Consider the following 56,607-nt stretch of genomic DNA (forward strand, 5'->3'; position numbering starts at 1 on the left):
CGTCAAGATTAAATTCCGAAACCCCAATTGCGAGAGCAGTTGGGGTTTTGTTTTGCGCGCTCGAAAAGCGCCACGGGCGTCAACGTCGTCATCAATGCTAAAGTCCATACCCCCGATTTTGCTTTCCCAAGGAAGCTGTTATGCCGGATGCGGAGTCCCTCAGCGCTGGATTCATGGTGGTTCACGGTAACCGCTTGGATGAGCTGCGCAGCCTGGTGGTGAGCTGGATGCGCCGGTACCCCCTCGCGCCCCTGGAAAACGAAATTGCGTTGGTACAAAGCAACGGTATCGCCCAGTGGCTCAAACTGGCACTGGCTGAAGATCCAGAAGATGACGACATGGGCGGCTGCGGCATTGCCGCCGCCATTGATGTGCAACTTCCTGGCAGTTTTATGTGGCAGCTCTATCGCATGGTTCTGGGCCGCGATGAAATCCCGCCCAAATCCCTGCTCGACAAAGCCCCACTCACTTGGCGCCTTATGCGCCTGCTGCCGGAACTGATCAACCAACCACACTTCGAACCGTTGCAGCGCTTCCTCACCCACGACACCGACCTGCGTAAGCGCTATCAATTGGCTGAGCGCCTGGCTGACCTGTTTGACCAATATCAGGTCTACCGTGCTGACTGGCTGGAGGATTGGGCCGCCGGCCGCCATCAACTTCGCAACGGGCGAGGTGAAACCAAACCCCTGAACCCGGCGAACTGCTGGCAAGCAGAATTGTGGCGTGCATTGCTGCTGGACGTTGGGGAAGAGGGTATGTCTGAAAGCCGTGCCGGCGTGCACCAGCGCTTCATCGAGCGGATCAATTCGCTTGAGCAGGCCCCGTCCGGCCTGCCTTCACGAGTCATTGTTTTCGGCATCTCTTCCTTGCCGGCCCAGGCTCTTGAAGCACTCGCCGGGTTGGCTCGTTTCAGTCAGGTCCTGCTGTGCGTACACAACCCCTGTCGCCATCATTGGTCCGACATCGTCGCCGACAAAGACCTGCTTCGTAGCGAATACAAACGGCAGGCGCGCAAGACCGGCATGCCCATCAGTATCGACCCGCAAACCCTGCACCAGCACGCCCATCCGTTGTTGGCCGCCTGGGGCAAACAGGGGCGCGACTACATCAGCCTGCTGGACAGTTACGACGACCCTAACAGCTACCGCGCCGCATTCCGCGATGGACGCATAGACCTGTTCAGCGACAGTGAGCCCACCACGCTGCTCAATCAGTTGCAGGACGATATCCTCGAACTGCGCCCGCTCAATGAAACCCGCGCTCTATGGCCCGCTGTCGACTTGCAGCGTGACACGTCAATCCGCTTCCACATCGCCCACAGCGCTCAACGCGAAGTCGAAGTGCTCCACGACCAATTGCTGCACCGCTTCAGTGCCGACGCCACGCTGCGGCCTCGGGACATCATCGTCATGGTCCCGGATGTCGATAGCTACGCGCCGCACATTCGCGCCGTGTTCGGCCAACTCGAGCGCAATGATCCGCGCTTCATCCCATTCACCTTGACCGACCAGGGGCAACGTGGACGCGACCCTCTGCTGATCGCCGTGGAGCACTTGCTCAAACTCCCCGACAGCCGCTTTCCTGTCAGCGAAATTCTTGATCTGCTCGACGTGCCCGCCCTGCGCGAACGCTTTGCGATCAAAGAGCGCGACTTGCCGACGCTGCACCGCTGGATCGAAGGGGCCGGCATTCGCTGGGGGCTCAACGCGCAACAACGTGCCAGCCTGGGCCTGCCCGCTGAGCTTGAGCAGAACAGCTGGCGATTCGGGCTGCGCCGCATGTTGCTGGGATACGCAGTCGGTAGCGGTGCGGCCTGCGAAGGTATTGAGCCCTACGATGAGATCGGCGGTCTTGATGCCGCGCTGATCGGCCCGCTGGTCGCGTTGCTCGATGCACTGAGTGATGCTCACCAGGCCTTGTCCGAACCGACTACTCCCCAACAATGGGGCGAACGCCTGCAACGCTTGATGCAGCGGTTCTTCTTGGCCAGCAGCGAACATGATGACTATCTCCTAAGCCAACTTGAGCAACTGCGGGAAACCTGGCTCGAAACCTGCGAGTCCGTCGGTCTGCAGGATGAGTTACCACTCACCGTGGTCCGTGAAGCCTGGCTGGCCGGTCTGGACCAGGGCCGGTTGTCTCAGCGTTTTCTTGCCGGCGCTGTCAATTTCTGCACCCTGATGCCGATGCGCGCTATCCCCTTCAAACTCGTCTGTCTGCTGGGTATGAACGATGGCGATTACCCCCGTGCGCAGCCGCCACTGGACTTCGACCTGATGGGCAGCGATTACCGCCCTGGCGACCGATCGCGCCGCGAAGATGACCGTTACCTGCTGCTCGAGGCCCTGCTCTCGGCCCGCGACCAGCTCTACATCAGTTGGGTCGGCCGTAGCATCCGAGACAATAGTGAGCGCCCGGCTTCGGTGCTGATCGGCCAGCTGCGCGATCATCTCGCCAGCGGTTGGAAGCACGCAACAAGTGACGAACCGCTCATCGACGCCCTGACTCAGGAACACCCCTTGCAGCCCTTCAGCGCCCGCTATTTCCACGCGGGCGATCCATTGTTCAGCTACGCCCGTGAATGGCAGCTGCTGCACGAGGCCACATCCACTGCCGCGCCGGAGCCCGAGCTGACGCAACACCAGCAAGAAGAACCGCTAAGCCTCGGTCAGTTGCAGGATTTCCTGCGCAACCCGGTCAAGCACTTCTTCAGTCAGCGCCTGAAAGTATTCTTTGAGGCCGCCGAAGTTCCGCTCGCCGATGAAGAACCTTTTGTCCTGGACGCCCTGCAACGCTACAACCTGAGCGACAGCCTGCTCAATGCTGCACTGAGCCAGCCGGATCACCTCGACCAGGCGCTCAAGGCCCAGGCCCAGCGTCTGCAGGGCAGTGGTCTGTTGCCCATGGTTGGTTTCGGCGAGTGCCTGCGCAACGAACTGATCGAGCCCTTGCCCGATCTGCTGCAACGCTACCAGCAACTGCTGGCCCTATGGCCAACTCCGCATACCGCTGCCGAACCGGTCAGTTTTGAGCATCAAGGGATCAGGCTCGAAGGCTGGGTCAGCGGCCTGCATCGGCGCAGTGATGGCGGATTGCTCAGCGTGAGCACCATCCCGAACAGCATCGGCTCGATCAAGACGCGCAAGTGGCATCGTCTGATCCGCCCTTGGGTCAATCACGTGGTGGGCTGCGCCTGCGGACTGCCCTTGAGTACTGGCCTGGTGGCCAGCGACGACACCTTACTCCTGGCTCCGCTGGCCCCGGCGCTCGCCCAGGACATCCTCGGCAACCTGCTCCTGGCCTGGCACAGCGGTATGCGCAAGCCACTGCCGGTGGCCGTCAAGACCGCATTTGCGTGGCTGGGCCAAACCGATCCGGCCAAAGCCCATGCCGCGGCGAGCAAGGCCTATGAAGGCGACGGCCTGACCACCGACGGCGAACGGAGAGAGAGCCCTGCGCTCACGCGCCAATTCCCGGACTACGCAGCGCTAACGGCCAGCGAAGAATTCGAGGGTTGGTGCGAAGCGCTCTATCGACCGATGATCAATGCGCCGTGGCGATCACTCACTGGCGAGGAGGGCGGCGCATGAGCAGTAAACCCTTGGCGCTGGCCTTCCCACTTAAGGGCAGCCAGCTGATTGAGGCCAGCGCCGGCACCGGCAAGACCTTCACCATCTCCGCCTTGTACCTGCGCCTGGTGCTTGGCCACGGCGGCGATGAGTGGGGCTTTGGGCGGGAATTGCTGCCGCCGCAGATCCTGGTAGTGACGTTTACCGACGCCGCCACCAAAGAACTGCGTGAACGCATTCGCATTCGTCTGGCCGAAGCCGCGCGGTTCTTCCGCGACGAGATCCAATCACCCGACGCATTAATCACCGACCTGCGCGCGCACTATGCGCCGCAACAGTGGCATGCCTGCGCCAACCGCCTGGACATCGCGGCCCAGTGGATGGACGAAGCGGCCGTCTCCACCATCCACAGTTGGTGCCAACGCATGCTGCGCGAGCACGCGTTCGACAGCGGCAGCCTGTTTACCCAGACGTTGGAAACCGATCACAGCGACCTGCTCGGCGAGGTGCTGCGCGATTACTGGCGACTGTTCTGCTACCCGATGCACGACGATGCGCTCAACTGGGTGCGCACCCACTGGGGCGGTCCCGCTGCGTTGATGCCGCGCGTGCGCGCGCTGTTCGGCAGTGAACGGCCCGGCGACGACACACGCGCCCCCGCCGAATTGATCAACGCTTGTCTGCAGGAGCGTCGCGAGGCGCTGGTCGCCCTCAAAGCGCCCTGGCAACAGTGGGCCGCCGAACTGCGCGATCTCTGCCTGCAAGCCGTGGCCGCCAAAGCCGTCGACGGTCGTAAGATGCAGGCACGGTATTTCGAGCCCTGGTTTGAAAAAATCAGCGCCTGGGCGAACGATGAAACCCTGGAGCAACTGGATATCGGCACCGGTTTCAGTCGCCTCACGCCCGAGGGTATGGCCGAAGCCTGGAAAGACGAACCGCCCCGGCATCCCGGCATCGAGGCCATGGCCACTCTCAAGGCCAGCCTCGACGCGTTGCCGAGCCCCGACGCCGCCGTGCTACAACACGCGGCCGCCTGGGTGAGCAAACGGTTCGAAGAAGAAAAACGCCGCCGCGCCGAAATGGGCTTCGACGACATGCTGATCCGCCTTAACGCCGCCCTTCAAGCAGAGGGCGGCGAGCGCCTGGCCAGTGTGATCCGCGAGCAGTTCCCGGTAGCGCTGATTGATGAATTCCAGGACACCGATCCGGTGCAGTACAGCATCTTCGACAGTATCTACCGCATCGAAGAAAACCACCTCGACAGTGGCCTGTTCCTGATTGGCGACCCCAAACAAGCGATCTACGCTTTTCGCGGCGCCGACATCTACACCTACCTGCGCGCGCGCAAGTCCACCCTCGGCCGTCATCACACCCTGGGCACCAACTTTCGCTCCAGCCATGCAATGGTCGAGGCGGTGAACCACGTATTCCAGCGCGCAGAAACCGGGCGCGGCGCGTTCTTGTTCCGCGCACCGAATGGCGACAATCCGGTGCCGTTCCAGCCGGTATTGTCCCAGGGGCGCAAAGAAACCCTGCTGGTCGACGGCCAACGGGTGCCGGCGATGAACCTCTGGCACCTGCCCACCGATCAACCGATTTCCAATGCGGTTTACCGCCAGCACCTGGCCGCTGCCTGCGCCACGCAGATTGTCGAGTTGCTCAACGCCGGGCAGCAAGGTAAGGCCGGCTTTCTACAGCCGGACGCCAGCCTCAGAGGCGTAATGCCGTCGGACATCGCCATCCTGGTGCGCGACGGCAAGGAAGCCCAAGCCGTGCGTGGCGAATTGGCCGCCCGAGGCGTGCGCAGTGTGTACCTGTCCGATAAGGACTCCGTATTCGCTGCCCAGGAAGCCCACGACCTGCTGGCCTGGCTCAAAGCCTGCGCCGAGCCGGATGTGGAGCGCCCACTGCGCGCCGCCCTGGCGTGCGTCACCCTGAACCTGACACTGCCTGAACTGGAACGTCTGAATCAGGACGAACTGGCGTGGGAAAGCCGCGTGATGCAGTTCCGGGGCTACCGTGCGATCTGGCGCACCCAAGGCGTGTTGCCGATGCTGCGGCGCTTGCTGCATGACTTCAAATTGCCGCAAACCCTGATCGCCCGCAGCGACGGCGAGCGGGTGTTGACCAACCTGCTGCACCTGAGCGAATTGCTGCAACAGGCCGCCTCGGAGCTGGACGGCGAACAGGCGCTGATCCGCCACCTGGCCGAGCATCTGGCACTGTCGGGGCAAGCCGGTGAAGAGCAGATCCTGCGCCTGGAAAGCGATGAGCAATTGGTCAAAGTGGTCACCATCCACAAGTCCAAAGGCCTGGAGTACGACCTGGTGTTCCTGCCGTTCATCTGCTCGGCCAAGCCGGTGGACGGCAGTCGCCTGCCGCTGCATTACCACGATGAACACGGCACTTCTCACATCAGCCTGCGCCCGACTGCCGAACTGATTGCCCAGGCTGACGACGAGCGGCTGGCCGAGGACCTGCGTTTGTTCTATGTCGCCCTGACCCGCGCCAAGCATGCGTGCTGGCTGGGCGTTGCCGACCTCAAACGCGGCAATAACAGCCGTTCGGTCCTGCACCTGTGTGCGCTGGGCTATTTGCTCGGCGGCGGCGCAGCGCTCGGCGAGTCCGCGGGCCTGGCGCGTTGGCTATTGAACTTGCAGGACGGTTGCCCAGCCATCCATTACGCCCAGGTGCCCGAGGCGCGGGACGTGTTGTTCCATCCGCCACGCAACCCGGCCACGTTGCTGGCGCCGTTGTTGCCCGCTCGCAAGGCGGCGGAAAACTGGTGGATTGCGTCCTACAGCGCTCTACGCATCGGCGACAGCCTGAGCACCGCTACCCTCGAAGCGCCTGAAAGCCCACAAGCGCAAAAGCTGTTCGATGACGAACGCCTCGACCCTGACGCACCGCGCGAAATGGCGGCATCTGGGGGCGATATTCACCGTTTCCCACGCGGGCCCAATCCCGGCACCTTTCTGCATGGCCTGCTGGAATGGGCCGGTGAAGACGGCTTCAACGTAACGCCTGAGGCTATCGAAAAAGCCGTTGGCGCGCGCTGCAATCGGCGTAACTGGGAAGGCTGGATCGTCACCCTCAGCGCCTGGCTGGGCCACCTGTTGCACACACCACTGCCTGTGGATAACGGCCATGTCACCTTGAACAGCCTGCAGCAGTACCAGATCGAAATGGAGTTCTGGTTCGCCAGCCATAAAGTCGATGTACTTGCTCTGGATAAACTGGTGTGTCAGCACACTCACAACGGCGTCGCCCGCGTAGCTGCCGAACCGGTGCTGCTCAACGGCATGTTCAAGGGGTTCATCGACCTGACGTTTGAACACCACGGTCGCTACTACGTGGCCGACTATAAATCCAACTGGCTCGGCCCCGACGATTCGGCCTACACCCGGCAAGCCATGGAACAGTCGATCCTCGAGCATCGCTACGACCTGCAATACGTTCTTTACCTGCTGGCCCTGCATCGCCAGCTCAAGGCGCGCTTGCCCGACTACGATTACGACCGTCACGTGGGTGGTGCGCTGTATCTGTTCCTGCGCGGCACCCAGTCGGCCAGCCAAGGCGCCTATTTCACCCGACCGCCACGCGCGTTGATCGAGGGCCTCGATCTGCTGTTCCAAGGCAAACCGCTGCCGCCGAAGGCTGAGCCCGCCTGGGAACAAGGAGTGTTGTTATGAGCCTGTCGCCGCTCCCGCTGGAGGCGTTGGAACCGTTGGAACGTGCCGTCGACCTGGTGCAACTGCTGGAGCGCTGGGTCGAGCGCGGCTGGTTGCGAGCGCTGGACAAAGCCTTCGTCGGCTTCCTGCACGAACTCGATCCCCTGGCCGATCCTCTGTTATTGCTTGCCGCTGCATTGACCAGCCATCAACTGGGCCACGGCCATGTCTGCCTGGATTTGTTCGAAACCCTCAAAGCGCCGGATTTCGCTCTGTCCCTGCCTCCCGAAGGTGACCTGCAGACCGGCGCGATGCTCCTCCCGTCGCAGTTGCTCGATGGCCTCGACGGCGCTCACTGGTGCCATGTACTGGCCGCCAGTCCCTTGGTCGCCCTGGCGCTGGACGGCAGCGAGGCGGCGCAGAGCCGGCCCTTGGTGTTGTCAGGTAAACGTCTGTACCTGCGGCGTTATTGGACTTACGAGCGGCGTATCGACACTGCATTGCGCCTGCGCCTGGCGACCCGCGAAAACGTTGCCGACGATTTGCCCGAGCGCTTGAACGGTCTGTTCGACCAACCTGCGCCCGACGGCGTGGTGGATTGGCAGAAACTCGCCTGTGCACTGGCCACGCGAGGTGCGTTCAGCATCGTCACCGGCGGGCCCGGCACCGGCAAGACCACCACTGTGGTGCGTATGCTTGCGTTGCTGCAGGCACCTGCCGTGGAAATCGGCACCCCGTTGCGTATTCGCCTGGCGGCGCCCACCGGCAAAGCGGCTGCGCGGCTCACCGAGTCCATCAGCCAGCAAGTGCTGTCGCTGAGCGTGCCCGAGGCCGTGCGCGAAAAAATTCCTACTCAGGTCACCACGGTTCACCGCTTGCTGGGCAGTCGTCCAGGCACCCGACACTTCCGGCACCATGCGGGCAACCCATTGCCGTTGGATGTGCTGGTGGTGGACGAGGCCTCGATGATCGACCTGGAAATGATGGCCAACCTGCTGGATGCCCTGCCGCCCCATGCCCGTCTGGTGCTGCTGGGCGACAAGGATCAATTGGCGTCCGTGGAAGCCGGCGCGGTGCTCGGTGACCTGTGCCGCGACGCCGAGGCCGGTTGGTACAACCCCGACACGCGCCAGTGGCTGCAAGCCGTCAGCGGCGAAGACCTCAGCACCAGCGGCCTGAGCGAAGACCTCGACCACAGCCATCCCCTGGCCCAGCAAGTGGTGATGCTGCGCTACTCGCGCCGGTTCGGCGAAGGCAGCGGCATCGGGCAACTGGCGCGCTGGGTCAATCAACAGAACGCGGAAGAAGCGCGCAGGCTGCTGGCTGCGCGCAGTCACCGCGACCTGTTCTGTGTCAGCCTCAAGGGCGAACACGACCACGCCCTGGAGCGCCTGGTGCTGGACGGGCAGGGCGGCGGTGCCGAGGGCTATCGTTATTACTTGAACCTGCTGCAATCGGCGCGTCCGTCACCTGCCGCCCCGCGTGACGACCCCGCCTGGACGGCCTGGGCCCAGCAACTGTTGCAAGCCTTCGACGCGTTCCAATTGCTCTGCGCCGTGCGCAAGGGCCCGTGGGGCGTGGAGGGGCTGAACGCGCGTATCACTGCGGCGTTACGCAAGGTGAGGCTGATCGAAGGCGATGAGCAATGGTATGAAGGTCGCCCCGTGCTGATGACCCGCAACGACTATGGCCTGGGTTTGATGAATGGCGACATCGGCATTGCCCTCAAACTGCCCGAAAGCGACGGCGGCCCGCAGGTGCTGCGCGTCGCGTTCCCACGTAACGATGGTCAGGGTGGTGTGCGTTTTGTACTGCCCAGTCGTCTGAATGATGTGGAAACCGTGTACGCCATGACCGTGCACAAATCCCAGGGCTCGGAATTCACCCACACCGCGCTGATCCTGCCGGACGCCTTGAATCCAGTATTGACCAAGGAGTTGATCTACACCGGCATCACCCGCGCCAAACGCTGGTTCAGCTTGATCGAGCCGCGCGGCGGTGTATTTGAGGAAGCGGTGCGACGCAAGGTCAAGCGTTTGAGCGGGCTGATGCTGGAATTGGATAGCGGCGCCTGAAAAGCTGACTGACAGGTCATCTAATATTTCTGATTTCGCTGTGTGAATTTTCTGAAAAAATAGCGGCCCTCGCGATGGCACTGCCTCGCGGGGTTTTTCGCCGCTGTGCTATCGTTGCGGCATCACCCCACGAAAACACCCGAGAGAATCGCAGCATGAACGTGGCTGTCTCGCCCACAGAGTGCCGTTGGAGCTGGAGACGCCTGCTGCTGATCGCGCTGCTGTGTGTGCTGGCACCGCGCGTGTTCGCTGAAGCCTCAGGCGGCGACCGCATGGCTGATCAGCGTGCCGAGGCCGTCACTCAGGTGGTCCTGGGCATCCTCAGTTATGCGCGCTGGCCGGTCGAGCCGGCGCAATTGCGTTTGTGCATCGTCGGGCCTACCCAATACACCGACGACCTGATCAAGGGCACCACTCAGGCCACCGGCCGTCCGGTAGTGGTGCAGCGCCTGCTGGTCAACCATCCCGATATCGTCAATGCCTGCGATGCGGTGTACATTGGCAAGCTTTCCGCCGACGAGCGCAGCCAGTTGTTTGCCTCGTTGATCGGTCACCCGGTGCTCAGCATCAGCGAAGGCGGCGACCCATGCACCGTGGGCAGTCTGTTCTGCCTGCGTGTGGGCAATGAGCAGGTGTCGTTCGAGGTCAACCTCGACTCGGTGGCACGCAGCGGCGTGCGCATTCACCCCAGCGTGCTGCAACTGTCCCGCCGCCGGTCGCCGGGGCCATGACCGACGTGAAAGTGCGACCTACCCTGCGCTCCGTCATCGGCCGTGGTCACTTGATCCTGGCGCTGGTGGCGGTGACCCTGGCCAGTGTGTCCCTGACCCTGCTCGGTGTGTTGGCGCTGCGCGTATATGCCGAACATAACCTGCAACTGATCGCGCGCTCGATCACCTATACGGTGGAGGCGGCGGTGGTGTTCAACGACAGCGCCGCAGCCACCGAAGCACTGAGCCTGATTGCTTCCACCGAAGAAGTGGCCGAGGCCGAAGTATTCGAGGCTGATGGCAATCTATTAGCCTATTGGGCGCGACCCGAAACCGGCCTGCTTTCGCGGGTTGAATTGGCGCTGGCGCACACCCTGCTCGAACAGCCGATCAACCAACCGATCCTGCACCAGGGCCGCACGGTCGGCAGCATTCACCTGACTGGCCACGGCGGCAGCCTGCTGCGCTTCCTGCTCAGCGGCCTGGCCGGGATTCTGATCTGCACCGCCCTCAGCGCCTGGGTGGCGTTGCACCTGGCCCGGCGTCTGCTGCGTGGGATCACCGTGCCCCTGCAAAGCCTGGCCGCGGTAGCCCACGCCGCTCGCAGCGAGCGCGATTTTGACCGGCGAGTGCCACCGGCGCGCATCGCCGAACTCGACAGCCTCGGCAGTGACTTCAATGCCTTGCTCGGCGAAATGGAAGCCTGGCATAGCCACCTGCAAAGTGAAAATGAAACCCTGGCCCACCAGGCCAGCCACGACAGCCTGACCGGGTTGCCCAACCGCGCGTTCTTCGAGGGGCGGCTGATCCGAGCCCTGCGCGGCGCGGCCAAGGTCAACGAGCGGGTCGCGGTGCTGTTTCTCGACAGTGACCGTTTCAAGGACATCAACGACACCTTCGGCCACGCCGCCGGCGATGCGGTGCTGGTGGCCGTTGCCGCACGTGTGCGCGCGCAACTGCGGGACGGTGACCTGGTGGCACGCCTGGGCGGTGATGAATTCGCCATCCTGCTCGCGCCGTTGCACAAGGCCGAGGATGCACAACGCATCGCCGATAAAATCATCGCCAGTATGGACCTGCCGATTGACGTACCGGGTGGTACCCAGGTGGTCACTTCTCTGAGCATCGGGATTGCCCTTTACCCCGAACATGGCGCCACGCCCGGCACCTTGCTCAACGCCGCCGATGCGGCAATGTACCAGGCCAAACGCCTGTCCCAGGGCGGCCAGCACACGGCGGAGTCGGAGCACTCCGCTGTCAACGTTCAACACAGGAGTTGATCCCTTGTTCTCGACTGCACGCGTTATGTTTCTTATCTTGCTGGTGGCCCTGTCGGCCCTCGGTGGCTGTCAGACCCAACCCCCCAAGGGCCTGACCCCGGCGCAAGTCGCGGTGCTCAAGCAACAGGGGTTCGAACTCACCGACGACGGCTGGGCGTTCGGCCTGTCGGGCAAAGTGCTGTTCGGCAGCGACATCGAAACCCTCAACCCGCCCAGCACTGTAATCGTTCAACGCATCGGTAAAGCCTTGCTCGGCGTAGGTATTGAGCGCGTGCGCGTCGACGGCCACACCGATGCCTCCGGCAAGGAAACCTACAACCAGCAACTCTCCCTGCGCCGCGCCAAAAGCGTGGCCACGGTGTTGACTGGCGTGGGCATGAAAGACGAAAACATCCAACTGCGCGGCTTGGGCAGCAGCCAGCCAGTCGCTTCGAACGACACCGCAGCGGGGCGCACCGAGAATCGGCGGGTGTCGATTGTAGTGATTGCCGACTGAGCGGCTTCAATCTGAAAGACCATCAAGTACGTGAAGGGGCTCGCCCGGCTGACCCATTGCTTTAATCCGCAAACCGCATCTGCCGGGTTTCCCCCATCAACAACCCCCGGTTCTGCTCCGTCACTTCCCGGATGTAGTCCCACAACAATGTAATGCGCTTCAACTTGCGCAGATCCTCCCGGCAGTACATCCAGAATTGGCGCGTAATCGTGATCTGCTCCCCCAGCACCGGCAGCAGGCGCGGGTCCTGTGCCGCCAGGAAACACGGCAAAATCGCCATCGAACGGCCCTGCTGCGCGGCCACGTATTGTGCAATGACGCTGGTGCTGCGCAGGCTGGCGCTGGCGCCGGGCACCACGTTGGCCAGGTAGAGCAGCTCGGAGCTGAAGGCCAGGTCGTCGACATAGCTGATAAATGGGTGCGTGGCCAGGTCCGATGGGCGTTGGATCGGTGGGTGTTGGTCGAGATAATCCTGGGTGGCATACAACTGCAAGGTGTAGTCGCACAGTTTGCAGCACACGTAAGGCCCGTGTTCCGGGCGTTCCAGGGCGATGACGATGTCGGCTTCGCGTTTGGACAGGCTGATGAAGTGGGGCAGGGGCAGGATGTCCACCGAGATCGCCGGGTAGGTGTCGACGAAGTGGCTCAACTGCGGCGTGACGAAGAAGCTGCCGAAGCCTTCGGTGCAGCCCATGCGCACATGCCCCGACAACGCCACGCCGGAGCCGGACACCTGCTCGCAGGCCATATGCAAAGTGCTTTCGATGGACTCGGCGTAGCCCAGCAACCGCTGGCCTTCGGGGGTGAGCACAAAACCGTTGGTGCGGGATTTCTCGAACAGCAGCGTGCCCAGTGACACTTCCAGCGAACTGATGCGCCGCGACACCGTGGTGTAGTCCACCGCCAGGCGCTTGGCGGCGACGCTGGCCTTGCGGGTGCGGGCCACTTCGAGGAAAAACTTCAGGTCATCCCAGTTCAGGGAGCCCAGCGACGTGATGTTTTTTTGCATATTGGTCCGGCTTTTATGTGCGTTCTTATTAGAGATTTGCACATCTATACTCCAAAAACAGTCCGAGCGCCTCATTCTTCAGGGCGGTTCAACGCCTTGGTTCTCTGCATATAAATAAGAATTGGAGACCCCATGAACGCATCTGCCGAAATTTCCGTACAACCGGTCAAGCTACTGATCGACGGTGAATGGGTCGAGTCCAAGACCACCCAGTGGCAGGACATCGTCAACCCCGCCACTCAGCAAGTGCTGGCCAGAGTGCCGTTTGCCACCGCCGATGAAGTCAACGCCGCCATCGATGCCGCCCATCGCGCCTTCCAAACCTGGAAACTGACGCCGATCGGCGCGCGCATGCGCATCATGCTCAAACTGCAGGCCTTGATTCGCGAACACTCCAAGCGCATCGCCGTGGTCCTCAGCGCCGAGCAGGGTAAGACCATTGCCGATGCCGAAGGCGATATCTTCCGTGGCCTGGAAGTGGTGGAGCACGCCTGTTCCATCGGCACCCTGCAAATGGGTGAGTTCGCCGAGAACGTCGCCGGTGGCGTCGATACCTACACCCTGCGCCAACCTATCGGCGTGTGTGCGGGTATCACCCCGTTTAACTTCCCGGCGATGATTCCGCTGTGGATGTTCCCGATGGCCATCGCCTGCGGTAATACCTTCGTCCTCAAACCGTCCGAACAGGACCCACTATCGACCATGCTGCTGGTGGAGCTGGCGCTGGAAGCCGGCGTACCCGCGGGTGTGCTCAACGTGGTGCATGGCGGCAAGGACGTGGTGGATGCGCTGTGCACCCACAAAGACATCAAGGCCGTGTCCTTCGTCGGCTCGACGGCGGTGGGCACGCACGTCTACGACCTGGCCGGCAAACACGGCAAGCGCGTGCAATCGATGATGGGCGCCAAGAACCACGCGGTGGTGCTGCCGGATGCCAATCGCGAACACACCCTCAATGCCTTGGTCGGCGCCGGTTTCGGTGCGGCCGGCCAGCGCTGCATGGCCACCTCCGTGGTGGTGCTGGTGGGGGCGTCCAAGCAATGGCTGCCGGACCTCAAGGCGCTGGCGCAGAAGCTCAAGGTCAACGCCGGCAGCGAAGCCGGCACCGATGTCGGCCCGGTGATTTCCAAGCGCGCCAAGGCACGCATCCTGGAGCTGATCGAAAGTGGCGTGCAGCAAGGCGCCAAGCTCGAATTGGACGGTCGCGACATCCAGGTGCCGGGTTTCGAGCAAGGCAACTTCGTTGGTCCGACCCTGTTCTCGGGCGTGACCACCGACATGCGCATTTACACCGAAGAAATCTTCGGCCCGGTGTTGGTGGTGATCGAAGTCGACACCCTCGACGAGGCCATCGCCCTGGTCAACGCCAACCCGTTCGGTAATGGCACCGGCCTGTTCACCCAGAGCGGGGCGGCGGCGCGTAAGTTCCAGAGCGAAATCGACGTGGGCCAGGTCGGCATCAACATCCCGATTCCGGTGCCGGTGCCGTTCTTCAGCTTCACCGGCTCCCGGGGTTCCAAGCTTGGCGACCTCGGCCCGTACGGCAAGCAAGTGGTGCAGTTCTATACCCAGACCAAAACCGTGACGAGCCGCTGGTTCGACGACGACACGGTCAACGATGGCGTCAACACCACCATCAACCTGCGCTGATTCCGGGAGACCACCATGAAGATCGCATTTATCGGTTTGGGCAACATGGGCGCGCCCATGGCCCGCAACCTGATCAAGGCCGGCCACGCGCTGAACCTGTTCGACCTCAACCAGACGGTGCTCAAGGAACTCGCCGAACTGGGCGGCACCATCAGCGACTCGCCGCGCCATGCCGCCCAAGGCGCTGAGCTGGTGATTACCATGCTGCCGGCCGCTGCCCACGTGCGCAGCGTGTGGCTGAATGACGATGGCGTGCTCGCCGGTATCGGCAGTGGCGTGCCGGCGGTGGACTGCAGCACCATCGATCCGCAGACCGCACGCGACGTGGCCGCAGCGGCAGCCAAGCACGGCGTGGCGATGGCCGACGCCCCCGTCTCCGGCGGTACCGGCGGCGCCCAGGCGGGCACGTTGACCTTTATGGTCGGCGCTACCTCGGAACTGTTCGCCACCCTGCACCCGGTGCTGGCGCAAATGGGCCGCAACATCGTGCATTGCGGTGAAGTCGGCACCGGGCAGATCGCCAAGATCTGCAACAACCTGTTGCTGGGTATCAGCATGGTGGGCGTGAGCGAAGCCATGGCCCTGGGCGATGCGCTGGGGATCGACACCCAAGTGCTGGCGGGCATCATCAACAGCTCTACCGGGCGCTGCTGGAGCTCCGACACCTACAACCCATGGCCTGGCGTGATCGAAACCGCCCCGGCGTCCCGTGGCTACACCGGCGGTTTCGGCGCCGACCTGATGCTCAAGGATCTGGGCCTGGCTACCGAAGCTGCCCGCCAGGCCAGGCAGCCGGTGATTCTGGGCGCTGTGGCTCAACAGTTGTATCAATCCATGAGCCAGCGCGGGGAGGGCGGCCAGGACTTCTCGGCGATCGTTAACAGCTATCGCAAGCCCAAATAGGTCCTGCGCAAAGGAAACTGCGTGGTGAGCAGGACCGGCCCGCTCACCACCCACCTGCTCAATCCCCCATAAGCGGGGCGATTACTCAGGCGAACACAAAATACTTACGCACAGTCTCGACCACTTCCCACGTCCCCTTCATCCCTGGCTCCACCACAAAGATATCCCCAGCCCGCAAGTGAATCGGCTCCATCCCCTCAGGCGTGATCACGCAGTAGCCTTCCTGGAAATGGCAGTATTCCCACTTCACGTACTCCACGTACCACTTGCCCGGCGTGCAGATCCAGGTGCCCATGATCTTGCTGCCGTCTTCGCTGGTGTAGGCGTTGAGGTTGACGGTGTGCGGATCGCCTTCGAGCTTCTCCCATTTGCAGGCATCCAGGACCGGCAAGGGATGGGTGTCGCGCAGTACGGTAATGGGCTTGGGCATGATGACTCCGAGGCAAGTAAACGAGAGTCGAACCCTATAGCGTCGCCAGCACCCTCAGTGGTCTGAACTCGACATCGGGATGTCCAGAAGCGCAGATGCTCCTGGCACAACAAGGTCAATGTGGGAGGGGGCTTGCCCCCGATGGCGGCGTCACAGCGGGCACCTGGATCAACTGGCTCACTGAATCGGGGGGCATCCCCCCCTCCCACATTAATTCTTGGTGTCCAGTCAAACGTTGCCAGGCGACATATTCGAGCGTGAGCAAGCCTGTTTCTCGCAGTAAGTGCGAAAGATCTCCCATCTCACGCCAGAATTCGCAAGAAAATTCACAGCAGGCCCTCGTATCATTCACCCCAGTAACGACCGAGAGCCTTGAGCATGAACCCAATAAAAACGTGGTGGGACATCAGCCCGCCCTTGAGCGCAGCCACGCCCACCTGGCCGGGCGATACGCCGTTTCAGGAAGAGCGCGTATGGCAGTTCGGCCCCGAGTGCCCGGTGAACGTCGGGCGCGTAACCTTCTCGCCGCACACCGGCGCCCATGTCGATGCGCCGCTGCACTACAGCGCGGACGGCGCGCCGATCGGTGAGGTGTCGCTGGAGGTGTACATGGGCCCCTGCCGGGTGCTGCATTGCCTGGGCAGCGGTGCGCTGGTGCAGCCTCATCAGCTCGATGGCCGTGTGGATAACTTGCCCGAGCGCGTGCTGCTGCGCACTTATCCACAAGCGCCTTCGACTGAATGGGACGCGAACTTCACCGCGATTGCCCCGCAAACCATCGAACGGCTCGCCGGCCTGGGTGTGCGGCTGATCGGTATCGATACGCCGTCTCTGGACCCGCAGCAGTCCAAGACCATGGATTCTCACAATGCCGTGGCCCGCCATGGCATGGCGATTCTCGAAGGCATCGTGCTTGACGACGTACCGGAGGGCGACTACGAACTGATCGCCTTGCCGCTGCGCTTTGCCAACCTCGACGCCAGTCCGGTCCGCGCAATCCTGCGCCCGCTCAAGGAGCCCACGCGATGAGCCAATGTCCTTTCTCTGCTGACTACCAACCGCCGGAAGAATGGCATAACGCCGAGCTGAATTTTTCCGAGTCCATGAGCTACGGCGATTATCTGGACCTGGGCAAAGTCCTCAGCGCTCAGCACCCGCTGTCGCCGGACCACAATGAAATGCTCTTTATCATCCAGCACCAGACCTCCGAGCTGTGGATGAAGCTGATGCTCCACGAGCTCAAGGCCGCCCGCGAACATGTGCGCCTGGGCGAGCTGCCGCCGGCGTTCAAGATGCTCGCGCGGGTGTCGCGGATCTTCGACCAGCTGGTGCATGCCTGGGCGGTACTGGCGACCATGACGCCCTCGGAATACAAGGCCATTCGCCCGTTCCTGGGACAGTCGTCGGGGTTCCAGTCGTTTCAGTACCGTGAGATCGAATTTATCCTTGGCAACAAGAGCCCGGCATTGTTGCGGCCCCATGCCCATCGCCCGGAATTGTTGCAGCAACTGCAAGTGGCGATTGCCACGCCGTCGCTGTATGACGAGGCGATCAACCTGATGACCAAGGCCGGCTTGGCGATTGACCCGCAACGCACCCAACGCGACCCAACGGCAGCGACCGTTCACGATGACTCGGTGGAAGCGGCGTGGCGCGAGGTGTATCGCGATCCGAGCCGTTACTGGGACTTGTATCAGTTGGCCGAGAAGTTTATCGACCTGGAGGATTCGTTCCGTCAGTGGCGCTTTCGCCATGTGACCACGGTGGAGCGCATCATCGGCTTCCAACCGGGCACCGGCGGCACCGAGGGCGTGGGTTACCTGCGCAAGATGCTCGACACGGTGTTGTTCCCCGAGTTATGGCGAGTGCGTTCCACGCTCTAAACACATATGGGAGGGGCTTGCCCCTCCCACATGCCTATCACTGCGTAGCGGCGATTGCTTTCGCCTTACTCATTCGCAACCGGTAGGCCACATAGATCACCCCCACCCACACCGGCATCGCATACACCGACTCACGAATCCCCGGAATGGCCAGCATCACGCTGACAATCATCAGCATGAACGCCAGGCACAGGTAGTTGCTGAAGGGGAACCAAAACGTCTTGAACGACGGCACCACGCCTTGCTCGCCCATGGCCTTGCGAAACTTGATATGGGTGATGCTGATCAGCGCCCAGTTGATCATCAGCGAGGCAACCACCAGGGCGAACAGCAACTCCAGGGCGCTCTGCGGCGCGACATAGTTGACCACCACGCACAGCATCGTCACCAGCGCCGAGATCGCCAGGGCCCGCAGCGGCACGCCTTGCTTATTGAGCTTCATCAGCGCTTTGGGCGCATCGCCTTGCTCGGCCAGGCCGAACAGCATGCGGCTGTTGCAGTACACGCCGCTGTTGTACACCGACAACGCCGCGGTCAGCACCACGAAGTTGAGGATGTGCGCGGCGGTATCGTTGCCGATCAGTGAAAAGATCTGCACGAACGGACTGCCGCTGTAGGCATCGCCCGATGCGCCGAGGGTCTGCAGCAGTTGGTCCCACGGATACAGCGACAGCAGCACAGTCAGCGCACCCACGTAGAAAATCAGGATGCGGTACACCACCTGGTTGATCGCCTTGGGGATCACCTTGCGCGGTTCGCTGGCCTCGGCGGCGGTGATGCCCACCAGCTCCAGGCCACCAAACGAGAACATGATGAACGCCATGGACATCAGCAGCCCCATGCCGCCATTGGGGAAGAACCCACCGTGGCTCCACAGGTTGCTGATGGACGCCTGCGAACCGCCGGTGCCGCTGAACAGCAGGTAGCAACCGAGCACGATCATGCCGACAATCGCCACCACCTTGATGATCGCGAACCAGAACTCGGCCTCACCAAAGAACTTCACGTTCAGCGTGTTGATCAGGTTCACCGCGACAAAAAACACCAGCGCGCTGACCCAGGTCGGAATCTCCGGCCACCAGAACTGGATGTACTTGCCCACCGCCGTCAGTTCGGCCATGCCCACCAGTACATACAGCACCCAGTAGTTCCAGCCCGCCAGGAAACCCGCGTAACCGCACCAGTATTTGTGCGCGAAGTGGCTGAAAGAACCGGCCACCGGCTCTTCGACGATCATCTCGCCGAGCTGGCGCATGATCAGGAAGGCGATAAAACCGGCGATCGCGTAGCCGAGGATCATCGACGGCCCGGCGGACTTGAGCACACCGGCCGAACCGAGGAACAACCCCGTACCGATGGCGCCGCCCAAAGCGATCAGCTGAATATGCCGGTTCTTCAAGCCGCGCTTGAGGCCCACCGGGTTAACCATGTCATCCGCCATTAACGTTCCCTTCTACTTGTTTTTCTTAAGGGTGAGTGCAGGCCGCATCAGCCCCTCAGAAGTGCTGAGGGTCAGATATTACTCTGCGTGAACTTTTCGTAATACAGCTGAACGCCATCAAGTGCCTGATCCAACAGCCATTGTTGGATGGATTCGACCATCGGCGGCGGGCCACACACGTACATATCCGCCGAAACATCCCGCCATTGCGCCACCTCGAAATGTTCGGTGAGGTAGCCGCGCTTGCCGGGCCACTCGGGCGACGGGTTGCTGAGCACTTCGGTGTAGCGAAAACCCGCGAGGCGCCTCGCGTACGCCTTGATACGCTCGGCCTCGCACAAATCCTCTGCACTGCGCACACCATAGTAAAGATGCACGGGCTGCTCGCAGCCGTTGTCGACCAGCTGATCGAGCATGCCCAGCAGTGCCGATAAGCCCGTGCCACCGGCCACCAGCACCAGCGGTTGGCTGACGTGGCGCAGGTAGAACGCCCCCAGCGGCGCTTCCAACTGCAGCCGGTCACCTACCTGGCAACGCTCGCGCAGGTAATTGCTCATCACCCCGTCAGGCAGCAGGCGAATCAGAAATTGCAGCTGCTCGCCTGGCCGATTGGCGAACGAATACGAACGCCAGCTATCGGTGCCGGGCACTTGCAGGCGGGCGTACTGGCCGGGCAGAAAATCCAGCGGTGCGTCCAGTCGCAGGGTGAGCATTGCGGTACTGGCCGACACCTGCTGAACATGGCTCACGCTGGCGCCGACCAGCACCGGGCCCGGCGCGTTGCACAGGCTGGAGTCGAAATCGAAATAGAACGCCGCATCGGAGTTCACCCGCGTCTGGCAACTGAGCATTTTGCGTTGCTGCAGGTCGAGGCTGGAGAGTGCTTCGTCGTCGACATAATCCTGGGTGTAATCCCCCGACTCGCAACGGCCCTGACACGTGCCGCACACACCTTCGCGGCAATCGAGGGGGATCTTGATGCCATTGCGCAGTGCGGCATCCAACAGGATTTCACCCGCGCCCACCGGAAAAAACAGGGTCTTGCCGTCGGCAAAACTGAAGGCCACTTTGTGATTCATTCGCGAAACTCCACAGGTGATGCGCGTCACAGGTGATAGAAATCCAACACCGAATTGATGGTGTCGTTAAGCAGCAGCGCATGCTTGCGGGTGATCAGCCAACTGTCGCCGTCGGGTTTGAGGCGGTAAGTGGCGTGCCCGTAGAACTGCTCCGAGGTGGCCAGCCGGTAAAACAGCGTGTGCCAGTTCAGGTGCACTTGCAGGGTGCCGTCGGCCTGTTCGGCAATACGCACGTTGTTGATCAGGTGCAGGGTGCGCGGCATCGGCGTGGCGGAGGCGGCCTTGCCGGTGCGCAGGCGGAACACGCGGTCTTCAAGCCCCGAACGGTTGGCGTAGTAGATCAGCGACATTTCGCGCTTGGGATCGCGGGTATAGACGTGTTCCGAATCCCACTGCGGCAAGTGGAATTCGCTCTGTGGGTCGAACAGCTGCACATAGGCGTCCCAGTCCTGGGCGTCGCACAGCTCGCACTTGCGGTAGAAGAACTGTTCGATGCGGTACTGCAGTTGCGCATTCATCATTGCACCTCCCGCAGTGTCAGCGCGCGTTGCTCCAGCCCCTTGAGCAGAAATTGCTGCCAGTTGCGGTGCTGGTTGACGTACAGCCCTTCGTGGGTGAACTCGGTACCGGTCATCGCCGGCTGGATGCCGAGGGCTTCGCTGTTGGGGGTGGCCCCGGTTTGCCAGCGGTGGCTGCCACGGGAGATATCGCTCCAGCGTTCCAGGCGGCCCTGGAACCCGCGTTGGGCTTCGCGAAATTCCACCAGGTCGTCCGGTGTGCCCATGCCCGACACGTTGAAGAAATCCTCGAACTGGCGAATGCGATTTTCGCGGTCGGCGTCGGATTCACCCTTCACGCCCAGGCATTGGCTGATGATCTCGGTCTTGTTCCATGCCACCGGGCGGATGATGCGCAGCTGCGAGCTGATCTGGTCGAGAAAAAACAGGCTGGGGTATATGTTCAGGTTGCGCAGGCGGTGCATCATCCATTCGGCTTTTTGCTGGCCGTGTTCGGCGACCAGGCGCGGCATGATCGTGGCATAGCCGGAACGCACGCTCGGGTTGGGCATGTCGCTGAACAACACGCTATGGCCATTGTTGAAGGCGAACCAGCCGTCATCGGTATTCGCGTCGCCTGCGCCGAGCTTGCTGTAGTCCAGCGTGCTGCCGGCGGCGCTGCCGTTTTCGCTGTTCACTTGCTGGCGGTGCTGCACCGTGGCCACGTAGTTGTAGTGCACAGTACTGACGTGATAACCGTCCAGGCCGTTTTCGTTTTGCAGCTTCCAGTTGCCGTCGTAGGTGTAGGCGGATTTACCCGGCAGCACCTCCAACTCACCGGTAGCCGACTGCGCGACCATCATGTCGAAAAACACTTTTGCATCGCCGAGAAAATCCTCCAGGCTGTCGCCGCCGCTCACCTCAAGGCTGATGAACACGAAGCCTTTGTAGCTTTCGATGCGCGCCTTTTTCAGGCCGCGTGTCGCCTTGTCGAAACCCTCCGGGTATTCCCCCGGCGCCTTGACCTTCACCAGTCGGCCATCGCTCTTGTAGCACCAGGCATGGAACGGGCAGGTGAAGGTGGACTGGTTGCCCTTGCCCACGCGGGTAAGCGTGGTGCCGCGATGCTGGCAGGCATTGACCAGAGCATTGAGGCGGCCTTCGCCGTCGCGGGTGATGATCATTGGCTGGCGCCCGGCGCGCATCGTCACGAAGTCATGGAGGTTGGCCAGTTCGCTCTCGTGGCAGGCGTAGATCCAGTTCTTTTCGAAGATCAGTTCCATCTCCAGATCGAACAGCTGCGGCTCGGTGAACATGTCGCGGGCGATGCGGAACACATCGTCGACGGGGCGAAAATCCAGGCAGCTTTCGATAAAGCTTTTCCATTGCTCGACGCTTCTTGCACCACTCATGGGAGGCACCTTTTATTAATGGCTGAACACGTCGGCCATTAAGCGGTTGAGCGTCGGCCGTGGGCTATCCGCTTAATGGGGGAAGGTGCGCCGGATAATTGGGCAGCAACTACCCACGTCGGTGCAGCGCGGTGACGTAATGCGCTACTGTCCTGCCAGGCGATGTGCGCAAAAGCGTGGGACTTATCCACATAGTCGACGCTTGTTATCCAGCCAGTGGCAAACCGGCCGGCGTGGCGCAGAACTTGCCTTCAGCTCAGATGACGCGCCGCCAGAGCGCGCAAATGCCTAACCGCCGTGGGTGCACCCTGATGAGTAGCCAGACACGCGATATCCGTATTCAACGTTTCGACCTGGAGGGCGCCCGCAGTTGGATGTCCGGCATCTGCGGGCCGCACCGCCTGGCGACGGCAACGCCCGAGCGCCTGCGCTTCCACCACAGTGCCAATGTGTTCAAGTCCCGCGCTACCACCCTCGGCGTGATCGAATACGGCACCGACGTGACTATCGATATCGAAGACGCCGAACACTTCAGCAGCTACAGCCTGAGCCTGCCGCTGGTGGGCGAGCAGGAGTTGAGCAAGAACGGCGAGCGCTTGAGTTCCAACTGCGATCAAGGCGTGATCATCTCGCCCAACGAGCATCAGGTGCTGGCGATTTCCGGCGACTGCCGCAAGCTGCAAGTGGTGATCACCCGCGCCGCCATGAGCGAAACCCTCGAGGGCCTGCTGCAGCGCCCGATCGAAGCACCGTTGTGCTTCGAGCCGGTGATGGACGCCGTGGACGGCGCGCCGGCGTCGTGGTGGCGCATGGCGCGTTATTTCATTGCCGAGCTGGAACACAGCAGCGAGTTGTACGAGCACGCGGCGTTTACCCGCGACCTGGAGAGTTCGCTGATCAAGGGCCTGATCCTCGCTCAGCCGAATAACTATTCCGAAGAACTGCGCGACGTACTCGGCGTGAAACTGCCGCACTACCTGATCCGCGCGCGCCAGTACCTCCACGTCAACGCACGCGAAGCCGTGCACCTGGAAGACCTGGAAGCCGCCGCCGGGGTGTCGCGGTTCAAGCTGTTCGATGCGTTTCGCAAGTACTTCGCCCTGTCGCCCATGGCCTACCTGAAAAAGCATCGCCTGGGCGGTGTACGCCAGGAGATCCTCGAGCACGGCTCGACCCGCACCATCTCCGAAATTGCCCTGGGCTGGGGCTTTACTCACCTGGGGCGGTTTTCGGCGGAGTACCGAAAACTGTTCGATGAGTCCCCCAGCCAGACCTTGCAGCGCAAGCGCCTGCGCAATCTCTAAAAGCAATGACATCCTATGTGGGAGGGGCGGGGTGTCAGGGGGATCAGATCAACTCTTCCAGCAGTTGCAGGCAATGACTCAGCCCCGGCGATTGATCGTTCACCCGTCGGCTCAAGATGATCGGCGAAGTCGCCGTCGCTTCCACAATCGGCGTATAGCCGATGTCCGCCCGATGCAGCACCTGTACCGACGCCGGCACCAGTGTCATGCCCATCCCGGCACCGACCAGGCCGATGGCGGTCTGCAGCTCGTTGGTCCACTGCGCCACCTTCAGGCTCAAACCGTGGGCGTCGAAGAGTGCGATTACATGGTCGGCATAACTGGGCCGTGGGTTGCCGGGGTAGAGCACCACCGGCTCGGCGGCCAGTTGCGCGAGGGTAACGGGCGCGGCCAGCAGCGGATGCCCGGCGGGCAGCACGGCCACCAGGCGATCCTCCACCAGCGCGCGCTGCACGATGGCCGGGTCGTCGATACGAATGCGCCCGAAGCCCACGTCGATACGCCCGGCCTTGAGCGCTTCAACCTGCTGCAAGGTGGTCATCTCCGCCAAGCCCAGCTCCAGTTCCAACGTGTCGTGGCTGCGCAGGCGCCGGATCAGCTCCGGCAACACGCCATACAACGTCGAGGGCGCGAAGCCGATGCCCAGCCAGGTCTTCTCGCCCTGGCCGATGCGGCGGGTGACGTCGCGGATCTTGTCCAACTGCTCGAGCAACAATTGGGCGTGCTCATAGAAAAACCGTCCGGCCTCGGTCAACCGCAATGGGCGGCTGCGTTCGAGCAGCAGCACCCCCAGTTCATCCTCCAATTGCTGGATCTGCCGGCTCAGCGGCGGCTGGGCGATGTGCAGGCGTTCGGCCGCGCGAGTGAAGTTGAGGGTTTCTCCCAGCACCTGGAAATAGCGCAGATGACGCAGTTCCATGACGACTCCTTTCATACTTATAAGGTATCAAGCCAGACCCATTCTATATTGGAAGCCTTGAAATCTGGGGCGCAGAATCGATCGAAACTTATACGCAACCCAGCGGGTATTGCCATGCCGATTTGCATCATCACCTCGATCGAGGCCCTTATCGTCGATCTGCCAACCATTCGCCCGCACAAGTTGGCCATGCACACCTTGCAGAACCAGACTCTGGTGATCATCCGAGTGCGCAGCAGCGATGGCATCGAGGGCATCGGTGAGGCCACCACCATCGGCGGCCTGAGTTACGGCAACGAAAGCCCCGACAGCATCAAGGTCAACATTGATCGTCACATCGCGCCGTTGCTGATCGGCCAGGACGCCAGCAACATTAACGCCGCCATGTTGCGCGTGGCGCGCAGTGTGCGCGGCAACACCTTTGCCAAATCCGGCGTGGAAAGCGCCTTGCTCGACGCCCTTGGCAAGCGCCTGGGCCTGCCCGTCAGCGAGTTGCTCGGCGGGCGCGTGCGCGATGCGCTGCCGGTGGCCTGGACATTGGCCAGCGGCAATACCGCGCAGGACATCGACGAAGCGCAGAAGATGCTCGACCTGCGCCGCCATCGCCTGTTCAAGCTGAAGATCGGCGCAGGGCAGGTCGACCATGACCTGGCCCATGTGATCGCGATCAAAAAAGCCCTGGGCGATCGCGCCAGTGTGCGGGTCGACGTCAACCAGGCGTGGGACGAAGCCGTGGCCCTGCGCGCGTGCCGGGTGCTGGGCGACAACGGCATCGACTTGATCGAGCAGCCGATCTCGCGCAACAACCGTGCCGGCATGGCGCGGCTCAATCTGTCGAGCCCGACGCCGATCATGGCCGACGAGTCCATCGAATGTGTCGAGGATGCCTTCAACCTGGCCCGCGAAGGTGCGGCGTCGGTGTTTGCCCTCAAGATCGCCAAGAACGGCGGCCCGCGCGCAGTGTTGCGCACGGCGGCTATCGCCGAAGCGGCCGGTATCGGCCTGTACGGCGGCACGATGCTGGAGGGCGGTATCGGCACCCTGGCGTCGGCCCATGCCTTCCTGACCCTGGACACACTGGCGTGGGGCACCGAACTGTTCGGCCCGCTGTTGCTCACCGAAGACATCCTTGCCGAGCCGCCGCTGTACCGCGATTTCCAGCTGCATGTCTCCACCGCACCGGGCCTGGGCCTGGTCATCGATGAAGAGCGCCTGGCGTTCTTGCGTCGCGATAAACCCTAAGAGGCACCTGCTATGTTGTTCCACGTAAAAATGACCGTGAACCTGCCCGTCGACATGCACCCCGAGCGCGCCGCCAGCCTCAAGGCCGAAGAAAAAGCCTTGGCGCAGCGCCTGCAGGAGTCCGGCCAGTGGCGCCACCTGTGGCGCATCGCCGGGCACTACGCCAACTACAGCGTGTTCGACGTCGACAGCGTGCAGCAACTGCACGACCTGCTGATGCAACTGCCGCTGTATCCCTACATGGCCATCGAGGTGAATGCCCTGTGCCGACACCCGTCGTCGATCCATGAAGACGACCGCTGAGTCTGATTTGCACCCGATAATTACAAGATGAGGATTGCACCATGTCCATTCGACTGTCCCAGACCGCCCACGCCCAGCAGTTTCTCGAAGAAGCCAGCGGCAACTGCAACGCTGGCGGCAACCCGCGCGCCAAAGCGCTGATCTACCGGATTTTGCGCGACACCGTGAACATCATCGAAGACCTGGAGGTGACCCCGGAAGAATTCTGGAAAGCGGTCAACTACCTCAACGAGTTGGGCAAACAGCAGGAAGCCGGGCTGCTCGCCGCCGGGCTTGGCCTGGAGCATTACTTGGACATGCTGATGGACGCTGCCGACGAAGAGGCCGGCAAGACCGGCGGCACCCCGCGCACCATCGAAGGCCCGTTGTACGTGGCCGGCGCGCCGCTGTGCCAGTACGAAGCCCGCCTGGACGACGGCAGCGACGATGCCGTGCCGCTGTTCATGCGCGGCCAGGTACGCGACACCCATGGCAAGCCACTGGCCGGAGCGATTGTGGATGTGTGGCAGGCCAATACTGGTGGCACCTACTCGTGGTTCGACGCGACGCAGTCAGACTTCAACCTGCGCCGCCGCATCGAGACCGACGCCCAGGGCAACTACCGTTTTCGCAGCATCGTGCCGTCGGGCTACGGCTGCCCGCCGAGCGGGCCGACCCAGCAGTTGCTCGATCAACTGGGGCGCCACGGGCAGCGCCCGGCGCATATCCATTTCTTTATCTCTGCGCCTGGACATCGGCACCTGACCACGCAGATCAACCTGTCGGACGACCCCTATCTGCATGATGACTTCGCCTATGCCACCCGTGACGAACTGATTGCCCAGATCCGCTTCAGCGACGATCCGCAACTGGCGCGCGAGTTTGGTGTGCAAGGGCGCTTTGCACAGATTGATTTTGACTTTGAGTTGCAGGCGGCCGACGCGCCGGTAGAACAGAAACGCATGCAGCGGGTGCGCGCCCTCGAAGACTGAATGCGGTCAAACATGTGGGAGGGGGCAAGTCGAATGGTCGCACCGCCCCTCCCACATTTGATCTGTGTCGTGCCTGACTATTTGCGCACGACCAGATCCAACACTTCATCCCGATCCTTGATCTTCTGCAGCACAATCTCCGAACGGATATCCATCACTCCCGCCGTGCGGTTCAGGTGGTTCACGATAAAGTCAGAAAAATGCTTGAGGTTGCGCGCCTGCACCCGCAGCACGTAGTTGCTCGCGCCGGTGATCACATAGGCGCTGGCCACTTCCGGCCAGCCTTGCACCTTCTTGATGAAGGTCTCGTGCCAATCCTCTACGTCCTGACGCAAGGACAGGTGGACGATGGCTTCCAGTTCGATCCCCAATTGCTCGGCATTCAGCACCGCACGGTAGCCGCTGATTACACCCTCGCTTTCCAGCAGGCGCAAACGGCGCAGGCAGGCGGAGGGCGACAGGGCGACTTTTTCCGCCAGTTCCTGATTACTGATACGGCCGTCCTGTTGCAGAAAATGCAGGAGGCGCAGGTCGGTGGCGTCAAGGATCATGCTTAGAATAAATCCGCGTGTTTGAAGGTTTAATTCGAATTTCCTACAGCTTAATTAGCTTGTCGCCCAGCACTTTGCACGAAAATTCTTTAAAACTTCGTTAATAATTTGGTTCATCTTCTCTTATAAGAATCAGGACCTGCCATGACCTCCCGAAGCCATTGCCAAACCCTGGATGCCCAGGACCCGCTGGCACCGCTGCGTGCATGCTTTGCCTTGCCCCAAGGCGTGATCTACCTGGACGGCAACTCCCTCGGCGCACGCCCGGTGGCATCGCTGGCGCGGGCGCAACAGGTGATTGCCCAGGAGTGGGGCGAGGGTTTGATTCGCAGTTGGAACAGCGCGGGCTGGGCAGACCTGTCCCTGCGCCTTGGCAACCGCCTGGCCCCACTGATCGGCGCACGCGACGGCGAAGTCGCAATCACCGATACCACTTCGATCAACCTGTTCAAAGTGCTCAGCGCCGCACTGAGCGTGCAGCGCCAGCGGGCGCCGACGCGCAGGATCATCGTCAGCGAGGCCAGCAACTTCCCCACCGACCTGTATATCGCCGAAGGCCTGGCCGAGTTGCTGCAACAGGGCTATTCACTGCGCCTGGTGGACGGCCCGGACGAGCTGACCCAGGCCATCGACGCCGACGTGGCGGTGGTGATGCTCACTCATGTCAACTACAAAACCGGCTACATGTATGACATGCGGGGCATGACCGCCCTGAGCCATGAGTGCGGTGCGCTGACGATCTGGGACCTGGCGCATTCGGCGGGCGCGGTGCCGCTGGACCTGCATCAGGCCGGCGCCGATTACGCGATTGGCTGTACCTACAAATACCTCAACGGCGGCCCCGGCTCCCAGGCATTCGTGTGGGTCAACCCGGCGCTGGTGGACCTGGTGCGCCAGCCGTTGTCGGGCTGGTTCGGGCATACGCGGCAGTTTGCCATGGAATCCAGCTATGCGCCGAGCGCCGGCATCGCTCGCTACCTGTGCGGCACCCAGCCGATCACTTCGTTGGCGATGGTGGAATGCGGTCTGGAGATTTTTGAACAGACCGACATGGCCAGCCTGCGCCGCAAATCCCTCGCGTTGACCGACCTGTTTATTGCCTTGGTGCAGACCCGCTGCGCCGCCCATGGCCTGCAACTGATTACCCCGCGTGAACACGCCAAGCGCGGCAGTCATGTGAGCTTCGAGCATCCTGAAGGCTATGCGGTGATCCAAGCGCTGATCGCCCGTGGCGTGATCGGCGACTACCGCGAACCGCGCATCATGCGCTTTGGGTTTACGCCGCTGTACACGAGCTTTACCGAGGTGTGGGATGCGGTGGAAATCCTTGGTGAGATTCTAGATAACAACACCTGGGACCAACCCCAATTCAAGGTCCGCCACAGCGTTACCTGAATAAACGCCGGAGAATGTGGGAGGGGCCTGCCGCCTCCCACAGGGGATCTGTGACAACAGTTAGACAGTACAACCACAATAATAAAGAGGCACACCACAGTGACCACACCAGACAACGGCTTTGCCGAAATCACCCATCGCGAACTGGGCCTGAGGCGCCAGCTCACCTCCGGCCAGATGAGCATGATCGCCATCGGTGGCGCCATCGGCACCGGGCTGTTCATGGGCAGCGCCTACGCCATCGGCTATGCCGGGCCCAGCGTACTGGTGAGCTACGCCATCGGTGCGTTGATCACCTTGCTGCTGATGGGCTGCCTGGCGGAGATGACGGTGGCCCATTCCACCTCCGGTTCCTTCGGCGCCTATGCCGAGTTCTATATCAGCCCGCTGGCCGGGTTCCTGGTGCGCTATGCCTATTGGGCGGCGATTGTGCTGGCGGTGGGCGCCGAGGTCACGGCGGTGGCGATGTACATGAAGTACTGGTTCGCCAACGTGCCGGAGTGGGTGTGGATCGTGTCGTTTTCCAGCGTGCTGATTGTGCTCAATGCCATCAGCGTGAAAACCTTCGGCAACTTCGAGTACTGGTTTTCAACGATCAAGATCAGCGCCATCGTCGGCTTCATTCTCCTCGCGGTGTACGTGGTGTTCGGTTCCGCCAACCCGGACTACGGTGTGCAGAACTACACGGCTCATGGCGGTTTCTTTCCCCACGGTGTGAGCGGTATGTGGATCGCGGTGATCGTGTCGATCTTCAGTTACCTGAGTGTGGAGATGATCGCCGTGGCCGCCGGTGAAGCGGCCGACCCGGAGCGTGCGGTCAGGCAAGCCTTTCGCGCGACCATCGTGCGCCTGGTGGTGTTCTACCTGCTGACCCTGGCGCTGATGCTCGCCATCGTGCCGTGGAGCCAGGCCGGCCAGGCACAGAGCCCGTTCGTCACGGTGATGCAGACCCTCGGCATCCCCGGCGCCACCGGGGTGATGAATTTCGTCATCCTGATCGCGGCGCTGTCGGCGATGAACAGCCAGCTCTACATCACCACGCGCATGATGTTCAGCCTCTCGCGCGCCGGCTTTGCGCCCAAGGCCATGGGCACGTTGAGCAAGAGCGGGATACCGCTGAACGCGCTGGTGCTGTCCAGCTCGGGCATCGCCCTGGCGACCTTGCTCAACGTGGTGTACCCGCAAAGCGCGTTCACCTTGATGATGGCGATCTCGATGTTCGGTGCGATTTTCACCTGGTTCATGATCTTCCTCACCCACCTGTTTTTCCGTCGCTATCGCAAGCGCCACGGTGGGCCGAACCTGTCGTTCCAGTTGCGCCTGTTTCCCTGCAGCACCCTGCTGGGGTTGGTGCTGATGGGCGCGGTGATGATCACCACCTACTTCACCGAGGCGTTCAAGCTGACTCTGGTGTTTGGCGTGCCGTTTCTGCTGATACTGTCGGCGGTGTACTACGGGTTTTTCCGCAAGGGCAGGGCCAGCGCTTCGAACAAGGCCTTGGCGTAACCCGGCAGTTGTTCGAACGAGCGCGCACATAGCAGCAATCGCCGAGAGGCCCATTCTTCGCGCAGCGGCTGAGCTTTGAAGCGGTGTTTTCCTGACCAGCGTTCCAACGCGGCCTGGGGCACGATCCCCAGGCCGGCGCCGCGCGCGACCATGCGCATCAGCCCATCAAAGCTCTCGGCGCGAATTCGCGTGTGCAAACGAAAGCCGGCGTGCAGCGCCTGTTCTTCCAGGTACACCGCCAGCGCACTGTGGGCCGCCAGGCCGACGAAGTCGTGTTGCAGGCTATCGATAAAACTGGCCGGTCCTGCCGCCAGTGCATGCGTCGCCGGCATGATCAGCACCAGCGGGTCGTCGCGAAAGGGCAGGGTCTGCAAACCGTGGGTATCCACCGCGTCGGAGATGATCCCCAGGTCGGCCGTGCCTTGGCGCAGCGCCTGGGTGATGCGCAGGCTGGGCAGCTCCTGCAGGTCGATATCCAGGTAGGGATTGTCACGCAGCACATCCGCCAGCAGTTCCGGCAGGTATTCGCTCAGCGCCGTGGTGTTGCACAGCAGGCGCACCTGGCCTTTGACGCCATTGGCATACGCCGCCAGGTCTTGTTGCAGGTGGTCGGCCTGTTGCAACAGCAGGCGCGCGTGGCGGGCCAGGGCCTTGCCCGCGGGCGTCGGGCTGACACCACGGCGACCGCGTTGCAGCAACTCGATCCCCAGCGACGCTTCCATGGCCCGGATTCGCGCGCTGGCGGCGGCCAGAGACAAATGGCTGCGGGCTGCGCCAGCGGTGATATTGCCGGCGTCCAGCGTGTGCAGGTAGAGGCGCAGGTCGATCAGGTCAAAGTGCATGGCCGGTTTCTCGGGTGGCTGGACGGGCCTTATCGGGCCTTGCTGCGGATGAAGCTTCAAGCCTCAAGTAAAACAAGAGGCTGCCTAAGTATATGGCGAATTTTCGCGCTCATCGAAAATCGTCACAATCGGCCCATGACGACCTTCCTCACGTTCTATCAAAATATCGGCTTGGCCTTGTCCTTGCTGGTGATCGCCACCTTTATGCTGGCGGGCACCGTCAAAGGGGTGATCGGTTTGGGCTTGCCCACCGTGGCCATGGGGCTACTCGGTCTGGCTATGTTGCCGGCGCAGGCTGCGGCGTTGCTGATCATTCCGTCGACCGTCACCAACCTCTGGCAACTGGCATTCGGCGGTCATCTGAGTGTGCTGGTCAGACGTCTGTGGCCGATGCTGTTGCTGATTTTTCTCGGCACCGGGCTCGGTACGGCGTGGCTGGGCATCGACGGCGGCGGCTGGGTGGCGCATGCCTTGGGCGCAGCGTTGCTGGCGTACGCCTTGAGCGGGTTGTTGTTGCCCACGTTCAAGGTCGGCTCGGCGGCGGAGCGCTGGCTGGGCCCGCTATGCGGATTGCTCACCGGCGTCGTGACCGCAGCCACCGGGGTGTTTGTGATTCCCGCCGTGCCATATCTGCAGGCGCTGGGCTTGCAGCGCGATCAACTGGTGCAGGCGCTGGGGCTGTCGTTCAGCGTGTCCACCCTGGCCTTGGCTGGCGGGCTGGCCTGGCGCGGTGGGCTGGGCGGCGCTGAACTGAATGCTTCATTGCTGGCGCTGGTGCCGGCGCTGTTAGGCATGTGGCTGGGCCAGTGGGTACGCCAGCGCATCAGTGCCGTGGTGTTCAAACGGGTATTTTTTGTCGGCATGGCGCTGTTGGGCGGGCATCTGCTGATCAGTGGTTAATAATGGCCGCCTATTCGTGCTTGCAGATCAAATGTATTTTGCCGGTTCATGGCTTATTCGAAGGGGTCTGGGTGGATAGTCTGCGTCCAGACCTTTCCAACCTTCTGGAATCTCCCATGAAAAAAGTCCTGTTGCTCAACGGCGGTAAACAATTCGCCCACTCCGATGGCCGCTACAACGCTACCCTGCATGACACCGCAGCGGCGGTGCTGGACCGTGCCGGTATCGACGTCAAAGTCACTCATATCGACGCCGGCTACGACGTGGCCGAAGAGGTCGCCAAGTTCCTGTGGGCCGACGTGATCATCTACCAGATGCCCGGCTGGTGGATGGGCGCGCCGTGGATCGTCAAGAAGTACATCGACGAAGTCTTCACCGAAGGCCACGGCAGCCTGTATGCCAGCGATGGTCGCACCCGTTCCGATGCATCGCAGAAATACGGCAGCGGCGGCCTGATCCAGGGCAAGCAGTACATGTTGTCGCTGACCTGGAACGCACCGCAGCAAGCCTTCGACGACCCCAGCGATTTCTTCGAAGCCAAGGGCGTGGACGCGGTGTACTTCCCGTTTCACAAGGCCAATCAATTCCTCGGCATGACCGGCCTGCCGACTTTCCTTTGCGTGGATGTGATGAAACGCCCGGCCATCGACGCGGATGTGGCGCGCTATGAGCAGCATCTGGCGCAGGTGTTCAACCTCTCGGTGTAAGCTGCGCCTCACGATGAGAGAGGAGCGCCCGTGAAAGCCCGATCCGATGAGCTACAGATCTTTGTCAGCGTGATCGAGTGCGGCTCGATTTCCGCAGCGGCGGAGCAGGCCGGGCAGACGCCGTCGGCGGTCAGCCGGACCTTGTCGCGCCTGGAAGCCAAGCTCGACACCACGCTGATCAACCGCACCACGCGGCGCATGGACCTGACCGAAGAAGGCAAATACTTCTTCGAGCAGGCCAAGGCGATTCTGGCGCAGATGGATGAGCTGGAAGAACGCCTCAGCTCGCGCCAGCAAACACCGGCCGGGCGCCTGCGCATCAATGCGGCGGTGCCGTTCATGCTGCACGGGATCATTCCGTACATCGCCGAATTCCGCCGCCTGTATCCGCAGATCCAACTGGAGCTCAACAGCGATGACCTGATCATCGACCTGCTGGAACAGAGCACCGACATTGCGATTCGCATCGGTGCGTTGGCCGATTCGAGCCTGCATGCGCGGTCCCTGGGCTGCACCCCGCTGCATATCCTTGCCAGCCCCGACTATCTTGAGCGCCACGGCACGCCACGCACGGTCGCTGACCTGGCGGATCACACCTTGCTGGGTTTCACCCAGACCGAAACCCTCAACCATTGGCCGCTGCGCCATGCGGCAGGCGACCGCTGGCTGATCCAGCCGAGCATCGGCGCTTCCAGCGGCGAAACCCTGCGTCACCTGGCATTGGAAGGGCAGGGCATTGCTTGCCTGTCGAACTTCATGACCTTCGACGACATCGACGCCGGGCGCCTGGTGCCGCTGCTGGAAACGTTTTACAGCGGCTACCGCCAACCGATCCACGCGGTGTTCTATCGCAACTCGCAGTTGGCACTGCGCATCCAGTGCTTCCTGGACTTTATCCAGGCCAAGCTGGCGCGGTATGCCTGCTGATTCGACGGTCATGTGAGAGCGGGCTTGCACCCCGATGGCGCCCACTCGGCCTTCAAGACTAGCCCCACCCCGCTCAATTCCGTACCATTCCCGGCCTTATTCCCCGCAATACCCTGGTACCTCATGAACCTCACCCGTCTGCGCGCCGATGCCCTGGCCGGCCTCACCACGTCCTTTGCGTTGCTGCCCGAATGCATCGCCTTCGCCCTGGTCGCTCACCTCAACCCACTGATGGGCCTGTACGGCGCCTTTATCATCTGTACCCTCACCGCGCTGTTCGGCGGGCGGCCGGGGATGGTGTCCGGGGCGGCCGGTTCGATGGCGGTGGTGATCGTCGCGCTGGTGGTGCGGCACGGGGTGGAGTATCTGCTCGCCACCGTGCTGCTGGGCGGGTTGATCATGGTTGCGTTCGGCCTGCTGCGCCTGGGCAAGCTGGTGCGCATGGTGCCGCACCCGGTGATGCTGGGGTTCGTCAACGGCCTGGCGATCATCATTGCCCTGGCGCAGTTGGAGCATTTCAAGAACGGCGAGGCCTGGCTCAGTGGCACGCCGCTCTACGTAATGAGCGGCCTGGTGCTGGTGACCATGGCGATTGTCTATGGGCTGCCGCGCATCACGCGCGCAGTGCCGCCTGCGCTGGTGGCGATCCTCGGCGTGGGTCTGGCGGTGTACCTGCTGGGCTTGCCGACGCGCACCCTGGGCGACATGGCTCACATCGCCGGTGGCCTGCCCGGCTTTGCGCTGCCGCAGGTTCCCTGGACCCTGGAAACCCTCGGCATCATTGCGCCCTACGCGTTCCTGATGGCGATGGTCGGCCTGCTGGAGACCCTGCTGACCCTCAACCTCACCGACGAAATCACCGAGACCCGTGGCTACCCCGACCGTGAGAGCGTGGCCCTGGGCGCCGCGAACATGGTCTCGGGCCTGTTCGGTGGCATGGGCGGTTGCGCGATGATCGGGCAAACCGTGATCAACCTCAGCTCCGGCGGACGCGGGCGTTTCTCCGGGGTGTTTGCCGGGGTGATGATCCTATTGTTCATTCTGTTTTTGTCGCCGCTGATCGAGCGGATTCCACTGGCGGCGCTGGTGGGGGTGATGTTCGTGGTGTCTCAACAGACCTTCGCGTGGGCGTCGTTGCGGGTGATCAACAAGGTGCCGCTCAATGATGTGCTGGTGATTATCGCAGTGACGGTCATCACCGTGTTCACCGACCTGGCCACCGCGGTGCTGTGCGGGATCGTGATTGCGGCACTGAATTTTGCCTGGCAGCAGGCCCGCGAGCTGTACGCCGACGAACACGTGGAAGCCGACGGCAGCAAGCTCTATCGCCTGCATGGCACTTTGTTCTTCGCCTCAACCACGCCGTTCCTGAACCAGTTCGATCCGGCCAACGACCCGGCCCAGGTGACGCTGGACTGTCGCCACCTCAGCTTCGTCGATTATTCGGCGATTGCCGCGCTGATGACCCTGCGCGAGCGCTACAACAAGGCCGGCAAGCATTTGCGGGTGCTGCATTTGTCTGAGCGCTGCAAAAAACTGCTCAAACGCGCGCGGGTGCATCACGACTGACTCCGCCCAGAGCGAGGAGTTATGGCCCCATCAGGTCTTCGAGTTCCTGGGCGCGGGTCTGGGTCATGTCCAGTACGCAGCCGGAGCCGTTGACCCGATCGATGGAACCACCGGTCGCCGAGCCGGCAAAGGCGCAATTGGCGTCGCGATACTTTATCCACAGGCGCTGCACGTCCTGCAGCTGCTGTTTACGTGGGCCTTCCTGGGCGGCGAGGGCGGTTTTGTAGGCGCGGTTCAGGCGATCGTCCTGAACCTTGGCCTCTTTGGTGTTGCAGGTGACCATGTCGAGCGTGGTGTTGGCGCTGTCCATGCACTTTGTCAGCGCGGCGTTATCGGCGGCCGTTGCGTGGCCGCACAAGGCCAGAAGCACGGCGGCGGCGGCGAAAGAGCTACGAGTCATCATCGATTTTCCTGAGCGTGAGTGGGTGCGCATTCTAAGACCCAGCGGCGCGGTCTGAGTTTCCGCCAGCGTCCGATCCTCATGTAAGAACACCTTCCTGATTTTCATCCGATGGCGCCGAACATGTCCGACGGCGACAGCGCTTATCCGTGGACGAAAGTTACTTTCATGCAGTTTGAAAATCCCGTGGGGAAATGATTTATGAATTTCACAACCAATTCGACGTGACCCTTTCCGAGGAGTACCGCATGGCCGCATCACCGGGCTTTGGGCTGTTGGCATACGCTGCCATCGCCATCATTGCATTGATCGTGCTGATTGCACGTTACCGACTCAACCCGTTTATCGTCATCACCCTGGTGTCTATCGGCCTGGCGCTGTTGGCCGGGATGCCGGCCGACACCATCATGGGCTCCTACGAGGCGGGCGTCGGCAAGACCCTGGGACACATCGCCCTGGTGGTGGCGCTGGGCACCATGCTCGGCAAAATGATGGCCGAGTCCGGCGGTGCCGAGCAGGTGGCGCGCACCTTGATCCATCGCTTCGGCGAGCGCAATGCGCACTGGGCCATGGTGTGCATTGCCTTTCTGGTGGGGCTGCCGCTGTTTTTCGAGGTGGGCTTTGTGTTGCTGGTGCCCATCGCGTTTACCGTGGCGCGGCGGGTGGGGGTGTCGATCCTGATGGTTGGTTTACCGATGGTCGCCGGCTTGTCGGTGGTGCATGCGCTGGTGCCGCCGCACCCGGCGGCGATGATGGCGGTGCTGGCGTACAACGCGTCGGTGGGGCAGACCGTGCTGTATGCGATTCTGATCGGCATTCCGACGGCAATCATCGCCGGCCCCGTCTACGCCAAATACATCGTGCCGCGTATTCACCTGCCGGCGGAAAACCCGCTGGAGCGCCAGTTTATCGAGCGCGAGCCGCGTAGCCGTCTCCCGAGTTTTGCCCTGACCATGGCCACCATTCTGTTGCCAGTGGTGCTGATGATGATCGGCGGCTGGGCCAATGTGTTGTCCACGCCGGGCACGGGGTTCAACCAGTTCCTGTTGTTTATCGGCAACTCGGTGATTGCGCTGCTGGTGGCGACGCTGGTCAGTTTCTGGACCCTGGGCCTGGCTCAAGGCTTCAACCGCGAATCGATCCTCAAATTTACCAACGAATGCCTGGCGCCGACTGCCAGCATCACGCTGCTGGTGGGGGCGGGTGGCGGTTTGAATCGTATCCTGGTGGATGCCGGCGTGACCAACGAGATTCTGGGGCTGGCCCATGCCTTCCACCTGTCGCCGCTGGTGATGGGCTGGTTGTTCGCCGCACTGATGCGCATCGCTACCGGCTCGACCACGGTGGCCATGACCACTGCCTCCGGTGTGGTGGCGCCGGTGGCCCTGGGCCTGGGTTATCCACATCCGGAATTGCTGGTGCTGGCCACCGGTGCGGGCTCGGTGATCTTTTCCCACGTCAACGACGGCGGCTTCTGGCTGATCAAGGAATACTTCAATATGACGGTGATCCAAACCTTCAAGACCTGGACCGTGCTGGAAACCCTGATTTCCGTGGTTGCCTTCGGTCTGACCTATGGTCTGTCCTGCCTGCTTTGACCCGGAGCCCTTATGGACATCCTCTACCAGATCCGCGCCCGCCAGGCGTCCTTCAGCGCCGGCGAAGGGCGCATCGCCCGGCTGATGCTGGACGACGTAGGCTTTGCCGCGTCGGCCAGTCTGGAGGCACTGTCCCAGCGCGCCGAGGTCAGCACTGCGACCTTGTCACGTTTTGCCCGCAGTGTCGGTTGCCGCGACTTGCGCGATCTACGCCTGCAGCTGGCCCAGGCCAGCGGCGTCGGCAGCCGCTTCCTGGACCCGGTGGGCACACCCGAGCAGTCGGCGTTTCACCGGCAGATCCTGGGGGATATCGAAGCCACGCTGCGCCAGCACCTGGCGGGCTTCGATCAGGCAAGTTTCGCCGACGCGGTCGGCCTGTTGAGCAAGGCGCGCATGGTGCATGCGTTCGGCATGGGCGGCCCGTCCAGCCTGTGCAGCGATGAGTTGCAAGTGCGCCTGGTGCGCCTGGGCTATCCGATTGCCGCTTGCCATGACCCACTGATGATGCGCGTCACCGCCGCCACGCTGGGCCCGCAGCACGTGCTGATCGTCTGCTCGCTGACCGGCCTGACGCCCGAGTTGCTCGACGTGGTGGAACTGGCGCGCAACTACGACGCACGCGTTATCGCCCTCACGCTCGCCGACTCACCGTTGGCGCGCCTGGCCGACGTGGTGCTACCGCTGCAACCGGCCGAAACCAGTTTTATCTACAAACCCACGGCGGCGCGCTACGGCATGCTGCTGGCCATCGACCTGCTCGCCACCGAGCTGGCGCTGGCCATGCCGGACGATAACCAGGAACGCCTGCGCCGCATCAAGCTGGCCCTGGACGACTACCGCGGCGGCCCCGATGCCTTGCCGCTCGGAGATTGAAATGAAGTACGACACGTTGATTCGCCAGGCTCTGATTATCGATGGCAGCAACACCCCGGGATATGTCGCCGATGTAGGCGTGCGTGCGGGGCGTATTGAGGCCATCGGCGAGCTGTCGAGCGGCTCGGCCGCGCAAACAATCGAGGCCAGTGGCCGGGTGCTGGCGCCGGGCTTTATCGACGTGCACACCCACGACGACACAGTGGTGATACGCCAGCCGCAGATGCTGCCCAAACTCAGTCAGGGTGTGACCACGGTGATCGTCGGCAACTGCGGTATCAGCGCGGCGCCGGTCAGCCTGCGTGGCGATCCGCCGGACCCGATGAACCTGCTGGGGCGGCGTGATGCCTTTGCCTACCCGCGCTTTGCCGACTACCGCCAAGCGGTGGAAAACGCCCACCCGGCGGTCAACGTTGCTGCGTTGATCGGCCATACGGCGCTGCGCAGCAACCACTTGGACGACCTCTACCGCACGGCCACCCAGGCAGAAATAACGGCCATGCGCGCGCAGTTGAAGGAAAGCCTTGAGGCGGGCGCCCTGGGTTTGTCCACCGGTTTGGCCTACGCCAGTGCGTTCAACGCCGAGACAGATGAAGTGCTGCAACTGAGCGAAGAGCTGACCGCTTTCGGCGCGGTGTACACCACCCATTTGCGCAGCGAATTCGAGCCGGTGCTGGAGGCCATGGACGAAGCGTTCCTGATCGGCCGGCATGCCCAGGCGCCGGTGATCATTTCCCACCTCAAATGTGCCGGCGCGGGTAACTGGGGGCGTAGTCCGCAGTTGCTGGCGTCCTTGGAACTGGCCGCGAAAACCCACCCGGTGGGTTGTGATTGCTACCCCTATGCGGCCAGTTCCTCGACGCTGGACCTCAAGCAAGTCACCGATGCCTTCCCCATCACCATCACCTGGTCGACGCCGTACCCCTCCATGGGCGGGCGCGACTTGCAGGACATTGCGGCCGAGTGGGACGTTTCCCTGCTCGACGCGGCCCGTCGCCTGCAACCGGCGGGGGCGGTGTACTACGGCATGGACGAGGCGGATGTGCGGCGCATCCTTGCGCATCCGTTGTCGATGGTGGGCTCCGACGGGTTGCCGGAAGACCCGTTCCCGCACCCGCGCCTGTGGGGCGCGTTCCCACGGGTGCTAGGACATTTCAGCCGGGATGTGGGGTTGTTCCCGCTGCACACGGCGGTGCACAAAATGACCGGCTTGTCGGCGGCGCGGTTTGGCTTGTCGGAGCGCGGTGAAATCCGTGAAGGGCACTGGGCCGATCTGGTGTTGTTAGACCCCTTGCGAGTGCGTGACGTCGCGGACTTCAAGGCACCGCAGCGGGCGGCGAAAGGCATCGAGGGGGTATGGGTCAACGGAGTGTTGAGCTACCACAATGGGCACGCCAACGGTGAACGGCCGGGCCGCTTCCTGGCGCGCAGCGGGGATTTGCGCGGTGGGTTTTGGTCTTTATAGTGGGCGCCTTCACACACGGAGCGATCGCCATGCACTTAGGAAAAGTCACCCCCATCCTGCGAATTTTCGACGAAGCCAAAACCTTGGAATTCTACGTCGACTTCCTGGGTTTCAAGGTGGATTGGCAGCACCGTTTCGAGGCCAATTATCCGGTGTACCTGCAGGTGTCTTTGGGCGAGTGCGTGCTGCATTTGTCCGAGCACCATGGCGATGCGTCGCCGGGCGCCGCCGTGCGCATTCAGGCGCAAGGCGTGGACGGGTACCAACGGCAATTGCTGGCCAAGGATTATCGTTACGCCAAGCCGGACGTTGAGGAAACTCCGTGGGGCTCGCGGGAGATGAGCATCAAGGATCCGTTCGGGAATCGGCTGGTGTTTGTGGAGGAGGGCGAGGGCTGAGCGGTAAATCGCGGGCAATAAAAAACCGTCTTGGTTAAGACGGTTTTTTTGCGATCCCAGTTAGTGGCTGGGATTGCGAGCTCACTGAAAGCGCTGACCCACCCTGCCGATATTAATGGCGACTATCCTTTCGTGCAAGCCCTGACCACGCTCGGCCTGGTTTGTTTATGTACAAAAACGGCGGCAAAATTTTGCAATGAATCGGTTGGTTTTGACTGCCGATTTGGGACAGCTTCGATGACCGCTAAGGTCTGAAAAGCGGAGCCGCCTCGGTGTATGCCGAGGCGGCTTTTTGCTTTCCTACACCCGGAAGTGGCTTACCATCTGCTGCAACTGGCTGCCCAGTCGGGCCAGTTCCACGCTGGATTTGGCGGTCTCTTCACTGGCGCTGGCGGTCTGTTCCGACACATCGCGCACGTTGACGATGCTGCGGCTGATCTCTTCGGCCACGGCGCTCTGCTCTTCGGCGGCAGCGGCGATCTGCTGGTTCATCGACTGGATGTTGGACACCGTCCGGGTGATGTTCTCCAGCGACACGCCGGCCTTGCGGGTCAGTTCCACGCTGCTGTCGGTGAGGCTGCGGCTGTTGTTCATCACGTTGGCCACTTGCTGGGTGCCGTTCTGCAAGCCGGCGACCAGGCCTTCGATTTCTTCGGTGGATTTCTGCGTGCGCTGGGCCAGGCCGCGCACTTCGTCCGCCACGACGGCAAAGCCACGGCCGGCTTCACCTGCACGTGCCGCTTCGATCGCTGCGTTGAGAGCCAGCAGGTTGGTCTGTTCGGCCACGGCCTTGATCACATCCATCACGCTGCCGATCTTGTTGCTCTCTTGCTGCAGATGCGTCATGGCGTCGGTGGAGCGCGCCACTTCAGCGGCGAGCCGCTCGATCTGAGCGATGGCCTCGGCCACCACCTTGTCGCCTTCACGGGCCTGGCCATCGGCGTCGGACGCAGCCTGGGAAGCCTGTTCGGCATTGCGCGCCACTTCCTGCACGGTGGCGGTCATTTCATGCATCGCGGTGGCGACCTGGTCGGTTTCGATTTTCTGGCTGTTCACGCCGGCGCTGGTCTGCTCGGTCACGGCCGACAACTCTTCGGCGGCGCTGGCGATTTGAGTCACGCCATCACGAATCCCGCTGATCAGTTCGCGCAAAGTGGTGCCCATGCGCTGGATGCCTTGTTGCAGAACGCCCAACTCGTCGCGGCGGGTGACCTGAATGTTGTGGCTCAGATCGCCGGAGGCAATGCGCTCCACCACGGCCAGGGTGTCCTGGATCGGACGGGTGATCTGGCGGGTAATCACCAGCGCGGCGATGATGCCGACCAGCAGTGCCAGCAAGGTGCTGATCAACTGCAGGCTACGGGCCTGGGCGCTTTCGGCGTCGCGGCGGTCAAGCTGAATATCGTAGAGCTTGTCGCTGATGGTGACGATATCGGCTCCCTGGGTGGTCATCTCGGCCCGGGCGGCGACGATGTTGGCGTTGGCAGCCTTATAGTTCTGCACGGCGTTGCGATAGGCATTCAGGGCGGTTTCAAGCGCGGTCAGTGCGCTTTGCTGGCTGCTGCCGAACACGGCGCTCAAACCTTTCAAGCCGTTGATGGCTTTCTCGATTTGTGCCGCGGCGCGGGCTTCGGTGTCAGGGTTGACGTTGTTGGTGTAGCCACGCACTTCGTAGCGGGCCAACTGGAATTCCTGCTTGGCATTGGTCAATGCCTGGAACTGGGTGAAGCGTTCCGGGCTGTCCGGCATCTGCTGCACACTGGTGTCCAGGGCCTCGATCTGAGCGTTGGCGATGTCGGCCTTGTCGCCCATGACCTGGCGCGACGCGTTGCCGTTGCGGTAAGCCTCACGCATTTTGTTCAGGGACTGCTGATAGGCGGTGATCACGGCCTTCTGGTCGGTCAGCAGCTTGACGTTTTCCGGGCTCTTGAAACTGTCCAGCAGCTTCTGCTGTTGTGCGGCGAACGCATCCAGGCTGGTCTGTACGTTCTGCGCCACGGCTTCGTCGCCGTTGGCCAGCATGTACTGCAAACGCACGATGCGCAGTTTGGTCAGCGACGCGTTGAGCTGGGTGATATCGCTCATCCAGTTACTGCGATCGATCAGGCTGCCGAGGCTGGTCCAGCCGGTGAGGGCCAGGATCGAGGTGAGGACCAGCACCAGGCCGAAGCCCAGGCCGAGTTTGAGGTTGACGCTGATGTTACCGAACCAGCTGTTCATCGAATGCTCCGCAAAAGTGATTTGTCTGCTGGACGGTGTTGTTGTTTGAGCCAGCCAAGGTGAGTAGACCTGTATCGGCAGGCGGACGAGAATCTGAAACGTTTATTCGTAAAACCCCGGCGCACACTCTTGTACAGCGACCTGCGGCGCCATATCGGTACTCCGAGAAGGCTCATCGGGGGCACATATTCTGTGCTAGTCTGCGGGCCCTTTTAGTTTTGGGCGGTGCGGGAGACAGTGTTTTCAGTACCGTCCTACAGCGGAGCCTATTCATGTCCGAAGTTAATCTGTCCACCGACGAAACCCGCGTCAGCTACGGTATCGGCCGTCAGTTGGGCGACCAACTGCGCGACAACCCGCCGCCGGGCGTGAGCCTGGACGCGATCCTGGCCGGCCTGACCGACGCTTTTGCGGGTAAGCCAAGCCGTGTTGACCAGGAACAAATGGCCGCCAGCTTCAAGGTGATCCGCGAAATCATGCAAGCCGAAGCCGCTGCCAAGGCTGAAGCCGCAGCCGGTGCCGGCCTGGCTTTCCTGGCTGAAAACGCCAAGCGCGAGGGCATCACCACCCTGGCTTCCGGTCTGCAGTTTGAAGTGCTGACTCAGGGCGACGGCGCCAAGCCGACCCGTGAAGACCAGGTGCGTACCCACTACCACGGCACCCTGATCGACGGCACTGTGTTCGACAGCTCCTACGAGCGTGGCCAGCCAGCCGAATTCCCGGTAGGTGGCGTGATCGCCGGTTGGACCGAAGCCCTGCAACTGATGAATGCCGGCAGCAAATGGCGCCTGTACGTGCCGAGCGAGTTGGCTTACGGCGCTCAAGGCGTTGGCAGCATCCCGCCACACAGCGTTCTGGTGTTCGACGTCGAGCTGCTCGACGTTCTGTAAGACCTGCTGCTGATTACCTGTAGGGGCGAGCCAGCCCGCTCCTACAGGGTTCTTCAGCATGGCTCATGGATGAAACTTGCCATTGATTTCCGTGGCCGGGCGCAACGCTCGGGCATAGCAGAACAGAAACAAATTACGCACCACCTCCTTCAGCACACCGGGTTCGCTCGAACTCAGGCCATTGACGTCCAGGTCACCCTGGTCCTGCAGTTCACTCAATGCTTCTTCTTCAAGCACTGCACAGACTTCGCCGGTTTCCCGATGCAGGATTCGCAGGTAAGGGTGTGGGCGATCCAGCCAGGCGTCTATCAAATAAGTCATGGTCAATTCTCCTTGATGGGTTTCAATGAGAATAATTCTTATTCGCTGAATAGCAAGTGCCTATTGGCGGTTTTTGGTTTTTTCTGAAGGGGTGTTGCGTTTGATCAACGCAGAGGGCGAAACGCCATCCCGCGACGGGCGCGGGATGGAAGCAGCATATTCAGACTTTGCGCACGAACTCGGATTTGAGTTTCATCGGGCCGATACCGTCGATCTTGCAATCGATATCGTGGTCGCCGTCGCACAGGCGGATGTTTTTCACCTTGGTACCGACTTTCACCACCAGGGAGGTGCCCTTGACCTTGAGGTCTTTGATCACGGTGATGGTGTCGCCGTCCTGCAGCACGTTACCCACGGAGTCTTTCTTCACGGTTTCATCGCCGGCCGCTTCGGTCTCACCGTTAGCGGACCATTCATGGGCGCATTCCGGGCAGACCAGTTGGGTGCCGTCTTCGTAGGTGTATTCGGAATTGCATTTCGGGCAGGGTGGCAAAGTGCTCACTTGCGCTCCTTAAAGGTCAGGATGGCTAAAGTCGCACATTGTATAGGGATTTACGGTCTTGCAGGTTGAATGAAATCTAAATGTGGGAGGAGGTACGCTCCTCCCGCATCAATGTGATTTAGTGCGTGCGTGCCACCGCAAACTCACTCAGCTCAACCAGGGCGTCCCTGTATTCGCTGGCCGGGAGGGCTTCCAGGCATTTGATTGCACGGGCCACGTAGTCACGGGCCAGTTGCGCGGTGTAGTCCAGCGAGCCCGAGGCCTCGACGGCCGCACGGATGCTTTCCAGGTCTTCGATCCCACCTTTCTGAATCGCCTTGCGCACCAGCGCAGCCTGTTCCGGCGTGCCTTCGCGCATGGTGTAGATCAGCGGCAGGGTCGGCTTGCCTTCGGCCAGGTCGTCGCCGACGTTCTTGCCCAGGGTTTCGGCGTCGCCACGGTAGTCGAGCAGGTCGTCCACCAATTGGAATGCCACGCCCAGGTGATCACCGAAGGTGCGCAGGGCTTCGGCCTGTTCGGCGGTCGCGCCACACAGCGCGGCGGCACTATGGGTGGAGGCTTCGAAGAGCATCGCGGTTTTGCCGCGAATCACTTCCATATAGGTTTCTTCGGTGGTGCTGGCGTCACGTACCTTGGACAACTGCAGCACTTCGCCTTCGGCGATGATGCGCGTGGCTTGCGACAGGATCTTCATGACCGGCATCGAGCCCAGCTCGACCATCATTTCGAACGAGCGCGAATACAGGAAATCACCCACCAGCACACTGGGCGCGTTGCCCCACATGGCATTGGCGGTTTCGCGGCCACGGCGCATGCCGGACATGTCGACCACGTCGTCATGCAGCAGGGTCGCGGTATGCAGGAATTCAATCGTGGCAGCCAGCAGGCGCAGATCGTCGCCTTCGCGGCCCAGGGCCTTGCCGCACAGCAACACTAATAAAGGACGCAGGCGTTTGCCACCCGCCGACGTAATGTAGTCGCCAATTTTGGAGACCAGCGGCACTTTAGATGTGAGCTGCTGCTTGATGATGCCGTCGACGGCGCTAAAATCGTCCGCGACCGCGCGGTAGAAAGCTTGGGGTTGCATCAGCGACAGTCGCTCCAGAAGGGTTGCGCGGCATGCTAGGACCCAGGCCCCCGAGTGTCAAGGCGCGATGGACGGCCACTTGCAACACCTATTTACCTTGCGTACAATCGCGCACCCTGAACTTCCTGGGCAGCACCTGCCTTACGCAATTGCATTCGGGACGTCCATCCCATGCAGCCATGCCAGCCAATACCTCTTCTTATAAAGCGCTGGGTGAGCAGGATTATCGGAGAAATACCATGTCGTACGCAGTAATTGTTACTGGTGGCAAGCAATACAAGGTCGCCCCAGGTGAATACCTGAAGATCGAAAAACTGGAAATCGCTACCGGCGAATCCGTTACCTTTGATCGCGTTCTGTTGGTCGCCAATGGCGATGACGTGAACATTGGCGCTCCAGTTGTTGCTGGCGCTACCGTTGTGGCTGAAGTGATCTCCCAAGGTCGTCACGATAAAGTCCGCATCATCAAGTTCCGTCGTCGTAAGCACCACATGAAGCGTATGGGCCACCGCCAGTGGTACACCGAGATCAAAATCACCGGTATTCAGGCTTAATTTCAGCCTAATTCCTCACTAGGAGAATTGACTCATGGCACACAAAAAAGCTGGTGGTAGTACCCGTAACGGTCGCGACTCAGAAGCCAAACGCCTTGGCGTGAAGATGTATGGCGGCCAGAAAATCATTCCGGGCAACATCATCGTGCGTCAGCGCGGCACCCAATTCCACGCCGGTTACGGTGTTGGCATGGGTAAAGATCACACCCTCTTCGCGAAAATCGAAGGCGTGATCAAGTTTGAAGTAAAAGGCGCGTTCAACCGCCGTTACGTGAGCGTTGTCGCCGCTTAATCGCGCGATCGCTGGAAAAGCCCTGTCTTGCGACGGGGCTTTTTCGTTTGTGGAATGAGTCTCTTGCAAAGCTGTTTGTGATGGGCAAAAGCAGCGGATTTTGCGGATGTTGCTTGAGGTCGCTGCGCTCATTTTTGCAAGAGTCTTATGTCTTGGTTTCTTAAGCTCGTCCATGCGACGAGAGGCGTTTTGTTATGAAGTTCGTTGATGAAGTTTCCATCCGAGTAAAAGCAGGCGACGGCGGTAACGGTTGCATGAGTTTCCGTCGCGAAAAATTCATCGAAAACGGTGGCCCCAACGGTGGCGACGGCGGTGACGGCGGTTCCATCTACATGATGGCCGACGAAAACCTCAACACCCTGGTCGACTACCGCTATACACGGCACTTCGATGCCGAGCGCGGCTCCAACGGTGGCAGCACTGACTGCACCGGTAAGAAAGGTGAAGATCTGGTCCTGCGCGTACCGGTCGGCACCACGATCATCGATTCCGCGACCCAGGAAGTGATCGGCGACCTGACCAAGGCCGGCCAGAAGCTGATGGTCGTGCAGGGCGGCTGGCACGGTCTGGGGAACACCCGATTCAAGTCCAGTACCAATCGTGCGCCGCGTCAGACCACGCCGGGCAAGCCGGGCGAGCAGCGCGACCTCAAGCTGGAAATGAAAGTGCTGGCGGATGTGGGCCTGCTGGGCCTGCCGAACGCCGGCAAGAGCACCTTTATCCGTTCGGTATCGGCCGCCAAGCCGAAAGTTGCCGACTATCCGTTCACCACCCTGGTACCCAATCTGGGCGTGGTCAGCGTCGATCGCTGGAAAAGCTTCGTAATCGCCGACATTCCCGGCTTGATCGAAGGCGCTTCCGACGGCGCGGGCCTGGGTATCCGCTTCCTCAAGCACTTGTCCCGCACCCGTTTGCTGCTGCACCTCGTCGACATGGCGCCGCTGGATGACACCAGCGCACCGGACGCCGCCGAAGTGATCGTCAGCGAGCTGACCAAATTCAGCCCGTCGCTGGCCGAGCGTGATCGTTGGCTGGTACTGAACAAGTGCGACCAGATTCTCGAAGAAGAGCATGAAGAGCGCGTCAAGGAAATCGTCGACCGCCTGGAGTGGGAAGGTCCCGTCTACGTGATCTCGGCCATTGCCAAAGAAGGCACCGAGCGCCTGACGCGCGACATCATGCGCTACCTGGAAGACCGTGCCGACCGCCTGGCCGCCGATCCGGTGTTCAAAGCCGAACTGGCCGAACTCGACCAGCGCATCGAAGACGAGGCCCGCGCCCAGCTGCAGGCCCTGGACGACCAGCGTGCCCTGCGTCGCAGCGGCGTGAAGTCGGTTCATGACATCGGTGACGATGATTGGGACGAAGAAGACGTGGATGACGAAGACGGTCCGGAAATCATTTACGTGCGCGACTGATTCGTTGCAGTAAACTTAAGCGCCGCTCACTCGAGCGGCGTTTTGGTATCTGTAGTCTTTAAAGCAGTCACGAATAACGTTATGGGCGGCGCTGGGTCGCGCGGCCCTCACTCTAAGGTTGAAGATGATGCGGAGCAAAGTGACAGGTGCGCAGCGCTGGGTCGTAAAGATCGGCAGTGCGTTGCTGACGGCCGATGGCAAGGGTCTGGATCGCGCAGCTATGAGCGTCTGGGTCGAGCAAATGGTGGCCTTGCATGAAGCGGGCGTGGAGTTGGTGCTGGTGTCGTCCGGAGCGGTTGCCGCCGGGATGAGCCGCCTCGGCTGGACCGCGCGACCCAGCGCGATGCACGAGCTGCAGGCCGCGGCCGCCATCGGTCAGATGGGCCTGGTGCAGGCCTGGGAATCGAGCTTTGCCGAGCATGGCCGCCACACCGCGCAGATCCTGCTGACCCACGACGACCTGTCCGACCGCAAGCGCTACCTCAATGCCCGCAGCACCTTGCGCGCGCTGGTGGAGCTTAAGGTGATCCCGGTGATCAACGAGAACGACACGGTGGTCACCGACGAAATCCGCTTCGGCGACAACGACACCCTGGCCGCGCTGGTGGCCAACCTGGTGGAAGCCGACCTGCTGGTGATCCTCACCGACCGTGACGGCATGTTCGACGCCGACCCGCGCAACAACCCCGATGCGCAGCTCATTTATGAAGCGCGTGCCGACGACCCGGCGCTCGATGCCGTGGCCGGCAGCGTCGGCGGCGCCCTGGGCCGCGGTGGCATGCAGACCAAGCTGCGTGCCGCGCGCCTGGCCGCCCGTTCCGGCGCGCACACGATCATTGTCGGTGGGCGCCTGGAGCGCGTGCTGGACCGTCTCAAGGCCGGCGAACGCATCGGCACGCTGCTGTCGCCGGAGCGCGGCATGCTGGCGGCACGCAAGCAGTGGCTGGCGGGGCATCTGCAAACCCGTGGCACCCTGGTGCTGGACGACGGCGCGGTTTCGGCGTTGTCCCAAGGCAACAAAAGCCTGCTGCCGGTCGGCGTCAAGTTGGTGCAGGGCAGTTTCCGCCGTGGCGAGATGGTGGTGTGCGTGGCGCCGGATGGTCGCGAGATCGCCCGTGGTCTGGCCAATTACAGTGCCCTGGAAGCGCAGAAGATCATCGGGCAGCCGTCCGACGCGATTGTCGGTCTATTGGGTTACATGGCGGAACCGGAACTGGTGCACCGCGATAACCTGATCCTGGTTTAACCAAAGGAATACACAATGCGCGTACTGAAAGGATTGCTCGGCCTGCTGATGGCCATGCCCCTGCTGGCCTCGGCCGAAGAGGTCGGCCAAGTGTCGACGGTGTTCAAGTTCGTCGGCCCCAACGATCGAATCGTGGTCGAAGCGTTCGATGACCCCAAGGTCGACGGTGTGACCTGCTACCTCTCGCGCGCTAAGACCGGCGGCGTGAAGGGCGGGCTGGGCCTGGCCGAAGACCGCGCCGAAGCCTCTATCGCCTGCCGCCAGGTAGGGCCGATTCGCTTCAAGGGCGAACTCAAGGACGGCGACGAAGTCTTCAAGGAACGCACCTCGCTGGTGTTCAAAACCATGCAGGTGGTGCGCTTCCTCGACAAGAAGCGCAATACCCTGGTGTACCTGGTCTACAGCGACCGCCTGATCGAAGGCAGCCCGCAGAACGCGGTGACGGCCATTCCGATTTTGCCGTGGCCGACCGCTCAGTAACCGGCGGGCGAGTTTTGTCATCGGCGTCTATGATTCCAAGCTTGCGGTCTGTAATCTCGAAACGCCGCAATGCAAAGAATATGGGATATCTGGAGTTCGTCATGAGTGTTTTCCACGACCTGAAACTCAAAGCTCTGGACGGGCAAGAGCTGCCGCTGGCGCGTTTCAAGGGGCAAGTTGTGCTGGTGGTCAACGTCGCATCCAAGTGCGGTTTAACCCCGCAATACGCGGCGTTGGAAAACCTTTATCAGCAATACAAGGCCAAGGGGTTCACCGTGCTCGGCCTGCCTTGCAACCAGTTTGCGGGCCAGGAGCCGGGCACCGAACGGGAAATCCAGGACTTCTGCAGCCTGAACTATGGGGTGACTTTCCCACTGGCCAGCAAGATTGAAGCCAATGGCCCGGAGCGTCACCAGCTGTACCGTATCCTCGCGGGGGAGGGCGCTGAGTTTCCGGGCGATATCACCTGGAACTTCGAGAAATTCCTGTTGGGCAAGGATGGTCGCGTGCTTGCGCGCTTCTCGCCGCGCACGGCACCGGATGATCCCACCGTCGTTCAGGCCATCGAAAAAGCCTTGGCCTGATTCCCTGACCTGCAGGCGCCAATGCGCTCCTGCAGGTGTCCGTCATTTCTAAGCTTTAATCACCCAGATCAATAGTGCTACTCAGCGCGCAACGCCGCCCATATTATCCACGTCATAATTCAGACCTTCGTGGAGTGCTCCCATGCCTGCCCAAGCCTTGTTCAAACCTTTCCAGCTCGGTGCACTGCAACTGTCGACCCGCGTGGTCATGGCGCCAATGACCCGTTCGTTCTCGCCCGGTGGCGTGCCCAATGCCAAGGTCGTCGAGTACTACCGTCGACGCGCGGCCGCCGGTGTGGGCCTGATCATCACCGAGGGCACAGTGATCGGGCATCAAGCGTCCAATGGCTACCCCAACGTCCCACACTTCTACGGCGAAGCCGCCCTGGCCGGCTGGAAGACCGTGGTCGATGCAGTGCACGCCGAGGGCGGCAAGATCGTTCCGCAGTTATGGCATGTGGGCAGCGTGCGTCGCCTTGGCACCGAACCTGACGCCAGCGTGCCGGCCTACGGGCCGATGGAAAAACTTAAGGATGGCAATGTGGTTGTCCACGGCATGACCGTCCAGGACATCAAGGAGGTGATCGGTGCCTTCGCCCAAGCGGCCAAAGATGCCCAGCGCATCGGCATGGACGGCGTGGAAATCCACGGTGCCCACGGCTATTTAGTGGACCAGTTCTTCTGGGACGGCAGCAACCAGCGCACCGACGAATACGGCGGCAGCTTGGCCAACCGCTCGCGTTTTGCCATCGAACTGATCCAGGCCACCCGCGCAGCCGTCGGCCCGGACTTTCCGATCATCTTCCGGTTTTCGCAATGGAAACAGCAGGACTACACCGCGCGGCTGGTGCACACCCCTGAAGCATTGGGTGAATTTCTCAAGCCTTTATCGGACGCGGGTGTGGATATTTTCCACTGCTCCACTCGGCGTTTCTGGGAGCCGGAGTTTGAAGGTTCAGATCTCAACCTGGCCGGCTGGACCCGTCAGCTCACCGGTAAACCGACTATCACCGTAGGCAGCGTCGGCCTGGATGGCGAGTTCCTGCAGTTTATGGTCAATACCGATAAGGTCGCTCAACCTGCAAGCCTGGAAAAATTGCTGGAGCGTCTGAATAACGATGAATTCGACTTGGTCGCCGTGGGTCGCGCACTGTTGGTGGATCCGGACTGGGCGTCGAAAGTGCGTGAAGGGCGCGAAGGCGACATCCTGCCGTTCAGTCGTGAGGCGTTGACGACACTGGTGTAGGGACTCAATAGAGCTGCGCTTGAGGATCACGTCAGTGGCAGTCTTAAACGGGGGGCGGGTATTGAATATCCGCCCCCCGCTTCTCGTCAGGCCGACTGGCCTTGCGGCCTAAGGTCTTGTGTTAAGCCTTTATTGGTTAAGCCCAATAAGTGTCGTCGGGTTGGTTGGAATACGCCCTTTGATAGTAAGGCGTGTGGTCATGCAGTGAAGGTCTGTCAGCTTGCCGCAAGTGATAGCCACCGTCGTAGGGTGGGCGTTGTCCGCCGTTATGCTCAGGTTGCCAGGTGTTTTCAGGGCGCACGGCATAGGGGCGATAGCCGCCGTTGTGGGGTGGGCGTTGCCCGCCGTTGTGCTCTGGTTGCCAGGTGTTTTCAGGGCGCACGGCATAGGGGCGATAGCCACCGTTGTGAGGTGGGCGTTGCCCGCCGTTGTGCTCGGGCTGCCAGGTGTTTTCAGGGCGCACGGCATAGGGACGATAGCCGCCGTTGTGGGGTGGACGTTGCCCGCCGTTGTGCTCAGGCTGCCAAGTGTTTTCAGGGCGCACGGTGTAGGGGCGATAGCCACCGTTGTGGGGCGGGCGTTGCCTGTCGTCATGCGCAGTTTGCCAAGCATTGGCGGGGCGTTGCGGTTGCGGGCGGTTCCAGCCATGGCTTGCGCCGTGGGAAGGGTTCGAGCCGTTCGGGGACGGGCGTATCTGCAACTCCCCTTGAGTGTGGGAGGGCTGAGGATGCAGCGTGAATGACCCATTTATCAGTGTCGACATAGCGCTCTCTATCAATGTCCAGTATCGATGGCCTGCCTGGTTCGAGCGTGTTCCGCTGGGAAACACCATCGGATGGCAGGTGTCATCTAGGTGGCGCTGATTCGCACACCGTTCCAGAAATATCCTGTTGTGGTGCGCCGATTCGTGCGGCCTCAAGGCGAGATTCCCCGTGCAGAGGCCAGAACCCAGGCGCAGCAGAGGCAGGAGGGCGAACGGGCTTACGTCATTTGCGGAGCGTTCAACGAACGTAGGGCAGCGTTGGCACCGTCAAATGCTCCCCGCACACATCGCGTAACTGGTTCTCGAATTGCTCGATGATCGCCGGCCAGCCTTGGCGGCTGGCATGCTGGCGTGCATTCAGACGCGCCCTGCGCAAGTGTTCGCTTTCTTCAAGCAGCCAGTTGGCCGCGTCGCAAAAGGCATCTTCATCCCCTGGCATCGCCAATGCGCCGCTGTAACCGTGGCGAATGTGCTGGGTTGCGGCCGCCTGGTCGTATGCCACTACGCCCAAGCCAGAGGCCATGGCCTCCAGCACCACATTGCCGAAGGTTTCGGTCAGGCTGGGAAACAGGAACAGGTCGCCGCACGCGTAATGCTGTGCCAGGCTTTCTCCGCGCTGGCTGCCGCAAAAGATCGCGTCGGGAAGATCGCGCTCCAACTGGGCCCGTTGCGGGCCATCGCCGACGATGATCAATTTCAGTCGGCGCTGTGGATAAGTTGCGCGCAATGACTCAAAACAGCGCTTGAGCAGGCCCAGGTTTTTTTCCTGGGCCAACCGACCGACGTGCAGCACCGCCACGTCATCATTGGCCAGCCCCCAGCTTTCCCGCAGGGCATTGTCGCGCTTGGCAGGGTGGAACAGCTGGCTGTCGACCCCGCGCGACAACATGCCCAGGCGTTCGAAATGCCGGCGCTCCAGCTCCAGGCGTTGGCTGGCACTGGGCACCAGCGTCAAGTCAGAGCGGTTATGAAACCAGCGCAGGTAGTGCGTGACCATCCGGCTCAACAGGCTCAGACCGTACTGGTTCGAGTACTGCTGGAAATTGGTGTGGAAGCCGCTCACCACACTGATCCCCAGGCGCCGCGCGGCCCGCAGCGCCGACAGCCCCAGCGGGCCTTCCGTGGCGATGTACAGCACATCAGGGCGTTGGCGCGTCCAGCGTCGCAGCAACTTGTGCATCGACGACTGACCCCACTGCAAACCCGGATAGCCGGGCAGAGGCCAGCCGCGGCACAGCAGCAATTGGTCGTCGCTGGGACGGCTCTGATCAACGCCCTGTCGCGGACGCACCAGCTCGATTAGATGGCCGCGGGCGCGCAAGCCATCACACAGGCGGCCAAGGGTATTGGCCACCCCGTTGATCTCTGGCGGGAAGGTTTCGGTAATCAGGGTGATGTGAAGCGAAGCTGTCGTCATGACCCCCAGTCTCGCTGTGGGCCATGTCGTCAATGTGTCATCGGTATGATGGATTTATGACCGGGTCACTTTTGCTTGGCGCACCATCGTTTCGGCGCCTTGTTCACGCACCCAGAATAACGTGGCGCCGGCCACCGCCGCCGGCATCATCAGCAAATTGACCACCGGCACCAGCAGCACCAGGTAGACGACGCCGCCGAAGCTCAAGCTCTGCCAGCGCTTCTGACGCAGCCAGGCGAGCATTTCGTTCCAGCCCAGTTTGTGGTTGTCCGCCGGGTAGTCGATGTACTGGATCGCCATCATCCACACGCCGAACAACAGCCACAGCGGCGCGGCAATCAAGTTGACCACCGGGATAAACGACAGAATAAACAGGCCGATGGCGCGTGGCAGGAAGTAGCCCAGCTTGCGCATTTCCCGGGCCAGGGTGCGGGGGATCATGGCGACCAGCTCGCTCCAGCTGAACGGCGGGAAGTCATCGGTGCCACGCACCACCACTTCGACCTTTTCCGCCAGGAAACCATTGAACGGCGCTGCGATGATGTTGGCGAGCAGGGTGAAGGTGAAAAACACCATCAGCACAACCAGCACCACAAACAGCGGCCACAGCAGGTAATTGAGAAAACTCAGCCAGCCGGGCAGGGTCGGCATCAACTGGTCGACCCACAGGCTGAACTGATGGCCGGCAAAATAAATCAGCCCGACGAACAGCACGAGGTTGATCGCCAGCGGCAGCAGCACAAACAGCCGCAGGCCGGGGCTCAGCACCAATTTGAGGCCTTCTCGCAGGTATTGCGGGCCGGAAAGAGCAGGGGCGGGCATGAGGTACTCCGAGCAGAATGACGAACGCGCCGACCTTACCGGCTTTACCGGCATGGCGAAAGCACGGTCAGTGTGACGACATCATAGGTAACAAAGGCGTCGATCAAGGGTGTCGACTGCATAGAGACCGCCTATGAGCTGGATTGTTATTGCGTATTTCCTTAATCTTGCCCCCCTCTATACGCTGCACCCATTATTTTTCAGGATCCGCGAGTTCAAGCCTTCCCCAAGTGCTTCGCGGTCCTTTTTTATTCCAGCCGTCTTGTTGTCCGGGCGGTCGATAGGAGCGAGTCATGTCTGATACCCGTCATTCGCGAGTGATTATTCTCGGTTCCGGCCCTGCCGGTTACAGCGCTGCCGTCTATGCCGCCCGTGCCAACCTCAAGCCGTTGCTGATCACCGGCATGCAGGCGGGCGGTCAGCTGACCACCACCACCGAAGTCGACAACTGGCCTGGCGATGTCCACGGTCTGACCGGCCCGGCGTTGATGGAACGTATGAAAGAGCACGCCGAGCGCTTTGAAACCGAGATCGTGTTTGATCACATCAACAAAGTCGACTTCTCCAAGAAACCTTACAGCCTGACCGGCGACAGCGGCGTGTACACCTGTGACGCGCTGATCATTGCTACCGGCGCCAGCGCCCGCTACCTGGGCCTGCCGTCGGAAGAAGCGTTCATGGGCAAGGGCGTGTCCGCCTGCGCCACCTGTGACGGTTTCTTCTACCGCAACAAGCCGGTCGCCGTGGTCGGTGGCGGCAACACTGCCGTGGAGGAGGCGCTGTACCTGGCCAACATCGCCAGCACTGTGACCCTGGTCCACCGCCGCGAGACGTTCCGCGCCGAGAAGATCCTGATCGACAAGCTGCACGCCCGTGTCGCCGAAGGCAAGATCATCCTCAAGCTCAACGCCACCCTGGACGAAGTCCTGGGCGACAACATGGGCGTGACCGGTGCTCGCTTGAAAAACAACGACGGCAGCTTCGATGAGCTGAAAGTCGACGGTGTGTTCATCGCTATCGGCCACACCCCGAACACCTCGCTGTTCGAAGGCGTGCTGGAAGCCAAGGACGGTTACCTGGTGGTGAAGGGCGGTCGTGAAGGCAATGCCACCGCGACCAACATCGAAGGCATCTTTGCTGCCGGCGATGTGGCCGACCACGTGTACCGCCAGGCCATCACCTCGGCCGGCGCCGGTTGCATGGCGGCTCTGGATGCCGAGCGTTACCTCGACGGTTTGAAGGATGCTGCGTTCTAAACCGTTGAAATAAGAAAACCGGCTGCGAGGCCGGTTTTTTTATGGGGGCCATTTAGAGGTGGGAGAGACTTGCCCAATGGCAGTGGTTCGGTCAATGCATCGGTGACTGACATACCGCTATCGGGGGCAAGCTAACTCATTTTCACCTGCAACTGACTCAGGATTTGCGGGTCAGGGGTTGTGCGGCAAATTTCACGCCTGCCAACCCATGGGTAATCAACGCGCGAATATTGGCATGGTCACTGCCCTCAGACGTCGCCAGCACCGAGCGGTAGTGCTCCCCAAACGCCAGCAGCGCTTGCTGGTCGCTCAAGCCTTCCAGCAATGCCAAACCCACGGTTTTGCACGAGCCTTCGTTCTGCCCGGCAGCATTTTCTACCTCGCCATTGGTGAAGGCCTGCGGCTGGTAATCGTAACCGGCCGCGACGAACGCCAGGGTATCGGCAAAAACGTGCTCGCCGCTGTTCAAGCTGGCGCGCAGGGTATTGAGATCAGTCATGGGAGTTTCCTTTGGCGAACGCCGCCTGTTGTTCGGCGCTGGCTTCTTTCTGGTATTGAGCTTTCCACTCGGCGTACGGCATGCCGTACACCACTTCACGGGCGTCATCGAGGCTTAGCTCGATCTGGCGCTCATCGGCCTCGGCCTTGTACCACTTGGACAGGCAGTTGCGGCAGAAGCCGGCGAGGTTCATCAGGTCGATATTCTGCACATCCTTGCGGCTGTCCAGGTGCGCTACCAAGCGGCGGAAGGCGGCGGCTTCGAGTTCGAGGCGTTGTTGATCGTTCATAGGGGGCTCTTCGAGGCAGCTTCAAGCGGGTAAGCTTCAAGCTGCAAGTTGGAATAGGGTTGGCCTTTTAGCCTGCAGCTTGTAGCTAGCGGCTTGCAGCTAATGTTATCGACACCGATTCGGCAAAGCGCAGCGCATGGGGCTTGTCCACTTCGACCTCGGCGTACAACACCGATTCGTTGCTCATCACCAGGTCCAGCAGTTCCTGGGTCAGGCGCTCGAGCAGGGCAAAGCGGTTGCCCTCGACGTGGGCAATGATTGCCTTGGTGATGGTGCGGTAGTTCAAGGCATGGTCGATGTCATTGTCGCGCACCGCTTCCTGGGCCGCATACAGGATGGTCAGGTTGATCAGCACGTCCTGCTTGTTGAGGATTTCGTCCTCATTGATGCCGATATAGGTGCGCAGGCACAGGTCCTTGACCCGGATGCGCGCCATGCCTGGTTGAAGTTGTGGCATTGCTACTTGCTCCGTCCAATCAGTTGCAGGAACTCCGTGCGCGTGGTGTTCGACTCGCGGAACGCGCCGAGCATCACCGAGGTGTTCATGGTTGAATTCTGTTTTTCCACGCCGCGCATCATCATGCACATATGCTTGGCCTCGATCACCACGGCCACGCCGGCGGCCTGGGTTACCTCCTGGATCGCATCGGCGATTTGCCGCGTGAGGTTTTCCTGGATCTGCAGGCGCCGGGCGAACATGTCGACGATGCGCGCCAGCTTTGACAGGCCCAGCACCCGGCCGG

Annotated in this window: 54 protein-coding genes and 1 pseudogene (1 of these 55 only partly in view); 33 read left to right on the plus strand and 22 right to left on the minus strand. The window is 61.6% G+C overall.

The features are described from left to right. Positions 1-140 precede the first annotated feature (140 nt). From recC to yfiB, 6 genes are all read left to right on the plus strand, one after another. Complete coding sequence (recC, locus tag QRN10_RS16805; protein WP_285428737.1) at positions 141-3,593, plus strand: exodeoxyribonuclease V subunit gamma; 3,453 nt, start codon at positions 141-143, stop codon at positions 3,591-3,593. Further along, the gene (gene recB / locus QRN10_RS16810; protein WP_285428738.1) at positions 3,590-7,264 is read left to right on the plus strand and encodes an exodeoxyribonuclease V subunit beta; all 3,675 of its coding nucleotides are present in this window, start codon (positions 3,590-3,592) and stop codon (positions 7,262-7,264) included. The genes recC and recB overlap by 4 nt, the downstream gene beginning before the upstream one ends. Then, positions 7,261-9,318 (plus strand): exodeoxyribonuclease V subunit alpha, encoded by a 2,058-nt coding sequence (gene recD / locus QRN10_RS16815; protein ID WP_285428739.1) that lies wholly within the window; start codon positions 7,261-7,263, stop codon positions 9,316-9,318. Before recB ends, recD begins: the two co-directional genes overlap by 4 nt. A gap of 155 nt (positions 9,319-9,473) precedes the next feature. Next, complete coding sequence (yfiR, locus tag QRN10_RS16820; protein WP_181078856.1) at positions 9,474-10,049, plus strand: regulatory sequestration protein YfiR; 576 nt, start codon at positions 9,474-9,476, stop codon at positions 10,047-10,049. Beyond that, positions 10,046-11,308, plus strand: coding sequence for a diguanylate cyclase DgcN/YfiN (dgcN, locus tag QRN10_RS16825; protein ID WP_253509369.1), 1,263 nt, complete (start codon positions 10,046-10,048; stop codon positions 11,306-11,308). The genes yfiR and dgcN overlap by 4 nt, the downstream gene beginning before the upstream one ends. Positions 11,309-11,312: 4 nt before the next feature. After that, the gene (gene yfiB / locus QRN10_RS16830; RefSeq protein ID WP_285428740.1) at positions 11,313-11,804 is read left to right on the plus strand and encodes an outer membrane lipoprotein YfiB; all 492 of its coding nucleotides are present in this window, start codon (positions 11,313-11,315) and stop codon (positions 11,802-11,804) included. Positions 11,805-11,865: 61 nt separating this feature from the next. On the opposite strand, the gene QRN10_RS16835 is transcribed toward yfiB, so the two are convergent. After that, positions 11,866-12,813: a LysR family transcriptional regulator gene (locus QRN10_RS16835; RefSeq protein ID WP_253509367.1), complete on the minus strand. Its 948-nt coding sequence runs from the start codon at positions 12,811-12,813 to the stop codon at positions 11,866-11,868. A 132-nt stretch (positions 12,814-12,945) separates the two neighbouring features. Between QRN10_RS16835 and QRN10_RS16840 the strand changes: the two genes are divergently transcribed. Continuing rightward, a complete protein-coding gene (locus QRN10_RS16840; RefSeq protein ID WP_253509365.1) occupies positions 12,946-14,463 on the plus strand; it encodes a CoA-acylating methylmalonate-semialdehyde dehydrogenase in 1,518 nt (505 codons plus the stop codon). A 15-nt stretch (positions 14,464-14,478) separates the two neighbouring features. Next, entirely contained in the window at positions 14,479-15,366 is an 888-nt protein-coding gene (mmsB, locus tag QRN10_RS16845; protein ID WP_285428741.1) for a 3-hydroxyisobutyrate dehydrogenase, read from the plus strand. Between the two features lie 85 nt (positions 15,367-15,451). Here mmsB and QRN10_RS16850 read toward each other — a convergent pair whose 3' ends face one another. Then, positions 15,452-15,796, minus strand: a complete 345-nt coding sequence (locus QRN10_RS16850; protein ID WP_122720183.1) for a cupin domain-containing protein — start codon at positions 15,794-15,796, stop codon at positions 15,452-15,454. Positions 15,797-16,174: 378 nt separating this feature from the next. Here QRN10_RS16850 and kynB point away from each other — a divergent pair, with 378 nt between their 5' ends. Together kynB and kynA are read left to right on the plus strand one after the other, a co-directional pair. After that, positions 16,175-16,825: an arylformamidase gene (gene kynB / locus QRN10_RS16855; protein WP_285428742.1), complete on the plus strand. Its 651-nt coding sequence runs from the start codon at positions 16,175-16,177 to the stop codon at positions 16,823-16,825. Beyond that, entirely contained in the window at positions 16,822-17,679 is an 858-nt protein-coding gene (gene kynA, locus QRN10_RS16860) for a tryptophan 2,3-dioxygenase (RefSeq protein WP_253509360.1), read from the plus strand. Before kynB ends, kynA begins: the two co-directional genes overlap by 4 nt. Positions 17,680-17,716: 37 nt before the next feature. On the opposite strand, the gene QRN10_RS16865 is transcribed toward kynA, so the two are convergent. The 4 genes from QRN10_RS16865 to antA all read right to left on the minus strand — a co-directional run bounded on the left by QRN10_RS16865 (position 17,717) and on the right by antA (position 22,108). Then, the gene (locus QRN10_RS16865) at positions 17,717-19,120 is read right to left on the minus strand and encodes an amino acid permease (protein ID WP_285428743.1); all 1,404 of its coding nucleotides are present in this window, start codon (positions 19,118-19,120) and stop codon (positions 17,717-17,719) included. A gap of 71 nt (positions 19,121-19,191) precedes the next feature. Then, a complete protein-coding gene (antC, locus tag QRN10_RS16870) occupies positions 19,192-20,199 on the minus strand; it encodes an anthranilate 1,2-dioxygenase electron transfer component AntC (protein ID WP_266246771.1) in 1,008 nt (335 codons plus the stop codon). 26 nt (positions 20,200-20,225) lie between these two features. After that, positions 20,226-20,717, minus strand: coding sequence for an anthranilate 1,2-dioxygenase small subunit (antB, locus tag QRN10_RS16875; RefSeq protein ID WP_181078835.1), 492 nt, complete (start codon positions 20,715-20,717; stop codon positions 20,226-20,228). Next, positions 20,717-22,108 (minus strand): anthranilate 1,2-dioxygenase large subunit, encoded by a 1,392-nt coding sequence (antA, locus tag QRN10_RS16880; protein WP_285428745.1) that lies wholly within the window; start codon positions 22,106-22,108, stop codon positions 20,717-20,719. Before antA ends, antB begins: the two co-directional genes overlap by 1 nt. 311 nt (positions 22,109-22,419) lie before the next feature. Here antA and QRN10_RS16885 point away from each other — a divergent pair, with 311 nt between their 5' ends. After that, positions 22,420-23,412 carry an AraC family transcriptional regulator gene (locus QRN10_RS16885; protein ID WP_181078831.1) on the plus strand — a complete coding sequence of 331 codons (993 nt, stop codon included), beginning with the start codon at positions 22,420-22,422 and terminating at the stop codon, positions 23,410-23,412. A 43-nt stretch (positions 23,413-23,455) separates the two neighbouring features. On the opposite strand, the gene QRN10_RS16890 is transcribed toward QRN10_RS16885, so the two are convergent. Next, positions 23,456-24,331, minus strand: coding sequence for a LysR family transcriptional regulator (locus QRN10_RS16890; protein ID WP_285428746.1), 876 nt, complete (start codon positions 24,329-24,331; stop codon positions 23,456-23,458). Positions 24,332-24,445: 114 nt separating this feature from the next. Here QRN10_RS16890 and QRN10_RS16895 point away from each other — a divergent pair, with 114 nt between their 5' ends. The 3 genes from QRN10_RS16895 to catA are packed head-to-tail and all read left to right on the plus strand — an operon-like array spanning position 24,446 to position 26,847. Beyond that, positions 24,446-25,573 (plus strand): muconate cycloisomerase family protein, encoded by a 1,128-nt coding sequence (locus tag QRN10_RS16895; RefSeq protein ID WP_285428747.1) that lies wholly within the window; start codon positions 24,446-24,448, stop codon positions 25,571-25,573. A gap of 12 nt (positions 25,574-25,585) precedes the next feature. Continuing rightward, on the plus strand, positions 25,586-25,876 hold the full coding sequence (catC, locus tag QRN10_RS16900; RefSeq protein WP_181078825.1) for a muconolactone Delta-isomerase: 291 nt from the start codon (positions 25,586-25,588) through the stop codon (positions 25,874-25,876). A 41-nt stretch (positions 25,877-25,917) separates the two neighbouring features. Further along, positions 25,918-26,847 (plus strand): catechol 1,2-dioxygenase, encoded by a 930-nt coding sequence (catA, locus tag QRN10_RS16905; protein WP_181078823.1) that lies wholly within the window; start codon positions 25,918-25,920, stop codon positions 26,845-26,847. 77 nt (positions 26,848-26,924) lie between these two features. On the opposite strand, the gene QRN10_RS16910 is transcribed toward catA, so the two are convergent. Then, complete coding sequence (locus tag QRN10_RS16910; RefSeq protein WP_017531067.1) at positions 26,925-27,398, minus strand: Lrp/AsnC family transcriptional regulator; 474 nt, start codon at positions 27,396-27,398, stop codon at positions 26,925-26,927. A 144-nt stretch (positions 27,399-27,542) separates the two neighbouring features. Here QRN10_RS16910 and kynU point away from each other — a divergent pair, with 144 nt between their 5' ends. Both kynU and QRN10_RS16920 read left to right on the plus strand, forming a co-directional pair. Then, positions 27,543-28,793, plus strand: coding sequence for a kynureninase (gene kynU, locus QRN10_RS16915; protein WP_253509349.1), 1,251 nt, complete (start codon positions 27,543-27,545; stop codon positions 28,791-28,793). A gap of 99 nt (positions 28,794-28,892) precedes the next feature. Then, on the plus strand, positions 28,893-30,299 hold the full coding sequence (locus QRN10_RS16920; RefSeq protein WP_285428748.1) for an amino acid permease: 1,407 nt from the start codon (positions 28,893-28,895) through the stop codon (positions 30,297-30,299). Here the strand turns inward: QRN10_RS16920 and QRN10_RS16925 are convergent. Then, a complete protein-coding gene (locus QRN10_RS16925; protein WP_266246754.1) occupies positions 30,245-31,141 on the minus strand; it encodes a LysR family transcriptional regulator in 897 nt (298 codons plus the stop codon). The two genes, QRN10_RS16920 and QRN10_RS16925, sit on opposite strands and share 55 nt — an antisense overlap. 135 nt (positions 31,142-31,276) lie before the next feature. On the opposite strand from QRN10_RS16925, the gene QRN10_RS16930 reads away from it, so the two are divergent. From QRN10_RS16930 to QRN10_RS16945, 4 genes are all read left to right on the plus strand, one after another. Then, entirely contained in the window at positions 31,277-32,041 is a 765-nt protein-coding gene (locus QRN10_RS16930) for a sulfite exporter TauE/SafE family protein (RefSeq protein ID WP_285428749.1), read from the plus strand. A gap of 116 nt (positions 32,042-32,157) precedes the next feature. Then, positions 32,158-32,748 carry an NADPH:quinone oxidoreductase MdaB gene (gene mdaB, locus QRN10_RS16935; RefSeq protein WP_181078813.1) on the plus strand — a complete coding sequence of 197 codons (591 nt, stop codon included), beginning with the start codon at positions 32,158-32,160 and terminating at the stop codon, positions 32,746-32,748. 30 nt (positions 32,749-32,778) lie between these two features. Further along, entirely contained in the window at positions 32,779-33,675 is an 897-nt protein-coding gene (locus QRN10_RS16940; RefSeq protein ID WP_181078811.1) for a LysR family transcriptional regulator, read from the plus strand. Positions 33,676-33,798: 123 nt separating this feature from the next. After that, complete coding sequence (locus tag QRN10_RS16945) at positions 33,799-35,244, plus strand: SulP family inorganic anion transporter (protein ID WP_181078809.1); 1,446 nt, start codon at positions 33,799-33,801, stop codon at positions 35,242-35,244. A 19-nt stretch (positions 35,245-35,263) separates the two neighbouring features. Here QRN10_RS16945 and QRN10_RS16950 read toward each other — a convergent pair whose 3' ends face one another. After that, positions 35,264-35,644, minus strand: coding sequence for a lysozyme inhibitor LprI family protein (locus QRN10_RS16950; protein WP_181078807.1), 381 nt, complete (start codon positions 35,642-35,644; stop codon positions 35,264-35,266). Positions 35,645-35,892: 248 nt separating this feature from the next. On the opposite strand from QRN10_RS16950, the gene QRN10_RS16955 reads away from it, so the two are divergent. The 4 genes from QRN10_RS16955 to QRN10_RS16970 are packed head-to-tail and all read left to right on the plus strand — an operon-like array spanning position 35,893 to position 39,978. Beyond that, positions 35,893-37,242 (plus strand): GntT/GntP/DsdX family permease, encoded by a 1,350-nt coding sequence (locus tag QRN10_RS16955; RefSeq protein WP_285428750.1) that lies wholly within the window; start codon positions 35,893-35,895, stop codon positions 37,240-37,242. Positions 37,243-37,254: 12 nt separating this feature from the next. After that, positions 37,255-38,115: a MurR/RpiR family transcriptional regulator gene (locus QRN10_RS16960; protein ID WP_181078803.1), complete on the plus strand. Its 861-nt coding sequence runs from the start codon at positions 37,255-37,257 to the stop codon at positions 38,113-38,115. 1 nt (position 38,116) lies between these two features. After that, positions 38,117-39,580, plus strand: coding sequence for an N-acyl-D-amino-acid deacylase family protein (locus tag QRN10_RS16965; protein ID WP_285428751.1), 1,464 nt, complete (start codon positions 38,117-38,119; stop codon positions 39,578-39,580). Between the two features lie 29 nt (positions 39,581-39,609). After that, complete coding sequence (locus QRN10_RS16970) at positions 39,610-39,978, plus strand: glyoxalase superfamily protein (RefSeq protein WP_266246742.1); 369 nt, start codon at positions 39,610-39,612, stop codon at positions 39,976-39,978. Between the two features lie 300 nt (positions 39,979-40,278). Here the strand turns inward: QRN10_RS16970 and QRN10_RS25360 are convergent, their stop codons facing one another. Then, the gene (locus tag QRN10_RS25360) at positions 40,279-41,142 is read right to left on the minus strand and encodes a methyl-accepting chemotaxis protein (protein WP_400815138.1); all 864 of its coding nucleotides are present in this window, start codon (positions 41,140-41,142) and stop codon (positions 40,279-40,281) included. Between the two features lie 39 nt (positions 41,143-41,181). Beyond that, positions 41,182-42,198 (minus strand): annotated as a pseudogene (locus tag QRN10_RS25365) (methyl-accepting chemotaxis protein); the annotation flags it as partial. Between the two features lie 272 nt (positions 42,199-42,470). Between QRN10_RS25365 and bamJ the strand changes: the two are divergent. Further along, positions 42,471-43,088 (plus strand): BamJ family beta-barrel-assembly machinery protein, encoded by a 618-nt coding sequence (gene bamJ / locus QRN10_RS16980; RefSeq protein WP_253509336.1) that lies wholly within the window; start codon positions 42,471-42,473, stop codon positions 43,086-43,088. A gap of 63 nt (positions 43,089-43,151) precedes the next feature. Here bamJ and QRN10_RS16985 read toward each other — a convergent pair whose 3' ends face one another. The 3 genes from QRN10_RS16985 to QRN10_RS16995 form a co-directional block, all read right to left on the minus strand. Then, entirely contained in the window at positions 43,152-43,409 is a 258-nt protein-coding gene (locus tag QRN10_RS16985; protein WP_181078796.1) for a PA4570 family protein, read from the minus strand. A 160-nt stretch (positions 43,410-43,569) separates the two neighbouring features. Further along, positions 43,570-43,911 (minus strand): zinc ribbon domain-containing protein YjdM, encoded by a 342-nt coding sequence (locus QRN10_RS16990; protein ID WP_181078794.1) that lies wholly within the window; start codon positions 43,909-43,911, stop codon positions 43,570-43,572. Between the two features lie 118 nt (positions 43,912-44,029). After that, a complete protein-coding gene (locus QRN10_RS16995) occupies positions 44,030-44,998 on the minus strand; it encodes a polyprenyl synthetase family protein (RefSeq protein WP_032885595.1) in 969 nt (322 codons plus the stop codon). 239 nt (positions 44,999-45,237) lie between these two features. On the opposite strand from QRN10_RS16995, the gene rplU reads away from it, so the two are divergent. From rplU to QRN10_RS17030, 7 genes are all read left to right on the plus strand, one after another. Continuing rightward, on the plus strand, positions 45,238-45,552 hold the full coding sequence (gene rplU / locus QRN10_RS17000; RefSeq protein ID WP_003176051.1) for a 50S ribosomal protein L21: 315 nt from the start codon (positions 45,238-45,240) through the stop codon (positions 45,550-45,552). A gap of 34 nt (positions 45,553-45,586) precedes the next feature. After that, positions 45,587-45,844: a 50S ribosomal protein L27 gene (rpmA, locus tag QRN10_RS17005; RefSeq protein ID WP_003176049.1), complete on the plus strand. Its 258-nt coding sequence runs from the start codon at positions 45,587-45,589 to the stop codon at positions 45,842-45,844. Positions 45,845-46,038: 194 nt separating this feature from the next. Next, positions 46,039-47,262 (plus strand): Obg family GTPase CgtA, encoded by a 1,224-nt coding sequence (gene cgtA, locus QRN10_RS17010; RefSeq protein ID WP_010206489.1) that lies wholly within the window; start codon positions 46,039-46,041, stop codon positions 47,260-47,262. Between the two features lie 127 nt (positions 47,263-47,389). Continuing rightward, complete coding sequence (gene proB / locus QRN10_RS17015; RefSeq protein WP_181078868.1) at positions 47,390-48,508, plus strand: glutamate 5-kinase; 1,119 nt, start codon at positions 47,390-47,392, stop codon at positions 48,506-48,508. A 15-nt stretch (positions 48,509-48,523) separates the two neighbouring features. Next, on the plus strand, positions 48,524-48,988 hold the full coding sequence (locus tag QRN10_RS17020) for a CreA family protein (protein WP_266246737.1): 465 nt from the start codon (positions 48,524-48,526) through the stop codon (positions 48,986-48,988). Between the two features lie 101 nt (positions 48,989-49,089). Beyond that, a complete protein-coding gene (locus QRN10_RS17025) occupies positions 49,090-49,572 on the plus strand; it encodes a glutathione peroxidase (protein ID WP_253509332.1) in 483 nt (160 codons plus the stop codon). 142 nt (positions 49,573-49,714) lie between these two features. Next, on the plus strand, positions 49,715-50,818 hold the full coding sequence (locus QRN10_RS17030; RefSeq protein ID WP_253509330.1) for an NADH:flavin oxidoreductase: 1,104 nt from the start codon (positions 49,715-49,717) through the stop codon (positions 50,816-50,818). Between the two features lie 136 nt (positions 50,819-50,954). Here QRN10_RS17030 and QRN10_RS17035 read toward each other — a convergent pair whose 3' ends face one another. The 3 genes from QRN10_RS17035 to cysZ all read right to left on the minus strand — a co-directional run bounded on the left by QRN10_RS17035 (position 50,955) and on the right by cysZ (position 53,820). Continuing rightward, positions 50,955-51,581, minus strand: coding sequence for a hypothetical protein (locus QRN10_RS17035; RefSeq protein ID WP_266246730.1), 627 nt, complete (start codon positions 51,579-51,581; stop codon positions 50,955-50,957). 238 nt (positions 51,582-51,819) lie between these two features. Next, on the minus strand, positions 51,820-52,998 hold the full coding sequence (locus QRN10_RS17040) for a glycosyltransferase family 4 protein (protein WP_181078784.1): 1,179 nt from the start codon (positions 52,996-52,998) through the stop codon (positions 51,820-51,822). Positions 52,999-53,052: 54 nt separating this feature from the next. Beyond that, positions 53,053-53,820, minus strand: coding sequence for a sulfate transporter CysZ (gene cysZ / locus QRN10_RS17045; protein ID WP_181078782.1), 768 nt, complete (start codon positions 53,818-53,820; stop codon positions 53,053-53,055). 293 nt (positions 53,821-54,113) lie between these two features. Here cysZ and trxB point away from each other — a divergent pair, with 293 nt between their 5' ends. Then, positions 54,114-55,076 carry a thioredoxin-disulfide reductase gene (trxB, locus tag QRN10_RS17050; RefSeq protein ID WP_181078780.1) on the plus strand — a complete coding sequence of 321 codons (963 nt, stop codon included), beginning with the start codon at positions 54,114-54,116 and terminating at the stop codon, positions 55,074-55,076. Positions 55,077-55,233: 157 nt separating this feature from the next. Here the strand turns inward: trxB and QRN10_RS17055 are convergent, their stop codons facing one another. The 4 genes from QRN10_RS17055 to folE all read right to left on the minus strand — a co-directional run. Then, positions 55,234-55,575, minus strand: coding sequence for a HopJ type III effector protein (locus QRN10_RS17055; protein WP_285428752.1), 342 nt, complete (start codon positions 55,573-55,575; stop codon positions 55,234-55,236). Further along, positions 55,568-55,864 (minus strand): DUF1244 domain-containing protein, encoded by a 297-nt coding sequence (locus QRN10_RS17060; RefSeq protein ID WP_181078777.1) that lies wholly within the window; start codon positions 55,862-55,864, stop codon positions 55,568-55,570. The genes QRN10_RS17055 and QRN10_RS17060 overlap by 8 nt, the downstream gene beginning before the upstream one ends. 85 nt (positions 55,865-55,949) lie before the next feature. Next, a complete protein-coding gene (gene folX / locus QRN10_RS17065) occupies positions 55,950-56,321 on the minus strand; it encodes a dihydroneopterin triphosphate 2'-epimerase (protein WP_003176029.1) in 372 nt (123 codons plus the stop codon). Positions 56,322-56,323: 2 nt separating this feature from the next. Further along, positions 56,324-56,607, minus strand: the 3' portion of a protein-coding gene (gene folE / locus QRN10_RS17070) for a GTP cyclohydrolase I FolE (RefSeq protein WP_181078775.1). 277 nt of this gene lie beyond the right edge of the window; 284 of the gene's 561 nt are visible here — the last part of the coding sequence; its start codon lies off the right edge, out of view; the stop codon is at positions 56,324-56,326.

Origin of the sequence: Pseudomonas sp. lyk4-R2A-8, from assembly GCF_030209095.1 — a bacterium.
Taxonomy (GTDB): domain Bacteria; phylum Pseudomonadota; class Gammaproteobacteria; order Pseudomonadales; family Pseudomonadaceae; genus Aquipseudomonas; species Aquipseudomonas quebecensis.

Coding starts and splice junctions, on each gene's coding strand:
- QRN10_RS16890 (WP_285428746.1), bottom strand. CDS start 24,331: ATGGAACTGCGTCATCTGCGCTATTTCCAGGTGCTGGGAGAAACCCTC.
- QRN10_RS16950 (WP_181078807.1), bottom strand. CDS start 35,644: ATGACTCGTAGCTCTTTCGCCGCCGCCGCCGTGCTTCTGGCCTTGTGC.
- QRN10_RS16925 (WP_266246754.1), bottom strand. CDS start 31,141: ATGCACTTTGACCTGATCGACCTGCGCCTCTACCTGCACACGCTGGAC.
- QRN10_RS16970 (WP_266246742.1), top strand. CDS start 39,610: ATGCACTTAGGAAAAGTCACCCCCATCCTGCGAATTTTCGACGAAGCC.
- QRN10_RS17025 (WP_253509332.1), top strand. CDS start 49,090: ATGAGTGTTTTCCACGACCTGAAACTCAAAGCTCTGGACGGGCAAGAG.
- cysZ (WP_181078782.1), bottom strand. CDS start 53,820: ATGCCCGCCCCTGCTCTTTCCGGCCCGCAATACCTGCGAGAAGGCCTC.
- yfiR (WP_181078856.1), top strand. CDS start 9,474: ATGAACGTGGCTGTCTCGCCCACAGAGTGCCGTTGGAGCTGGAGACGC.
- mdaB (WP_181078813.1), top strand. CDS start 32,158: ATGAAAAAAGTCCTGTTGCTCAACGGCGGTAAACAATTCGCCCACTCC.
- recC (WP_285428737.1), top strand. CDS start 141: ATGCCGGATGCGGAGTCCCTCAGCGCTGGATTCATGGTGGTTCACGGT.
- dgcN (WP_253509369.1), top strand. CDS start 10,046: ATGACCGACGTGAAAGTGCGACCTACCCTGCGCTCCGTCATCGGCCGT.
- QRN10_RS17040 (WP_181078784.1), bottom strand. CDS start 52,998: ATGACGACAGCTTCGCTTCACATCACCCTGATTACCGAAACCTTCCCG.
- antC (WP_266246771.1), bottom strand. CDS start 20,199: ATGAATCACAAAGTGGCCTTCAGTTTTGCCGACGGCAAGACCCTGTTT.
- QRN10_RS16960 (WP_181078803.1), top strand. CDS start 37,255: ATGGACATCCTCTACCAGATCCGCGCCCGCCAGGCGTCCTTCAGCGCC.
- rplU (WP_003176051.1), top strand. CDS start 45,238: ATGTCGTACGCAGTAATTGTTACTGGTGGCAAGCAATACAAGGTCGCC.
- recB (WP_285428738.1), top strand. CDS start 3,590: ATGAGCAGTAAACCCTTGGCGCTGGCCTTCCCACTTAAGGGCAGCCAG.
- QRN10_RS16865 (WP_285428743.1), bottom strand. CDS start 19,120: ATGGCGGATGACATGGTTAACCCGGTGGGCCTCAAGCGCGGCTTGAAG.
- QRN10_RS16930 (WP_285428749.1), top strand. CDS start 31,277: ATGACGACCTTCCTCACGTTCTATCAAAATATCGGCTTGGCCTTGTCC.
- QRN10_RS25360 (WP_400815138.1), bottom strand. CDS start 41,142: ATGGGCACCACTTTGCGCGAACTGATCAGCGGGATTCGTGATGGCGTG.
- QRN10_RS17060 (WP_181078777.1), bottom strand. CDS start 55,864: ATGAACGATCAACAACGCCTCGAACTCGAAGCCGCCGCCTTCCGCCGC.
- QRN10_RS17020 (WP_266246737.1), top strand. CDS start 48,524: ATGCGCGTACTGAAAGGATTGCTCGGCCTGCTGATGGCCATGCCCCTG.
- catA (WP_181078823.1), top strand. CDS start 25,918: ATGTCCATTCGACTGTCCCAGACCGCCCACGCCCAGCAGTTTCTCGAA.
- catC (WP_181078825.1), top strand. CDS start 25,586: ATGTTGTTCCACGTAAAAATGACCGTGAACCTGCCCGTCGACATGCAC.
- QRN10_RS16840 (WP_253509365.1), top strand. CDS start 12,946: ATGAACGCATCTGCCGAAATTTCCGTACAACCGGTCAAGCTACTGATC.
- QRN10_RS16895 (WP_285428747.1), top strand. CDS start 24,446: ATGCCGATTTGCATCATCACCTCGATCGAGGCCCTTATCGTCGATCTG.
- QRN10_RS16835 (WP_253509367.1), bottom strand. CDS start 12,813: ATGCAAAAAAACATCACGTCGCTGGGCTCCCTGAACTGGGATGACCTG.
- QRN10_RS17055 (WP_285428752.1), bottom strand. CDS start 55,575: ATGACTGATCTCAATACCCTGCGCGCCAGCTTGAACAGCGGCGAGCAC.
- cgtA (WP_010206489.1), top strand. CDS start 46,039: ATGAAGTTCGTTGATGAAGTTTCCATCCGAGTAAAAGCAGGCGACGGC.
- rpmA (WP_003176049.1), top strand. CDS start 45,587: ATGGCACACAAAAAAGCTGGTGGTAGTACCCGTAACGGTCGCGACTCA.
- QRN10_RS16995 (WP_032885595.1), bottom strand. CDS start 44,998: ATGCAACCCCAAGCTTTCTACCGCGCGGTCGCGGACGATTTTAGCGCC.
- QRN10_RS16850 (WP_122720183.1), bottom strand. CDS start 15,796: ATGCCCAAGCCCATTACCGTACTGCGCGACACCCATCCCTTGCCGGTC.
- kynU (WP_253509349.1), top strand. CDS start 27,543: ATGACCTCCCGAAGCCATTGCCAAACCCTGGATGCCCAGGACCCGCTG.
- QRN10_RS16965 (WP_285428751.1), top strand. CDS start 38,117: ATGAAGTACGACACGTTGATTCGCCAGGCTCTGATTATCGATGGCAGC.
- bamJ (WP_253509336.1), top strand. CDS start 42,471: ATGTCCGAAGTTAATCTGTCCACCGACGAAACCCGCGTCAGCTACGGT.
- mmsB (WP_285428741.1), top strand. CDS start 14,479: ATGAAGATCGCATTTATCGGTTTGGGCAACATGGGCGCGCCCATGGCC.
- QRN10_RS16910 (WP_017531067.1), bottom strand. CDS start 27,398: ATGATCCTTGACGCCACCGACCTGCGCCTCCTGCATTTTCTGCAACAG.
- trxB (WP_181078780.1), top strand. CDS start 54,114: ATGTCTGATACCCGTCATTCGCGAGTGATTATTCTCGGTTCCGGCCCT.
- QRN10_RS17035 (WP_266246730.1), bottom strand. CDS start 51,581: ATGTCGACACTGATAAATGGGTCATTCACGCTGCATCCTCAGCCCTCC.
- QRN10_RS17030 (WP_253509330.1), top strand. CDS start 49,715: ATGCCTGCCCAAGCCTTGTTCAAACCTTTCCAGCTCGGTGCACTGCAA.
- QRN10_RS16955 (WP_285428750.1), top strand. CDS start 35,893: ATGGCCGCATCACCGGGCTTTGGGCTGTTGGCATACGCTGCCATCGCC.
- QRN10_RS16885 (WP_181078831.1), top strand. CDS start 22,420: ATGAGTAGCCAGACACGCGATATCCGTATTCAACGTTTCGACCTGGAG.
- recD (WP_285428739.1), top strand. CDS start 7,261: ATGAGCCTGTCGCCGCTCCCGCTGGAGGCGTTGGAACCGTTGGAACGT.
- kynA (WP_253509360.1), top strand. CDS start 16,822: ATGAGCCAATGTCCTTTCTCTGCTGACTACCAACCGCCGGAAGAATGG.
- antB (WP_181078835.1), bottom strand. CDS start 20,717: ATGAATGCGCAACTGCAGTACCGCATCGAACAGTTCTTCTACCGCAAG.
- kynB (WP_285428742.1), top strand. CDS start 16,175: ATGAACCCAATAAAAACGTGGTGGGACATCAGCCCGCCCTTGAGCGCA.
- QRN10_RS16985 (WP_181078796.1), bottom strand. CDS start 43,409: ATGACTTATTTGATAGACGCCTGGCTGGATCGCCCACACCCTTACCTG.
- proB (WP_181078868.1), top strand. CDS start 47,390: ATGCGGAGCAAAGTGACAGGTGCGCAGCGCTGGGTCGTAAAGATCGGC.
- QRN10_RS16945 (WP_181078809.1), top strand. CDS start 33,799: ATGAACCTCACCCGTCTGCGCGCCGATGCCCTGGCCGGCCTCACCACG.
- antA (WP_285428745.1), bottom strand. CDS start 22,108: ATGAGTGGTGCAAGAAGCGTCGAGCAATGGAAAAGCTTTATCGAAAGC.
- folX (WP_003176029.1), bottom strand. CDS start 56,321: ATGCCACAACTTCAACCAGGCATGGCGCGCATCCGGGTCAAGGACCTG.